Origin of the sequence: Streptomyces luteolifulvus (assembly GCF_008806595.1) — a bacterium.
Taxonomy (GTDB): domain Bacteria; phylum Actinomycetota; class Actinomycetes; order Streptomycetales; family Streptomycetaceae; genus Streptomyces; species Streptomyces luteolifulvus.
On sequence record NZ_VZRB01000028.1, the window covers coordinates 57,672 to 114,202 of the forward strand.

Below are 56,531 nucleotides of genomic sequence, written 5' to 3' on the forward strand. Positions count from 1 at the left end.
TCACGTCCAGGCACTTGCCGGAGTTGACGTTGACCAGCGCGCTTCCGCTGATCTGCCACTTCTGCCCCGCGGTGCCGTTGCAGGTGTAGATCTGCACCGGAGTGCCGTTGTCCTTCTTGCCTCCGCCCACTTCGAGGCACTGGTCGGCGGCGCCGTGCGCGTGGATGACCATCGGGCTGTCGCCGATCCAGCCGGGGCCGCCGGCGGACCAGTAGTCCTGCCAGCGGGTCAGATGGTCGGCCAGCCACGACTGCCCCAGCATCTCGCCGAGCGACTTGGCGCCGGCCGCGAGGGCCTTGGTGGCGTCACGGTTGGCGTTGAGGATCTGGTTGCGCTGGGTGGCCTGGGAGGCGATCTCCTGCTGCCACTCGGCCGACGCGTCGGCGACCTCCTTGCCGAGGACCTTGCTCGGGTCGACCGGGGTGCGCCAGGCACAGGAGGCGAACCGGGTCTTCAAGTCCTCGACGGCGAGGCGGTACTCGACACTGCCCGGCTCGGGCGCGGTGCGCGGGAAGCCGCCGGAGGACAGGAAGATACGGGCGTTGTCGGCGCCCGTCGGCTCCATGGACCAGTTCACCAGGCCGTCCCAGGCCTGGTGTTCGGCGTACGCCTGCTGCCACTGCGGTGTGGGGAGCGAGGGGTCCGGATCCTTGCCGTAGAGCGGGGTGCCGAGGTCCTTGACCGCCTTGACGGTGGTCTCGTCGGCCTTCGGGGTCGTGTCCTCGTAGAAGTCGCCCTCGCGCTTCCAGAACTGTTCCCAGATCCACTTGGACAGGCCGGTCTGCTCGAAGAAGTTCTTCTCGTTGCTGCCGGGCAGGCCGGGCGGGTCCTCGAAGTCGGCGACCGACTTGAAGCCGCCGGGCGTGGGCAGACCCGTGATCTTCCAGTCCCGGATGTGCTCGTAGAGCGCCGTTCCTTCTTTGCTGGCGGCGTCCCTGTCCTTCGTGAACGTCGTCGCCAGCGGGGTGTTGTTCCAGTACTCCCGGTTCGCCGCGGCATGCAGCTTGTCCGGTGTCTGGTTGAGGCCGTCCTGCGCGACGCCGTACATGGCCGGCCCGCCCATGCGCAGCACCTCGGACATCAGGCACTGGTCCTGGCGGAGTTGCTCCGCGGCCTTGGCGTCGAAGCCGTCGTAGCTGTCGGCGACGGGGGTGAAGTCGGTGTCCCGGTCCTGGGGCAGGACATCGGGCCGTCCGGCGATCGTGGTCAGCACGGCGAGCGCGAGGACGGACGGGACAAGTCGTGCGGAATACCTGGATATTCGCGAATGGGGTGTGCGGACCCCTGGTCTGAGACGCAAAAGAACATCCCGTTCTTCGTGAAGAGGCAGGCGGGGGCGCCCGTGCGAAGAGGTGGAAGTGCCGAGAGGTGGTCAGACCTCGGTACGGCGGCTCGGATGCGTCAGGAATGGCTGCGTGACGATGCATCGCGGCATGACGATGTGTCCCTCCCCGTGGCGACGGTGTTCCCCCGGTCGCTGATTGACGTGCACGCGACGAAGTGGTCAGCTCCATCGAGCGTGGCTACCGAACGGTAGCGAACACGTGTGCCATCTGTGAAGGGTGTGCTCGGGATGTTATGAATCCGTGCATGACAAAGACGGAATCCCGGCATGACGAAGGCCCCGCCGCACGAAAGCGACGAGGCCTCTGCCCACATGGGATGAGTGGAGATGGCGGGAATCGAACCCGCGTCCAACGGTGCGGAACCAGGGCTTCTCCGTGTGCAGTTCGCTGTGATTTTCTCGGCCCCGGCGATCACGCGAACAAGTCGCCGACGGGCCCAGTCACTGTTTGGTTTCCCTCTTCACCCCGTGACCGGGATCAAGGTTTAGTCCCCTAGCTGATGCCAGGATCCGGGTCGGGAACAGCCCCGGGCTGACACTCCCATTAAGGAGCTATCGCATCACTACCTGATCAGGCAGCGAGGGCGAAGAGCTCGGGAGAATCGCTCTTGGAATTGGCGATTATTTGTTTCGGCCTGTGGTTTACGAGATCATGGCCGCTTTCTCGACACGCTTCCCCTGCCTCGACAGCCGCTGTCGAAACCGATCATCCCCATGTTGATTTTTCAAACCCCTCCGGAGAACCTCTGGAGAGGGCTCGCACCCGCTGTGGAGTGCAGATGCCATCGTACGTGACCAACGCACGCCGATGCCACCGTATTCCCCCGGTCAGGCGGGCTACGCCCCCCGCTGCTTCCGCTTCGCCGCCGCGATCGCGCGGTCCGTCTCGCGCCGGTCCTGCTTCTCGCGCAGGGTCTGCCGCTTGTCGTACTCCTTCTTGCCTCGGGCCAGCGCGATCTCCGCCTTGGCGCGGCCGTCCTTGAAGTACAGGGCGAGGGGGACGATCGTATGACCCGTCTCCTCGGACTTCACGGCCAGCTTGTCGATCTCCTCGCGGTGCAGCAGCAGCTTGCGCTTGCGGCGCGCGGCGTGGTTGGTCCAGCTCCCCTGGCTGTACTCCGGGATGTGGGCGTTGTGCAGCCACGCCTCGTTCCCGTCGATCTGGACGAACCCGTCGGCCAGCGAGGCGCGGCCCTGGCGCAGCGACTTCACCTCGGTGCCGGTCAGGACGAGACCGGCCTCGTACGTGTCGATGATCGCGTAGTCGTGCCGGGCCTTCTTGTTCTGCGCGATGATCTTGCGCTTACCGTCCTTGGCCTTGGCGGAGGCCGCCCCACCCTGCTTCGGCTGGGACTCTTTCGGTACGTACATTCCCTTACTCATAGTGCGGTCATTTTCGCACCTTGAGGGGGCCGGGGGGAAAGCCGATTACGGGGCCGCCGACCCGCCGGTCACGAGGCGTCCCCGAGCCCGTCCAGCACGGTCTCGGCCCGTTCCAGCGCGCTCTTGTCCGCATCGAGGTCGGGCACGATCCCCGTCCCGTCGACGCCACGGCCCGACGGGGTGCGGTAGTGACCGACGGTCAGCTCGGCGACGGAGCCGTCGGGCAGCCGGCTCGGCATCTGGACCGAGCCCTTGCCGAAGGTGCGGGAGCCCACGACGACCGCGCGGCCGCGGTCCTGAAGCGCTCCGGTGAGGAGCTCGGCCGCGCTCATCGTGCCCTCGTCGACGAGCGCGACCAGGGGTCTCGTGGTGTCACCGCCCGGCTCGGCGTGCAGGGCGCGCTGCTCGCCGTCGACGTCGTACGTGGCGACGAGGCCGCCGTCGAGGAACGCGGAGGCGGTGGTGACGGCCTCGGTGACCAGGCCGCCGGAGTTGCCGCGCAGGTCGAGGATGATGCCGCAGGCGGCGGGGGCCCGCCGTACGGCGGTGCGGACGACGTCACCGGAACCCTTGGTGAAGGAGTCGATCTTGATGACGGTGACCGGGCCTGTGAGCTTTCGGACGGTGACCGAGTCCGTGGACAGTCTGGCCCTGCGCAGAGTGAGGCTCCACGCGCGTGTGCCGCGCTCCAGGCCGAGGCGGACCCGCGTACCGGCGGGCGCGTCCGTGGCGTCACCGCGCAGTAAGGCGACGACCTCGGTGACGGGACGCCCGTCGACGCTCGCACCGTCGACGCTGCGCAGCCGGTCTCCCCTGCGGATCCCGGCGGCGGCCGCGGGCGAGCCGGCGGCCACCTTGGTCACCTCGATACGGCCGTCGCGCTCGCGTCGCGCCCAGAGGCCGACGCCGGTGTACTCGCCGTCGAGGGCCTCCTCGAACTCCTTGTACTCGCCCTGGCTGTAGACGGCGCCCCAGCGGTCGCCGCTGCGGCTGACCGCGCGTTCGGCGGCCTCCATGGGGGACGTGCCGTCGGCCATGGCCTCGGCGGCCGCATCGGCGACGTGGTCGTACCGGCTGCCGGGTGCGGACGTACGGGGGGCGCCGGACGCGGACTTCCGGCCCGCCTCGGGGAACGAGCCGGTCGCGGCACCGGCCACGAGCACGCTCGCGAAGACCAATGTCAGGGCCGCCCCGCGGCGGATGCGGCGGGGCTGACAGAACAGGTCGCGGCCTGACATGCGGGTGAGTCTAGGACAACGCAAAGGGCCGCACGGGCGGTTGCCTGTGCGGCCCGGTTGGCATGCGTCACACCTTCAAGTACTTGCGCAGCGCGAAGAACGCGGCAAGCGCAGGCATCAGCAGGCTCGTCGCGAGGATGAGCGGCAGCTTCGTCAGGACGGCGTCCCATCCGATGAAGTTGATCAGGTTGAGTTTCTCGGACAGCGCCAGACCGTGGTCGATGATGAAGTACCGGGCGACCACCAGGAAGCCGCACGCGACGCCCCCGCCGATGAGACCGGCGACGGCCGCCTCCATGATGAACGGCGCCTGGATGTAGAAGCCGGAGGCGCCCACCAGACGCATGATGCCGGTCTCACGCCGGCGGCTGAACGCCGAGACACGCACCGTGTTGACGATCAGCATCAGCGCGACGACGAGCATCAGCGCCATCACCGCGCGCGCGGCCCAGTTCATGCCGTTGAGCAGCCCGAAGAGGTTGTCCAGGATGCCCTTCTGGTCCTGCACGGACTGCACGCCGTCCCGCCCGTTGAAGGCAGTCGCGATGACCTGGTACTTCTCCGGGTCCTTCAGCTTGATGCGGTACGACTCCTGCATCTGGTCCGGCGTCAGGGAGCTGGCCAGCGGGGAGTCGCCGAACTGCTCCTTGTAGTGCTTGTAGGCCTGGTCCTGCGACTCGTAGGTGACGGTCTGCACGACCGACGTCATTTTCTTGAGGTCGGTGAGGATCTCCTTCTTCTGGTCCTCGGTGACCGCACCCTTGGCACAGTTGGGGTCGGACTCGGCGTCACTCTTGTTGCAGAGGAAGACCGAGACATTGACCTTGTCGTACCAGTAGCCCTTCATGGTGCTCACCTGGTCGCTCATCAGCAGCGACCCGCCGAACAGGGCCAGGGACAGGGCGACGGAGACGATGACGGCGAACGTCATCGTCAGATTGCGGCGGAGACCGACACCGATCTCGGACAGTACGAACTGGGCGCGCATGGCGTCTCGTCAAGCCTTTCCGTGGATCGTCAGTGCTGGTAGCCGTAGACGCCGCGCGCCTGGTCGCGGACGAGACGGCCCTGCTCCAGCTCGATGACGCGCTTGCGCATCTGGTCCACGATGTTCTGGTCGTGCGTCGCCATCACCACGGTGGTGCCCGTCCGGTTGATGCGGTCGAGCAGCTTCATGATGCCGACGGAGGTCTGCGGGTCGAGGTTGCCGGTGGGCTCGTCGCAGATGAGCAGCTTGGGCCGGTTGACGAAGGCGCGCGCGATGGCCACGCGCTGCTGCTCACCACCGGACAGCTCGCCGGGCATCCGGTTCTCCTTGCCGCCGAGCCCGACGAGGTCGAGCACCTGCGGCACGGACTTGCGGATCTCGCCGCGCGACTTGCCGATGACCTCCTGAGCGAAGGCGACGTTCTCGGCGACCGTCTTGTTCGGCAGAAGGCGGAAGTCCTGGAAGACCGTCCCCAGCTGGCGCCGGATGTGCGGCACCTTCCAGTTGGAGACGCGCGCGAGGTCCTTGCCCAGGACGTGCACCTGACCGTGGCTGCACCGCTCCTCCCGGAGGATCAGCCGCAGGAAGGTGGACTTTCCGGAGCCGGAGGACCCCACGAGGAAGACGAACTCGCCCTTCTCCACCTCCAGGGAGACATCCCTGAGTGCGGGGCGGGTCTGCTTGGGGTAGACCTTGGACACGTTGTCGAATCGGATCACGGATGCACCACGGGTCGCCGGGGGTAGATGACCGTGACCATACGCGACCCGGGCACGCAAGCGCAGGCACCGGTCGGGGTTGCGCGAGGGTTGTGCGTTTTTGTACCGGGGAGTCCGTGAGGGGCGGCCGGGCAGAATACCCAGGGGCGCGGGGAACTGCGCGACAAGCCACATACGGCCCGCGGCCGCGGGACAATGGTGACCTCCCTCCCGGAGCGCCGCGCCAGCCCCCGAGGAACCTGGCACAGTGGAGGGGGGAACGTTCTCGCTCCCGAGGGCGTTGACCTACGTGGAACCGGTGCAAGGAGGGCGAGCGCATGACGTACGACCGGCTGGTGTGCGCGAACTGCGCGGCGCCCGTGAGCGAGGGCCGGTGCCCAGTGTGCCGCGCGAACCGCGAGCGGCTGCAGCAGGAGAACCCCTTCGCGGGTCTGAACCCGATGACGCTGATCGCGCTGCTGGCGGTGCTGATCGCGGCCGTGGCGCTGCTGGCCCACCAGACCGCCTAGGCCGAAGGACAGAAGTCCGGCAGGAGAACAAGAAGGACAAGCAGGACATACGAGGGGCCCGGAGCGTTCGTCGCTCCGGGCCCCTCGGCGTAGTGCGTCGTGCGTTACTGCGTGTGCGTCACTGCGTGCGTACAGTGCGTACGCGGGTGGCTACCGTCAGGCAGCCGCGCCGCCGCGGCCGCCCATGAGGCGAGGAAGGACACGGAAGCCGACACCGCCGGCGATCATCGTGGCGGCGCCGACCAGCAGGAACGTGGTCTGCCCGGCACCCGTCTCGGCGAGTTCCTTGCCGTTGCCCTGGGCCGAGGTGCCGGCGGAGGTGTCCGAGCCGGTGTCGGTGAGGGCCGAGGTGCCCTCCTCCTGAGCGGAGGTGCCGCCGTCGGGGTCGGTGTTGCTGTTGCCACCCCCGTTGCCGTTGCCGTTGCCGCCCCCGTTGCCGCCACCGTTCCCGTTGCCGCCGCCATTGCCGTTGTTGCCCGTGTCGTCGGTCGGGTCGGCGGTGGGCTGGGTCGGCTCCTCGGTGGGCTGGGTGGGCTCCTCCGTGGGCTCGGTCGGCTCCTCGGTCGGCTCGGTGGGCTCGTCCGTCGGAATGATGGTCGGGTCGGGCGGCGTCGGGTCGCCGGTCGGCTCCGGGTCCGGGGACGGGGTGCTGCACCCGAGGCCCAGGAAGCCGCAGTCCTCGGCGGAGGCGGCGCCCGCGGCGGTCAGCGAGGCACCGGCGGCGATCACCGTGCAGGCGATGATCCGCGCGACGCGGATCCGCGTCTTATTGGTCATATGGTTGCTACCCCCAGTAGCTGCTGGTCAGTGAGGCGGCGCTCGGGGCAGTGCTCGACGGAGGCAACTGTGCTGTTCACATCCCCCGGTTCACATGCGCCCCAGAGATACGCATGCCACGCTCAACCCTTCCCATTTTTCAAAGCAACGTCAAGGCCGTTGCGCACGCGATGCCCAAGTACGCACTCTTTGCCGGGCGTTGGAGTCTGTGAGTGTGATGTAAAACCCAGACATCTACACCGCATCCAGGCATGAAAAAGGCAACTGCCGCCCGGCGGGCGGCAGTTGCCATATCGACAAAGTTACTTCGCTTGCTGCTTGCGCCAGCGAATCCCGGCCTCCAGGAACCCGTCGATCTCACCGTTGAACACGGCCTCGGGGTTGCCGACTTCGAACTCCGTACGCAGGTCCTTGACCATCTGGTACGGGTGCAGCACATACGAACGCATCTGGTTGCCCCAGGAGTTGCCGCCGTCGCCCTTGAGAGCGTCCATCCTGGCCTGCTCCTCCTGGCGGCGCCGCTCCAGCAGCTTGGCCTGGAGCACGTTCATCGCGGTGGCCTTGTTCTGGATCTGCGACCGCTCGTTCTGGCAGGAGACGACGATGCCCGTGGGGAGGTGGGTCAGCCGCACCGCCGAGTCGGTGGTGTTCACGCCCTGGCCGCCGGGCCCGGACGACCGGTACACGTCCACCCGCAGCTCGGATTCGTCGATCTCGATGTGGTCGGTCTGCTCGACGACGGGAAGCACCTCGACACCCGCGAAGGAGGTCTGCCGGCGGCCCTGGTTGTCGAAGGGCGAGATCCGCACCAGACGGTGCGTGCCCTGCTCGACGGAGAGGGTGCCGTAGGCGTACGGAACCTGCACGGCGAAGGTCGTCGACTTGATGCCGGCCTCTTCGGCGTACGACGTCTCGTAGACCTCGGTCTTGTAACCGCGCTGCTCCGCCCAGCGCAGGTACATCCGCTGGAGCTTCTCGGCGAAGTCGGCGGCGTCGACGCCACCGGCCTCGGCGCGGATGTTGACGAGCGCCTCACGGGCGTCGTACTCACCGCTGAGGAGCGTCCGGACCTCCATCTCGTCCAGCGCCTTCCGGACGGCGGCGAGCTCGGACTCGGCCTCGGCGCGGGTGTCCGGGTCGTCCTCCTCCTCGGCCATCTCGAAGAGCACGGCGAGATCGTCGATCCGGCCGCGCAGCGCTTCCGCCTTCCTTACCTCGGCCTGGAGGTGGGAGAGCTTGCTGGTGATCTTCTGCGCCTCGTCCGGGTTGTCCCACAGGGACGGCGCGGCCGCCTGCTCCTCGAGCACGGCGATGTCTGCCCTCAGCTTGTCGAGGTCCAGGACGGCCTCGATCGACTCCATGGTCGAGGAGAGGGACTTAAGCTCTTCGGATACATCGACGACTGCCACGCCTCCAGCGTAACGGCTCCGCCAAGCGGGGAGCGCAGGGCGGAGGGGGCACCCGGCGTCGGCCCCGCCCGTCGGGGCTGCCGCCCCCGGACCCCCGCATCGGCCCGAACGGCCCCGTCCTCGAACGCCGGACGGGCTGGATTTCACCGACCCGCGCTGAAACGCCGCCGCACAAACAGGCGTAGAGACCCCGAGCACGCACGCCTCACGGCGACGCCGGTGCCGAGTTCTTCGAGTCCTTCGGGCTCGCCCCCGCGTCGTCCCCGGAGGTGGCTGCCCAGGTGCCTATGCCTGCGGCGGCGAGCAGGACGGCCGCTGCCGTGCCGAGCACCACGCGGCGGCGCCGGGTGGTGGCCCGGTGGCGGGCCGAGCCGGGGCGCGGAGCTCCTGCCGTCCGCGGCACACGGGCCGTGCCGCGCGCGCCGCCGGCGAGTTCGTCGGGCCCGGGCACCCTCATCGACGTATGCGTGTCCCGGTTGGAGTCGGCCGGCCTGGCCCCCGGCACCAGTGGCACCGCGCCCCGTCGCCGTACCTGCTCCCCGGCGGGTGCCGCGGGCCGGGCGGACGGCTCGTCCGGTGTCTCCTCGTCCGGCTCGGCGTCCGGTTCGTCCACGTCCAGGGGCGGCATGCCCGCCAGCAGGGGCAGCAGCTCCCGCAGCCGGGACCCCAGCTCCGAGGCCCGCAGCCGCGAGGCCGGGCCCTTGGCCAGGCACTGCACGATCAGCTGCCACAGTTCGTCGGGGATGCCGGGGAGCGGCGCCACGCGCTCGGTGACGTGGCGGCGCAGCACGGCGCCCGGGTGCCCGCCGCCGAACGGCGTGAAGCCCGCCAGCAGCTCGTACAGCACGGTCGCGAGGGCGTAGATGTCGACGGCCGCCCGGGGCGGCAGGCCCTCGACGATCTCGGGGGCCAGATAGTCCGGGGTGCCGATGATCTTCGTCGCGCGGGTCCGCTTCGGGGAGTCGATCAGCTTGGCGATCCCGAAGTCCGTCAGCAGCGCCGGGTGGGAGCGGCCGGGGCCGAGCGGCCCCTGCATGTCCAGCAGCACGTTCTCCGGCTTCACGTCGCGGTGCACGACCCCGGCCGCGTGCGCGGCGGCCAGCCCGTCCGCCACGTCCGCAACGATCGCCACCGCCGCCTCGGGCGCGAGCCGCCGCTCCCGGTCCAGCCGGGTGCGCAGATCGGTGCCGCGGACCAGGTCCATGACCAGTGCGAGGTCGTTGCCGTCCACCACCAGGTCGCGCACGGACACGACGTTCGGATGCTCGAGGCCGAGCAGAGCGGTCCGCTCCTGCACGAAGCGGCCGACGAGTTCCTGGTCGGACGCGAGGTCCTCGCGCAGCAGCTTGATGGCGACGGGCCCCTCGGGCCCCTCGCCCAGCCACACCGTGCCGGCGCTGCCCCGTCCCAGGATCTGATGGGCGGTGTACCGGCTGCCGATCTTCCGTGCCAAGACTGCTCCTACTGACGCGTGTTGCCGACAAAGCTACGCGTCCGAGGAGCCGGCCTTCACGGCAGAGGCAGAAATCACCCGCCGGGTGTCGACAAATCCCCAACCCCGGTCGCCGGGGAGTGCCGCGCGCGGTCAGTTGCCGCCCGTGACCTTGTCCAGCTTCCCGAGCCAGTCGCCGACCTTGTCGAACATGTCCCCGATCTGCTGCCAGTAGCTCTTGCCGGTGCCGATCCACCCCTGCAGCGGGCTCAGCTCCCAGACCAGCCACCCGGCGACGAACAGGATGACGATCGTGAACAGACACCCCTTCAGACAGCCGAGGCCGGGGATCTTCATCGGGTTGGCGCTGCGCTGCCGCGGCTCCCGCGCGGGCCGCTGCGGCTGCTGCGGAGCGGGCGGCGCGTAGCGCTGGGGCTGCGGCGGGGCGTACTGCTGCGGCTGTTGCTGCTGCGGATGGCCGTACCCGGGCTGCGGGCGCTGCGGCGGCCGCTGCTGGGGACGCTGGGGCCGCGGCGGCGGCTGCTGCGGCCGGGCGACCTGCCGCTGCGGGCGGCGGCGCAGCGGATCCTCGCTGGGGTCGAGGTACTGGATCTGCGTCTGCTCGTTGCGGTCACGGGCGGCGCGCAGCTGGTTCTGCCACGGGTGCGGGTCCTCGGGCTGACCGGGCTGACCGGATGGCCCCGGCTGCCCCTGTGGCATGACGGCCGTCGGGTCGGCGGCGCCCCTGTTCGGCAGTACGGCGGTGGGGTCGGCGGCGCCCGTGGGGCCGCCGGTGTGCGGCAGGACGCTGGTCGCGGCGTTCGGGTCGTACGCGCCCGCGCCGTGCGGCAGCACCTGGGTCGGGTCGGCGGCACCGGGCATGCCCGGGACCATCGTCGGGGCCGGGTCCGGCGCCAGCAGCGCGCCGACGCCCTCCGCGGCTCCGATCTGCGCGGAGCTCGCGTGCACGCCGATCCCCTCGGCGACGACGCGCAGACCGCGCGCCAGGTTCTCGGCGCTGGGCCGTTCCTCGGGGTTCTTGCGCAGACAGCGCTCTATGACCGTCCAGAGCGGGTCGGGGACCGTGGACGGGCGGCGCGGCTCGGCGCTCAGATGCTGGTGGAGAACTTCGAGGGCGGAGCCGCCGCCGAACGGGGGACGGCCCGTGACCAGCTCGTACATCAGGATGCCGGCGCCGTAGATGTCGACGGCGGAGGTCTGCGGGCGGCCCTCGGCGGACTCGGGCGCGACGTACGCGGGCGTGCCGACGAACTCGTGGGTGCGGGTCAGGCCGGGGGAGTCGGCGAGGCGGGCGATGCCGAAGTCGGTCAGCATCGGGTGCATCTCGCCGCCGTTCTGCCGCAGCAGGACGTTCGCCGGTTTCAGGTCGCGGTGCACGACGCCGTCGGTGTGGCTGGCGGCGAGGGCGTCGGCGATCTGCGCGGTCAGCAGCGAGGCGCCGACGGGGGTGAACGGGCCGTTCTCACGCAGGTAGCGGTGCAGGTCGGGGCCTTCGACGAGATCCATGACCAGCGCGAGCAGATCGCCCTCGACCACCAGATCGCGGACCCGGACGATGTTCGGGTGGGTCAGCCGGAGCAGAACGGAGCGCTCCCGCAGGAACCGCATCACGATGTCGGGGTCGCTCGCGAGCTCTTCCTTCAGGACCTTGATCGCGACGGTCTCGCCGGGCTGGCCGGGCACCGCGGCCTCGGCACCCGCGGTCTCTCGCTGGCGGGCTCGCCAGACGGTGCCCGTGGCGCCGCGGCCCAGCGGCTCCTCGAGCAGGTACTTGCTGCCTACCGGCCGCACGTCATGCGCTCCCTGCTGCTTGCGTGTGTGTCCGACCCACTGTAGTGCCGCCTTGCGGGGCACCGGGCTGTCGGCTTTCGTTCCCAATCCTGTGCGTCTTACGTACCGGTTACGTACGGCTTCCCGTACACGTTCGAAGGAAAGACGCTCGACTCGGTCCGTCGGTTGCCGCACCCCGGACGTGACCGATCTCAAACAGCCCGCAAACGATCACTCGCAGGGCATTGGTCAGGCACTTTTGCGGGCAGAGCCGACCAATCAAGATCATTTGATGATGGGCGGCGGGCGGGCTGTCAGTGGCAGGTGCGAGGATGCCTCCAGAACTGGCCGACGTGCTCGTGTGGCGGTGGGGGAAGTCCGCGGTGGGGACCGCGGAGCGGCTCCGTCCCCGTTCGGGCGCCCGCGCAGAAGGGACCGCTGACGGCGATGCAGATCCGGCTGACCGTCGTAGACCCGCAGGGCCCGCCCGCCGTGGCACAGGGCCGCGCCGCGCGCTGCGACGTGCTGGTCACCGCGCCCGCCGGCACCGCCCTGGCCGCGGTCGCGTCGGCGCTCGCCTCGGCGGTCTCGGGCGAGGGCGGCGCCGCCCAGCCCGAGCGGGGCCGGGACAGCGGCGGCGGCCAAGTCGTGCTGTACGCGGGCGCGGAGCGGCTCGACAACGGCCGCTGCACCCTCGGCGAACCCCCGCTGATCGACGGTGCCGTGCTGTCCTTGGGCGGCCCGGCCGAGCCCGAGCCGCACCCCGAGGTCGACGACGCCCCGGCCCGGCTCCACGTGGTCGCGGGCCCCGACGCGGGCGGCGTCCACCTGCTGCACGGCGGCCGGATCACCATCGGCCGCTCCGCCGACGCCGACGTCCCGCTCGACGACCCGGACGTCTCCCGTCTGCACTGCGCGGTGACGGTCGCGGCCGACGGCCGTGTCTCGGTCGCCGACCTCGGCTCCACCAACGGCACCACCGTGAACGGCACGCGCGTGGGGACCCGCCCGGTGCGGTTCGCCTCGGGCGCCCTGCTGCGCATCGGCGAGTCGGCTCTGCGGCTGACTCCGGCCGAGGGTCCGGGGACGCGGCCGCGCACGGCCCCGGACGGCGAGGGGCAGGTGCGCGTGTCCACCGGGGACGGGGCGGCACGCGCACGTGAGGCCGCGCCGGACACTCCGTCCGGCCCCGGCGGCCCGACCCGCCACGCATACGGCACAGCGGGCTGGGGCGCCTCGGGCGGAGCACCGGGCGCACAGGGCCACGGCTCCGTCCAACCGCCCGTCGTGCCCTTTCAGGGCGGTGCGCCCCGGATAGAGAACGCCGGCGCGCACCGCATCGACGGCACGGGCGCGCAGCCCCACGGCGGGAAAGCCGTCCTCCCTCGCCAGGCCTCCGGCGAGGACACACAGCGGGGCGCCTCGGGCGGGTTCCCCGGTGACACCGGAGCGACCCACGCGGGTCGCTCCGGCGCGCTGGGCGCCATGTCCGGCGACGGCACGGCGGCAGGGGGCGCCGGCACCGACCCGGCCGCCCCCGTACCGGCCACCGGCTCACCGGCCCACGCCGTGACGCCCGACGGCTCACCGGCCCACCCCCACGACGATCCGTCCGGCGCACGCGCGCGTGGCGGCTCCGGCAAGGACGGCGGCCAGGAGGCGTCCGGAAGCGGCCGCCGCAAGGGAACCCCGCTCCGGGGCACCGACGTGCCGCAGGGCGTACGCCGACGGGGCGGGCTCGGCGCATGGGCGCGGCGGCTGGCCGGCGGACGCGGCGAGCCGGAGGCGGACGGGCTGGGGACATACGACGAGGAGCCGGCCGACGCGACCGCCGAGCCGCCGGCCCCGGGCCCCCAGCTGCCCGAGACCTGGCCGGACCCGGCGACGCTGCTGCTGACGGCGCTGGGCCCCGGGCCGCGCCTGTGGGAGCGCGGGCCGGGACACCCCGAGGCGCTCACCGTCCGGCTCGGCACGGCGGACCGGGCGGCCCTGGACGGCTCCGGACTGCTGCCCGCCGTACCGGTGACCGCAGGCCTGCGCGAGGCCGGGGCGCTGGGGTTGGCCGGGCCGCGCGCGCGGCTGACCGGGCTGGCCCGCTCGGTGGTGGCCCAGCTCGCCGCACTGCACTCCCCCGACGCCCTGGAAGTCGTCCTGATCAGCGCGGACCGCTCGCGCCCTCTGGAGGAGCGCACCGCCGAGTGGTCCTGGCTCGGCTGGCTCCCCCATGTGCGTCCGAACCACGGCCAGGACTGCCGCCTGCTCCTCGCCCACGACCGTGAACAGGCCACGGCCCGCACCGACGAACTGCTGCGGCGCCTGGAGGACCACCTCTCGGAGCACCCGCGGCCCCAGTCACCGGCCGGCGCCCCCGTCCGGCGCCCCTCCTGGGCCCGGGACGACGACGGGTCCGAGGGGACGGACGCAGGCTTCCCGGGGCCGTACACCGTGGTCGTCGTGGACGGCGACCCCGGGGGCGCCGCCGTGCGCGAAGCGGTGGCGCGGCTGGCGCTGGAGGGACCGCGGGCCGGCATCCATGTGGTGTGCCTCGCCGAGACGGCGCCCGCCTCGCCCTCGTCGCCGGTGACGGAGACGTACGAGGCGGCCTGCGCAACCTCGCCGGCGTTCCGTGAGTGCGGTGCCGTGGCGCTGCTCAGCGGCGACGTGGCGACGGCGCTGCGGCTGCTGCGGGTCGCGCGGGCCGGGACAGGAGCCGGGGAGGCCGGCCCGGTCGGACACGGCACGGTGGCCGCCGTGGACTCGGTCTCCCCCGCCTGGGCCGAGCGGTTCGCGCGGGCCCTGGCTCCGCTGCGCGCGGAGAACACCTCCGGCGAGCGGCACACGCGGGTGTCCGCACCGCTGCCCCAGGCGGCCCGGCTCCTCGACGAGCTGGGGCTGGCCCGGGCCACACCGGCGTCGCTGATGGCGCGCTGGGCGGACGCGGCCGACGACAGGGAGTCACCGGCCGGGCGGGCCTGGGCCGTACTCGGGGCCGGACCGCGCGGCCCGGTCTGCGCGGACCTCGCCGCCGAGGGCCCGCACCTGCTGATCGAGGGCCCCTCGGGCAGCGGCCGCACGGAGTTGCTGCGTGCCGTCGTGGCCTCGCTCGCCGCCGCCGAGCGCCCCGACCGTCTGAGCATCGTCCTGATCGACGGCCGGGACGGCTCGGGCGCGGCCGGCGGGCACGGCGACGGCCTGCGCGTCTGTACGGACGTCCCGCATGTCACCACCCACCTCACCGCCAACGACCCCGTCCGCATGCGGGAGTTCGCCCAGTCCCTGAGCGCCGAGCTGAAGCGACGGGCCGAGCTGGTCGGCCGCTCCGACTTCACCGAGTGGCATGCGGGCCGCGAACTGTCGGGCCGTGTGGTCGCCCAGCGCACGGCGTCCAGGGGCACACCTGCCGCCGGGGATCCAGCCGAAGACCTCACCGGGGACCTGGACACCCCGCCCAGCTCGACGCTCCGGCTGCGCCCCGCGGCGGCCCGCCGGCAGGCGGATGCCCCACCGCCGCTGCCCCGCCTGGTCGTGGTCGTGGACGACATGGACGCCCTGGTCTCCCCCGCCCTCGGCTCGCCCGGCAGGCCCGCCGCGGGATCGGTGATACGCGCGCTGGAGGCCGTGGCCCGGGAGGGCGAGCGGCTCGGCGTGCACCTGGTGGCCGCCACCGGGCCCGGGGGTCGTACGGCGGAGACGGAACCGGCGCGCCGCGCCACCCTGCGCATCACCCTCGACGCCCCGGCAACGGGACCGGACGAACCGGCCCCCGGACGCGGCAGCCTGACCCGGGCCGACGGGCGGACCACCGCCTTCCAGGGAGGTCGGGTCACCGGCCGCATCCCGCGCACGGCGACCCAGCGGCCCACCGTCGTCCTCCTGGAGTGGCACCGCATGGGCGACCCGCCGGCCCGTCGCCCCGTCCGCGAACTCGGCAACGGCCCCACCGACCTGGCGTTGCTGGCCAGCGCGTTGGAGCGGGCGGCACGAGAGGTTTCCGCGACGCAGGTGCCTTCGCTGTTGTGACGCCGATCAGTTGACGACCCGTGGGCCGGGACGGCCCCGCATACCTCCGGGGACCCGTTGCCGGAGACACAGTCACGACGCGGTCACGATCCCCCACTTGACACGAGACGCGGTCTTGCCGCCCCGTTCCCCCGGGCGTAGACCAGATCACACGGGACAACGTTCGAGCGTTCGACGAGGAACGAAGAACGGGGCAGTGATGCGCAGCACGAGCAGCACATTCCGGACAGTCAGGTCGCACCGTCACCCCACCCCCACCGCTCGCACCACCGCGAGAGCCGCAGCAGCCGTACTGGCGGGCGCACTTGCGCTGGCGCTGACCGGCTGCGGCGGCGGTGACGACGACGAAGGAGGCGAAGGCGGAGGAGGCGGCGCCTCGCAGGGCGGCAGCTCCCTCCAACTCCCCGAGCTCGACGGACAGACGCTGGAGGTCGCCGCCGTCTGGACCGGCCCGGAGCAGGCCAACTTCACCAAGGTCCTGGACGAGTTCGAGAAACGCACCGGCGCCAAGGTCGACTTCGTGCCGACCGGCAACAACACCTCCACCTTCCTCGGCACCAAGATCCAGGGCGGGCAGCCGCCGGACGTGGCGTTCCTGCCGCAGGTCGGCGTGCTGCACCAGTTCGCGGAGAAGGGCTGGCTCAAGCCCATCGGCAGCGGCGCCCAGGCCCAGCTGGACCAGAACTTCTCCACGGGCTGGAAGGAGCTCGGGGCGTACCAGGGCAAGCAGTACGGCGTGTATGTGAAGGCCGCCAACAAGTCCCTCATCTGGTACAACACCCAGGCCTTCGACGCGGCGGGCATCACCGACACCCCCAAGACCTGGAAGGACTTCCTCAGCACCGCCCAGACGTTGTCCGACGCCGGCTCCCCGGCCGTCTCCATCGGCGGCGCCGACGGCTGGACCCTCACCGACTGGTTCGAGAACGTCTACCTCTCGCAGGCGGGCCCGGAGAAGTACGACCAGCTCGCCGAGCACAAGATCAAGTGGACGGACCCGTCCGTCAAGGAAGCGCTCACCACCCTGGCCCAGCTGTGGGGCAAGGACGACCTGATCGCGGGCGGCCGCTCCGGCGCCCTGCAGACGGAGTTCCCGAAGTCGGTCACCCAGGCCTTCTCCGGTGACACTCCGGCGGCGATGGTCTTCGAGGGCGACTTCGTCACCGCGAACATCAACGCCGACACGGACGCCGAGGTCGGCACGGACGCCAAGGCCTTCCCGTTCCCGGCGGTGGGCGACCAGGCCCCCGTGGTCAGCGGCGGCGACGTGGCCGTGGCGCTCAAGGACGGCGAGGGCGCGCAGGCGCTGATGACGTTCCTGGCCTCGACGGACGCGGCGGAGATCTGGGCGGCGCAGGGCGGCTTCCTCTCCCCCAACAAGGAGATGGACCAGTCCACGTACAAGGACGCGGTCACCCGTGACATCGCCAAGGCGCTGCTCGCCGCGGGCGACGACTTCCGCTTCGACATGTCCGACCAGGCGCCGGCGGCCTTCGGCGGCACCCAGGGCGTCGGCGAGTGGAAGGACCTCCAGGACTTCCTGAGGAACCCGAAGGACGTGGCGGGTGTCCAGAAGAAGCTGGAGAGCGACGCCGCCAAGGCCTACCAGACCGGCTGAGCGCCTCCGATGGCCTCCCTCGCGAAACCGGCGGAGGGCGCGGGCGCACGTCCTGCGCCCTCCGTCTCACCGCGCAAGAGCGTGACCAGGACCCGGCGGTGGGTGGCGGTGCTGTTCCTGCTGCCCGCGCTGGTGCTCCTCGGTGCGCTCGTGGTCTACCCGATCGGGTACTCGGTCTGGCGCAGCCTCTACGACGCCGACGGCTCCGGCTTCGTCGGCCTGGACAACTACGGCGACATCTTCAGCAACGACTCGACGCTCACCGCGGTCCGCAACACGGCGATCTGGGTCGCGGTCGCCCCCGCGATCGTCACCGTGCTCGGACTGATCTTCGCGGTGCTGACCGAACGGGTGCGCTGGGGAACGGCGTTCAAGCTGATCGTCTTCATGCCGATGGCGATCTCCATGCTGGCCGCCGGCATCATCTTCCGGCTGGTCTACGAGCAGGACCCGGACCAGGGCGTCGCCAACGCGGTCGTGACCTCCGTGCACGACGCGTTCGCCGAGTCCTCGGTCTATCCGAAGGCCCGGCCGAACGCCTCGGTCAGCGACATGAAGCCGTCCGGGGGCGGTTCGTTCACGGCGGCCGGAACCGTGCGGGCGGGGACACCCGCCCTGATCCCCCTCGTGGGCATCGCCCCCGACAAGCTCCCCGGCACGCCCGAGGACGCGAGGGCGGCGACCGGTTCCGGAGTCACCGGCACCGTCTGGCTGGACTTCAAGCTGGGCGGCGGCGGTACGAAGGGCCAGGTGGACCCCGGTGAGAAGGCGCTGAAGGGGGTCAAGGTCGAGGCCGTGAAGGACGGCACGGTGGTCGCCTCCGCCCAGAGCGGGGCGGACGGCACCTTCAGCCTGCCGGCCGAGGCCGACGGGGCACAACTGCGGCTGCCGGGCTCGAACTTCGCGGCACCGTACAACGGCATCGACTGGCTCGGCCCGACGCTGGTCACCCCGGCGATCATCGGCAGTTACGTGTGGATGTGGGCGGGCTTCGCAATGGTGCTGATCGCGGCCGGGCTCGCGGGTGTCGACCGCAACCTCCTCGAGGCGGCCCGGGTCGACGGAGCCAACGAGTGGCAGGTGTTCCGCAGGGTCACGGTCCCCCTGCTCGCGCCGGTCCTGGTCGTCGTCCTCGTCACCCTGATGATCAATGTGATGAAGATCTTCGACCTGGTCTACATCATCGCCCCGCAGCCCAGCCAGGACGACGCCAACGTCCTGGCGCTGCAACTGTTCCTGTCGTCCTTCGGCGGCGGCGGCAACTACGGCGTGGGCAGCGCGATCGGCGTCATCCTGCTGCTGCTCGTCCTGCCGGTGATGTTCGTGAACATCCGCCGGCTGCGAAAGGAGCGTCACCGGTGACCGCACTCGACACGACCGTGCGCGCCAAGCGCTCCTTCGCCGCCCGGGTGGCGAGCGGCGCGGCGGGCGGGGTGATGCGGGTCTTTCTGATCCTGATCGCGCTGATCTGGATGGTGCCCACGCTCGGCCTGCTCGTCTCGTCGTTCCGCGACCCGACCGACATCGCCGCATCGGGCTGGTGGAAGGTCTTCACGGCACCGGGCCAACTGACCGCCAAGAGCTACGAGACGCTCCTGGAGAACGACGCGATCACCGAGTCGCTGCTCAACACGGTCTGGATCACGGTCCCGGCGACCCTGCTCGTGGTGTTCGTCGGCGCGATGGCCGGTTACGCCTTCGCCTGGATGGACTTCAAGGGCCGCGACTGGTGGTTCGTGGTCGTGGTGGCCCTGCTCGTCGTGCCGGTGCAGATCGCGCTGATCCCGCTCTCCGATCTCTTCGGCAAGATCGGGATATTCGGCGACATCATCGGCGTCGTGCTCTTCCATGTCGGCTTCGGACTGCCGTTCGCGATCTTCCTGCTGCGCAACTTCTTCGCGGAGATCCCGCGTGAACTGCTGGAGGCGGCACGGCTGGACGGCGCGGGCGAGGTCAGGCTGTTCGCGACGGTGGTCCTGCCGCTCGCCGCACCCGCCCTCGCGTCCCTGGGCATCTTCCAGTTCCTGTGGGTGTGGAACGACATGCTGGTCGCCCTGGTGTTCTCCAACTCCGGGTCCCAGCCGCTGACGGTGGCCCTGCAGCAGCAGGTACGGCAGTTCGGCAGCAACATCGAGGTACTGGCGCCCGGCGCGTTCATCTCGATGGTGATCCCGCTGGTCGTGTTCTTCGCGTTCCAGCGGCAGTTCGTGTCCGGGGTGATGGCGGGCGCGGTGAAGTAACCGAAGGGAGCGATGTTGAAGGGGCGGGCCGCTGTCGGTCCGCCCCTTTCCCGTCCGCTCACGATCCCCCGTATGGCGCACAAAGCGTGACCCCCGAACACCTGCGGCCGTTCCGGGCCACAACGCCCGCTCCGCCTCATGGATGTCCTTTGCCCACCTCCAGTGCCATCGCCCGCGCGCACACGGTTCGGGTTGCGGCTCGCGTCCGGGAGGCTCGAGTCCTTTGGCACGCCATGGTGCGTCTCGGCCTTCGGCTCACGGTTCGCGCCCTGTACGAGGCGTTCGTGCTGCTCCACCGGACCGTCAAGGCCGGTACCCGCCTGGTGAAGGCCCTCCGCATCGGTGCCCTCCGGCTGCTCCACCGCGCCCGGGTGCCGTGCCTGTCCCTGCGCGCCGCCGCCCCCCACCCAGCGCCACCCTCGCCCCCGGGAGTCCCCATGCCCTCCAGCCCGTCGCGGCCCACCCCGACCCGACCGCCCACCTGGCGTCCGGCCGGACGACCCGGTGGACGCCGTCCCCTCCGGCGCGCCCGGGTGCGGCAGACCGAACCGCCTCACTCGATGTGGTGACACACCGCCATGCCGTTGACCTCGGCGGGAACATACGGCCCATGCCCCAGACGCTCCCCCAGCCGCCGGTCCCATGAGTGCCGGAGTCCTCGTCCGGCGTGCCGTGCGCGGCGCGACGGCGCTGCGGGGCGGCCGGGTGCGGCGTCTCACCCCGTACCAGGTGTACGGCGTGCTGTTCTGGCTGGTGATGACGCTGGCGTACTGGCGCATCCCGCTGTGCTGCGACGCGGGCCTGCACGCGGCGGTCGTCGAGCGGCTCAAGGCCGATCTGCTGCACCCGGCCCACCCGACGGCGGACCTGCCGGGCGCGGGCAGCCCGTACTACGGGCCGTACGCCGTTGCCCAGGCGGTCCTCGCACGGCCGGCGGGGCTGTCCGGCTGGGGAGTGGTGACCCTCGCCGGGCCGGTGCATCTGCTCGTCCTGCTGACGGGGCTCGGCCGTTTCGTCCGCCTGCTCACGCCCCGGCCGTGGGCGCCGGTCCTCACCCTGCTGTTCATGACACTGCTGTGAGGCACCGAGCCGGTCCTGTGGAGCGGCTCCCTGGGCCTCATGTCGCTGACGACCGGCCTCGGCTATCCGTCCACGCTCGCCATCGGACTGACCCTGTGGGCGTGGGCGCTCACGGGCACGCGCGCGTGTGAGGACGCTCCGGCCATCCGGTACGTCGGTCCGAGCGGCCTCGGAGGCTGGTGGGGGTACGCCGGGATCGGCACCCTCTACGGCCTGATCCTGCTCATCCACCCGGGCACGGCCCTCCCGGCGCTGGCCGGGGCGGCGGCGATCGTGGCGGCCCGGCAGCGCGCGTGGCGGCCGCCGGTCGCGGCCCGGTGGGCGCTCACGGCGGCGGCCGCCCTGACGGTCGCGGTCATCTGGCCGTACTACGACGCGCTCGCGCCAGCCGGCGACACCGGCCCGGACGGGATGCACCGGCGGCTGTACGAGGCGATGGCCGCCAACTCCTGGCTGGCGCTGACCGGCCTGCCCGCGCTGTGGCTGCGCGCCCGCCGCTCGCCCCGTGACCCGCTGGCGCTGATGTTCGTACTGGAGTGCCTGGTGGTGGCGTACGGCCGGGTGAGCGGCCAGGACACCTACGCACAGGCACTGTGGGCCGCACTCCTGCCCCTGCAGTGCGCGCTCGCAGTGCAGCTGACGGCGCCCGGGCCGTGGGGCGGGGCGAGGAAGGCACTGGGCGCAGTGGCGGCGGTCGCGGTGTGCGCCGGGTTCCTCACGGTGCACGCCGGGGCGGTCGTACCGCGCTCGCTGGACCCGGTGGGGTTCCGGCAGCCGCCGCGCTGGCCGACGTACGAGTGGGCGGCACGGCACATCGGACCCGGCGAGGTGGTCCTCACCGACCAGAACGCCGCCGCTCACGCCATCGCCGGGTACGGACCGAACCTTCTCGCGCCCGTCCGGCCCGACCCCTGCCTGGACGAGCGGGAGCGCAGACGCCGGCTCGCCGACGTCCGCGCCTACCTCTCCCCGCAGTCGACCCGCGCCGAACGCATCGCCCTCGCCCGCCGCCACCATGTGCGCTGGCTGCTGCTGACGCGGTGGCACCCGCTGCCCGAGGAGGCGGTGATGGTGGCGTGGAGCCGGCGGACGGGGGAGGTACTGGCGCGGGTCGGGGGGTGACTACTCGATGACGAGCTCGACGGGGACGTTGCCCCGGGTGGCGTTGGAGTAGGGGCAGACCTGGTGGGCCTGCTCGACCAGCTTGCGGCCGGTGGCCTGGTCCACGCTGTCGGGCAGCTCGACGCGCAGCGACACCTTCAGCGCGAAGCCCGCGCCCTGCTTGCCTATGCCGACCTCGGCGGTCACCGCGGCGTCACTGACGTCCACCTTCGCCTCACGGCCGACGAGGCCGAGGGCGCTGCCGAAGCAGGCGGCGAAGCCGGCGGCGAACAGCTGCTCCGGGTTGGTGCCCTGGTCGTTGCCGCCCAGCTCCTTGGGCAGGCCCAGCGCGAGGTCCAGCTTTCCGTCGGAGGAGACGGCGCGGCCGTCCCGGCCGTGGGTGGCGGTGGCGACAGCGGTGTAGATCGCGTCCATGGGAAACCGTCCGTTTCGGAGTGACGAGTGGTGTTCCGGCGGCTCTGCCTGCGGCCGCCTCACGACCATAAGTAGAGCACACAATTCAATTGGGCACAACTAAATGGCCGCATGCGAGCTACCCTGGAGGCATGACCCCGACGCCGACACCCGCCGCCCAGGAGAACTGGCTCCGCCTGGACAACCAGATCTGCTTCTCCCTGCACGCCGCCTCGCGTGCCTTCAACAGCGTCTACCGGGTGATCCTCAAGGACCTCGGGCTGACCTACCCCCAGTACCTGGTGATGCTGGTCCTGTGGGAGCACGGCGACCTGCCCGTGAAGAAGCTGGGCGAACACCTGCGCCTCGACTCCGGCACGCTCTCGCCGCTGCTCAAGCGGCTGGAGGGGGCCGGGTTCGTGCGGCGGGAGCGCAGCACCGTCGACGAGCGCTCGGTGGAGGTGCGGCTGACCGAGGAGGGGGCCGCGCTGCGCGAGCGGGCCGTCGAAGTGCCGCGCCGGATCACCGTCGCGACGGGCTTCGACATCGACGGGATCAGGGAGCTGCGCACCCGCCTCGACGAGCTCACCACCGCGCTCGACGCGGCCGCGCTGTCGGACACGCCGGGTTGTTCCTAGCGCGGGCGGCGGGCGCGGTGGCGGATTTCGGGGTCCGCCGCCTGCTTGACTGAGGCCGACGCAGCACAAGCACCACCACACGGGCCAACTGACGAGGGGACGACCGCAGATGACCTGGCTGATCACGGGCGGCGCCGGCTACATCGGGTCGCACGTCGTACGGGCGATGACCGAGGCGGGCGAGAAGGCGGTGGTCTACGACGACCTGTCCACCGGCATCGCCGAGCGCGTGCCCGAGGACGTGCCCCTGGTGCAGGGCTCGATCCTGGACGGCGACCTCGTGGCGCGCACCCTCGCCGAGCACGCGGTCACCGGTGTCGTCCACCTCGCCGCCAAGAAGCAGGTCGGCGAGTCGGTCGAGCTGCCGCTGCACTACTACCGGGAGAACATCGAGGGCCTGCGCGTCCTCCTGGAAGCCGTGGCGGCGGCCCGCGTGCCCTCCTTCGTGTTCTCGTCGTCGGCGGCCGTCTACGGCATGCCGGACGTGGACCTCGTGACGGAGGAGACGCCCTGCGTGCCGATGAGCCCGTACGGCGAGACGAAACTGGCCGGCGAGTGGCTGGTGCGGGCGACCGGCCGGGCGACCGGCCTGTCCACGGCGTGCCTGCGCTACTTCAACGTGGCGGGCGCGGCGAGCCCGGAACTCGCGGACGTGGGCGTCTTCAACCTGATCCCGATGGTCTTCGAGCGGCTCACCGAGAACACGCCCCCGCGCATCTTCGGCGACGACTACGCCACCCCTGACGGAACCTGCGTCCGGGACTACATCCATGTGGTGGACCTGGCGGAGGCCCATGTGGCCGCGGCCCGCGCCCTGCGCACCTCCCCCCGCCGCGACCTCACCCTCAACATCGGCCGCGGGGAAGGCGTCTCCGTCCGCGAGATGATCGACCGCATCAATGCCATCACGGGTTACGACCGCCCCCCGACGATCACCCCCCGCCGCGCCGGCGACCCCGCCCGCGTCGTCGCCTCGGCCGACCGCGCCGCCACCGAACTGACCTGGAAGGCCAAGCACGACCTCGAAGACATGATCACCTCAGCCTGGCAGGGCTGGGTCCGCCTCCACCCGGAGGCGGCACGGGACTGATCTGCGCCGACGCGACAGCGGCCCGGGGCACACCGGTCCGCCCCGGGCCGCTTCACAATGCCTTGAGCGCCGCCGTAGTGGCCCGGGCCAGTGAAGCCAGGTGGCCCTTGGGGAGTCTGGGGCTGCGGACCACGACCGAGCGCCAGTACAGCGGGCCCGAGATGAGGTCGAGGGCCAGGTCCTCGTCGATGCCCTGACGGATCTCGCCGCGCTGCTCCGCCGCCGCCACGATCTTGATGGCCACGCCTTCCTGTCCCTCCCGCAGCGCCTTCTGCATGGCCTCGGCGATATCGGGGTTGCGGGCCGCCTCGGCCTGGAGGTCCGGGATGATCTGCGAGGCCACGGGATGGCGCAGGGCGCGGGAGGTCACCTCGTACAGCAGCCGCAGGTCGCCCTCCAGGGAGCCCGTCTCCGGTACCGGAAGCCCCTGCACCGCGATCGCCGAGACCAGGTCGAGGACCAGGTGCAGCTTGGAGCGCCAGCGGCGGTACACGGCGGTCTTGCCGACGCCCGCACGGCGCGCGATCCCCTCGATGGACATCCGCGCGTAGCCGACGGCCGCGAGCTCCTCGAAGACCGCCGCCCGGATGGCCTCCGTCACATCCTCCCGGAGCACGGCGGCTCCCGCGGGAGTCCGGCGGCGCACACGCGTCTGGGGCTCGTCGGCGTTCGTCGTCATACGGACCAGCATAGGGCGTTAGGACGAAACGGTTGCGTTCCGACGTCGACTCGGCCTACGCTCACGTTGCGACGATACGGTCCCGTCCCGACGTAAGAAAACGTGAAGAGAAGCGTGAGGAAACGCCCGGCAACCAGCCCGGCGGGAGCCGAGCGCCCGCACCCCTCCCCCACCGAGCGAAAGCAGCGGATGTGAGCCAGGTCCTCCACACACCGCCCTCAACGGCGGCGCCGGCCGACACCGACCTCGCGGCCCTCGCCGCCCGGCACGGCCTCTCGGTCAGCGGCGCCCGCCCCACCCTGCCCGAGTACGTCCGCCGGCTGTGGGCCCGCCGCCACTTCATCGCGGCCTTCTCGACCGCCAAGCTCACCGCCCAGTACAGCCAGGCGAAGCTGGGCCAGGTCTGGCAGGTGATGAACCCGCTGCTGAACGCGGCGGTCTACTACTTCATCTTCGGTGTGCTGCTGCAGACCAAGAAGGGCGTGCCGGACTACGTCCCGTTCCTGGTCACGGGCGTGTTCGTGTGGACGTTCACCCAGAGCTCGATCCTGTCCGGCACCCGCGCCATCTCCGGCAACCTCGGCCTCGTGAGGGCCCTGCACTTCCCCCGGGCCGCGCTGCCGATCTCGTTCTGCCTCCAGCAGCTCCAGCAGCTGCTGTTCTCGATGGCCGCCCTGGCCGTCATCCTGCTCGTCTTCGGCGTGCCGGTCGCCGTCTCCTGGGTGCTGGCGATCCCGGCGCTGGTGCTCCAGTTCACCTTCAACGCCGGTGTCTCGATGATCATGGCCCGGCTGGGGGCGAAGACACCGGACATCGCCCAGCTGATGCCGTTCGTGCTGCGCACCTGGATGTACGTCTCGGGCGTGATGTGGAGCATCGACCACCTGCTGAGCCGGCACAACGACCTGCCGTCCTGGGTCGGCCCGGTCCTCCAGGCCAACCCGGCGGCCGTCTACATCGACCTGATGCGCTTCGCGCTGATCGACAGCTTCCACGCGAGTCGGCTGCCGGCCCATGTGTGGCTGATCGCCACGGGCTGGGCGCTGCTCGCCGGGGTCGGCGGTTTCATCTACTTCTGGAAGGCTGAGGAGACCTACGGCCGTGGCTGACCACACCCCGCTCACCGACGAGCGCACCCCCACCGTCATCGCGGACGGCGTCGACATCGTCTACCGCGTCAACGGCACCGGCGCCGGCCGCGGCTCGGCGACCGCCGCCCTCAACCGCATGCTGCGCCGCAAGCAGGCCGAGAAGGCCTCCGGCGTGCGCAAGGTGCACGCGGTCAAGAACGTGTCCTTCGTCGCGTACCGCGGCGAGGCCATCGGTCTGATCGGCACCAACGGCTCCGGCAAGTCCACCCTGCTGAAGGCGGTCGCGGGCCTGCTGCCGGTCGAGAACGGCCGCATCTACACCGACGGCCAGCCCTCCCTGCTCGGCGTCAACGCGGCCCTGATGAACGACCTGACGGGTGAGCGCAACGTCCACCTCGGCGGCCTGGCCATGGGCATGTCCCGCGAGCAGGTCAAGGAGCGCTACCAGGAGATCGTCGACTTCTCCGGCATCAACGACAAGGGCGACTTCATCACCCTGCCGATGCGCACCTACTCCTCCGGTATGCAGGCCCGGCTGCGCTTCTCGATCGCCGCCGCCAAGGACCACGACGTCCTGCTCATCGACGAGGCCCTGGCCACCGGCGACGGCTCCTTCCGCAAGCGGTCCGAGGCCCGTATCCGCGAGCTGCGCGCCCAGGCGGGCACCGTCTTCCTGGTCAGCCACAGCAACAAGTCGATCCGTGACACCTGCGACCGCGTGCTGTGGCTGGAGCGCGGCGAGCTGCGCATGGACGGCCCGACCGAGGAGGTCATGAAGGAGTACGAGGCCTTCACCGACGACAAGCCCCGGCCCGCCCGCAAGCCCCGCCCCAAGCAGGCGCCCGTGTCCGCCTGACCCGGACCGTCCGCCGCCGGGCGAAACCGAGGGCGCCCCGAGCCGAACCGGCCCGAGGCGCCCTCACCGTCGTAGGACTACGAATGCGTCCGCAGGAGCGTCCGCATCGTGCGCATCGCTACCGACAGGTTCGCCAGGTCGAAGGAGTCCGAGCCCTGGATCTCCACCAGGGTCGTGCGCGCCCGGCTCAGGATCGCCGCGTTCTTCTCCTCCCACGCCTTGAAGCGCTGCTCGGGCGTCGCGCTGCCGTTGCCCACCGCGAGCACGTCGGAGGTCACGGCCGCGTGCGCCGCGTACAGGTCCTCGCGGATCGAGTTGCGGGCCATGGACTGCCAGCGGTCGGCACGGGGCAGCTCGACGATGCGGTCCATGAGCTGGGTGATGTGCAGGCGGTCGGCGAGGTCGTAGTAGACCTCGGCGACGTCCAGCGGCTCCTTGCCCGTGCGGTCGGCGACCGAGACGATGTCGAGCGTCGGGAAGGCCGAGGAGAACCCGGCCACGCGGGTGGCGAGTTCGTCCGGGACGCCGGCGCCCGTCAGCTCGTCGTAGATCTGCTGGTACCACTCCAGGTCCGCGCCCTTGAGCAGCTTGGCCAGCTGCGACCACACCTGCTCGACCCGCTCGGAGAAGAAGTCGACCGTCTCGGCGAGCTGCAGCGGCTGCGGCCGGTTGTTGAGCAGCCAGCGGGTGCCGCGCTCGACCAGCCGGCGCGAATGCAGCCGGATACGGGTCTGGACGGCGGCCTCGGCCTTGTTGTCGAGCGCCTCCACCCCGTCCCACACCGCCGCCGAGCGGAAGATCGCGCGGGCCGCTGTCTGGGCGCGGACGATCTCCTCCAGCGAGGCGCCGGTCTCCTCGCGCAGCCGGTGCAGATAGGTCGTACCACCCGTGTTGACCGTGTCGTTGACCAGGACGGTCGTGGTGATCTCGCGGCGCAGCGGGTGGCTGTCGATGTGCTCGGGGAACTGCTCGCGCAACGCGGTCGGGAAGTACGCATCGAGCAGGCTGCGCAGATACGGGTCGTCCGGCAGGGAGGTGTGCAGCAGCTCCTCGGCGACCGTGATCTTCGTGTACGCCAGCAGCACGGCCGTCTCCGGACCGGTCAGGCCCTGCCCCACGGTGAGGCGCTCGCGGATCTGGCGGTCGGCGGGCAGGAACTCCAGCGCCCGGTCGAGCATGCCCTCGCGCACCAGGTGCCGCATGTACCGCTGCTGGGCGTGGAGCATGTCCTTCGACTGGGCCAGCGCGTTGGCGATCGCCGTGTTCTGCGCGTAGTTGTTGCGCAGGACCAGACGGCCGACCTCGTCCGTCATCTCCGCGAGCAGCCTGTTGCGCTGCTTGACCGTCATGTCGCCGTCCGCGACCAGGCTGTTGAGCAGGATCTTGATGTTCACCTCGTGGTCGGAGGTGTCCACGCCCGCGCTGTTGTCGATGGCATCCGTGTTGATCTTGCCGCCGTGCAGCGCGAACTCGATCCGGCCGAGCTGGGTCAGACCCAGGTTGCCGCCCTCGCCGACGACCTTGACCCTGAGCTCGCTGCCGTCGACACGGATCGCGTCGTTGGCCTTGTCGCCGACGTCGGCGTGCGTCTCGGTGGACGCCTTGACGTACGTACCGATCCCGCCGTTCCACAGCAGGTCCACCGGCGCCTGCAGGATCGCCTTCATCAGGTCGGCCGGAGTCATCTTGGTGACGCCGGACTCGATCCCGAGGGCCTGCCGGATGTGGGCGTTGACCTGGACGGCCTTGGCGGAACGCGGGAAGACGCCGCCGCCCGTGGAGAGGAGCTCGGTGTTGTAGTCCTCCCAGCTGGAGCGGGGCAGCTCGAAGACACGGCGGCGCTCGGCGTAGGAGACGGCCGCGTCCGGTTCGGGGTCGATGAAGATGTGCCGGTGGTCGAAGGCGGCGACCAGGCGGATGTGCTCGCTGAGCAGCATGCCGTTGCCGAACACGTCACCGGACATGTCACCGATGCCGACGACCGTGAAGTCCTCGGCCTGCGTGTCCACACCCAGCTCCCGGAAGTGCCGCTTCACGGACTCCCAGGCGCCGCGGGCGGTGATGCCCATGCGCTTGTGGTCGTAGCCCGCGCTGCCGCCGGAGGCGAAGGCGTCGCCGAGCCAGAAGTTGTAGGTGTTCGCGACCCCGTTGGCGATGTCCGAGAAGGTCGCGGTGCCCTTGTCGGCGGCGACGACGAGGTAGGTGTCGTCCCCGTCGTGCCGGACGACGTCCGCCGGGGGCACGACCTCGCCGGCCACCATGTTGTCGGTGATGTCGAGCAGCGCCGAGATGAACATCTTGTAGCTGGCGACGCCCTCGGCGAGCCATGCGTCGCGGTCCACGCTCGGGTCGGGCAGCTGCTTGGCGACGAAGCCGCCCTTGGCGCCGACCGGCACGATGACGGTGTTCTTCACCATCTGCGCCTTGACCAGGCCGAGGATCTCGGTCCGGAAGTCCTCCTTGCGGTCGGACCAGCGCAGCCCGCCCCGCGCGACCTTCCCGAACCGGAGGTGCACGCCCTCCACCCGCGGCGAGTACACCCAGATCTCGTACGCCGGCCGCGGCGCCGGCAGATCGGGGATGGCCTGCGGGTCGAACTTCATGGAGACGTAGTCGTGCGGCTTGCCGCCCATCGCCTCCTGGAAGAAGTTCGTGCGGAGTGTCGCCTTGATGAGGGTGAGGAAGGACCGCAGGATCCGGTCCTCGTCGAGGCTCGCAACCTGGTCGAGGGCGGCGTCCAGTTCCTCCAGCAGGGCGTCGGTGATCTCGAGCCCGGCGCGCTGCCGGTCCGGCGACATCCGCGCCTCGAACAGCGACACCAGCAGCCGGGTGGTGTGGACGTTGTTGCGGAGGGTGTCCTCCATGTAGTCCTGGCTGAAGGTGGAACCCGCCTGACGGAGGTACTTGGCGTAGGCGCGCAGCACCATCGCCTGGCGCCAGGTGAGCCCGGCGCTCAGCACGAGGGCGTTGAAGCCGTCGTTCTCGGCCCTGCCGGTCCAGGTGGCGGTGAAGGCATCCTGGAAGCGCTCGCGGCCGTCGTCACCGAGGTAGTCGCCGGCGCCGTTCTGCGTCTTGGGCACGCGCAGGCCGAAGTCGTAGATCCAGGCGACGCTGCGATCCGCGCAGCGCAGCTCGTACGGCCGCTCGTCGGTCACCTCGACGCCGAGCCGGTTGAGGGCCGGCAGCACGGCGGACAGGGAGACGGCGTCGCCCTTGCGGTAGATCTTGAACCGGCGTTCCTCTGGCGCGGCGCCCACGGGCTCGTAGAGGCTGAGCGCGAAGTCCTTGCCGCTGTGGGCCTGGTCCGCGCTGAGCCGCTCCAGGTTGACGATGTCGGCGACCGCCGCCCGCGGGTTGTGGTCGGCCTTGTAGCCCTCGGGGAAGGCGTTGCTGTAGCGGCGCAGCAGCTCGGCCGCGCGCTCCTCGCCCAGCTCGGCGTTGAGCGCCTCGGTGAAGCCGTCGGCCCAGGAGCGGGCGGCCTCCACCAGCCGGGCCTCGATGCGCTCCTTGTCGGTGTCGGACAGCTCCGGCAGCTCGGTGCCCTGCGGGACCCGGACCACGAAGTGCAGCCGGGAGAGGATCGACTCGGTGTTCCAGGCCGTGAAGTCGACGCTGATGCCGCCGAGTTCCTCCTTGAGGATGTCGATGATCCGCAGCCGCACCCCGGTGGTGTAGCGGTCGCGGGGGAGGTAGACGAGGGCGGAGTAGTAGCGCCCGTACTCGTCCTGGCGGAGGTAGAGGCGCAGTCGCCTGCGCTCCTGGAGGTAGAGCACGGAGGTGGCGATGGACTGCAGCTCGTCGGCCGGGGTCTGGAAGAGCTCGTCGCGCGGGTAGGTCTCCAGGATCTGCAGCAGGTCGCGCCCGTCGTGGCTGTGGGGCGAGAACCCGGCGCGCTCCAGGACCTCGTCGACCTTGCGGCGGATGACCGGGACACGGCGCACGGACTCGGTGTACGCGGCGGAGGAGAACAGACCGAGGAAGCGCCGCTCTCCGACGACGTTGCCCTTGTCGTCGAACTTCTTGACGCCGATGTAGTCGAGGTACGACGGCCGGTGCACGGTGGCCCGGCTGTTGGCCTTGGTCAGCACCAGCAGCTTGTGCTCGCGCGCCTTGGCGCGGGCGTCGGCGGGCAGCCGCTCGAAGGAGGGGCTCACGGGGTGGCTCTCGTCGCCCGAGTGGTGCGGGTCGGAACGCAGTATGCCGAGGCCGGTGCCGGGGAGGGCGGCGAGCGAGTCGTCGTCCCGCAGCTGATACTCGCGGTAGCCGAGGAAGGTGAAGTGGTCGGCGGCCAGCCAGCGCAGCAGCTCGCGGGCCTCCTCCACCTCCTGCTCGCGCAGATCGGAGGCGATGGGCTCCTTGGGCAGCTCGTCGGCCATCCGCAGCGCCGCGTCCCGCATCTTGTCCCAGTCCTCGACGGCCTCCCGGGCGTCGGACAGAACGCGCAGCAGATCGGCGGTGATCTGCTTCAGATCGCCGCGGTCGGTCTCGCGGTCGATCTCGACGTGGATCCAGGACTCGGTGTGCGCGTCGTGCGGGAGGCGGTCGGCGGGAGGCGTGCTGAGCACCTCGATCAGCCGGCCGGTGAGGTCCCGGCGCACGATCATCTGCGGGTGGATCACGACGTGGATGCCGCGCCCCTGGCGGGTCAGCTCGTTGGTGACGGAGTCCACGAGGAAGGGCATGTCGTCGGTGACGACCTCGACGACCGAGTGGCTGCAGGTCCAGCCGTTCTCCTCGACGGTCGGGGTGTGGACCCGCACGTTGGCCGTACCCTGCGGGCGGTTCTCGGCCAGTCTGTAGTGCGAGAATGCGGCTCCGAGGATGTCGACCGGGTCGCGGTCGGTGAGGTCCTCCGGGGCGGTGTGCAGGTAGTAGCGCTGGAGGAACGCGAGCACGATGTCCGGGTCCGGAGTGCCCTCGTCCGTCGTCCCGGTCGGTAGGTGCCCCCCGACCGGGCTGTTCTCAGCTACCCGGGCGGCCCTCTCGAGCAGCTCGGCCTTGGCTTCGTCCAGCTTGGTCTGCATTGTCCTCTGGCTCCTGTCGCGCGCCGTTGCGTGACGTAGAAAGAAGTACGGTCTCTTCCCCTGCGACGTGACGCCGAGACGCGGGGTGTCCGGTCTGTTCCGACGCTATGCCGCAAGGTGAGACGAGCGGAGGGATATAAGCCATTCTCGACACGCCCGCAGGGTGTGACGCTGCTCTCGGCGCCGCCTGCTTCCGGGGTGTGTACGGCGCCCTGGGGGCCCTTGCGGCCCCGTCCCGCCCGTGAAGACCAGCGATCGCCGCCCGGTCACGGAGGTGGTCCGTGCTCACCGGGCTCAGGGCGGGGGCAACGGTGCCCCCGCGAGCTATCGCGCTGATCACGCCACCAAGGCTATCGCTCCTTACAGGGGGCCCGTCATGAGCCGTATGTGTACAAAACCGAGGGGAGAAGTTTGACGTTCTGCACAGGAGCGGAGAGCGTCGAGCTGTCGTATTCGGCCGCCGCGGCCGACCCCACCCGCTCCGGCCAATGCTGCGTCCGGCACCGCGCGCCCCCTTGGCAAGGCCGCCCTCCGGAGGCACGTTGCCGATATGACAGCAAAAATCCTCATCGTCACCGGCGACGCAGCAGAGTCGCTGGAAGTGCTGTACCCGTACCAGCGCCTCCGCGAGGAGGGCTACGAGGTCCATATCGCCGCCCCCGCCCGCAAGAAGCTCCAGTTCGTCGTCCACGACTTCGAGCCCGGCTTCGACACCTACACCGAGAAACCCGGCTACACCTGGCCCGCCGACCTCGCGTTCTCCGAGGTGGAGCCCGGACAGTACGCCGCCGTCGTCATCCCCGGCGGCCGCGCCCCGGAGTACCTGCGCAACGACCCCGAACTCCGCAAGATCCTCAAGTCCTTCTTCGACGCGGACAAGCCCATCGCCCAGATCTGCCACGGTCCGCTGCTCACCGCCGCTATCGACGGCCTTCGCGGCCGGCGTGTCACGGCATACCCGGCCCTGGAGCTGGACATGCAGGCCGCGGGCGCCACCTTCCAGGACGCGGAGGCCGTCGTCGACGGCACGCTGGTCTCCTCCCGCGCCTGGCCGGACCACTCCGGCTGGATGCGGGAATTCCTGAAGGTGCTGCGCGCGAAGGCGCCGGTGACCTGAGCGGGCTCAGAGCGGCCTCGGCTCCCAGGGGTGCGGCGGCCTTGGGGTCCTCGTGCCCCGGCCGTCGTGCCCTCGCACGCTCACGCCGCGAGCCGTTCCGCCTCCGCGACCGCTTCCGCCAGCGTGTCCACCACCGGTACCCCCGCCTCCTCCAGGCTCGCCCGGCCGTGCGAACCGCCGGTGTACAGCACGGCCCGGGCCCCCACGTGCCGCGCGGCCAGCGCGTCGTCGGCGGCGTCCCCGATCACCACCGTGCGTATGGGGTCCACGCCGGCTCCCGCGGCCAGCGCGGCCAGGTGCCGCACCATGTGCTCGGCCTTGCTGCCGCCCGAGGGCCCGGTCCGCCCGTCGACGCGTATGAAGTGCGCCTCTATCCCGAACCCGCGTACCAGCGGGACGAGTTCGTCATGCCCGTACATGCTGAGGAGGGACTGGCTGCGACCGGCCGACCGCCACTCCGCGAGCAGCTCCGCGGCCCCCTCGGCGAGCCCGCATCTGATCCGGTGCTCTGAGTAGTGGCGATGGAAGGTCTCGTCCATGACCTCCCACTCGGTGTCGGTGGGCAGCCGCCCCAGCAGCCGCTCGTAGAACTTGGGCACCGGCACGCAGTACAGCGCCCGGTACTGCTCCATCGTGATCGGCTCCAGGCCCAGCTCGCCGAACGCCGCGTTCGTCGCCCCGATGATCGCGTCATTGTCGTGGAACAGGGTCCCGTTCCAGTCCCAGACGATGTGCGCGTCTGTCTGCTTCCCCATGCCAAAAACGTACCCGCCGCCACTGACAATCAAGAGAACCGCAGGTCACAGGGTCGCTGCGCCACGACGACCGACCCCTTCTACCCCTCCTGTCCCACCAGGTTCGGGATCTCCTGCGTGGCGAACCACAGCAGCTCGTGGTCCTCGGCACCGTCCACCAGGAACTGTGCGTCGTCGTCCCCCGTGTCCGCCGCCGCCAGCGCCTCGGCCGCGGCGCTCACGTCCGCCTTCGCGTCGTCCGAGTCGATGTGCACCGAGGCCGCCTTGGCCAGCTTCACCGCCCCGGCGATCCGCACCTCGCCGAGCGCGGCGGGGTCGAGCCCCCGGTCGGGGTCGGCGACCGCCGCACCGTCGGCCACGTCGACGGCGACCACGACCCGCCGCCGCCCCGCCCCGGGGTCGGCCGCCAGGAGCCGCAGCGAGGCCAGGGCGGCCCGGCTCAGCGCCGCGTACTCCAGCTCCTCGATGTCGTCGGAGAGGTACCACTCCCGCAGCGCCGGTGTGACGGCGTAGGCGACGAGCGGCCCCGCCCCCAGCTCTCCCGTCTTGTACGCCTCGGCGAGCCCGGGGAGGGTCAGGGGGACGTAGACGCGCATGGCTGTCCGCTTTCTTCGTCGGTTCGGCGGTGGTTCCGGAGGGCCTTCAGGATACGTGCGGGAGCCCCCGATCGAGTTCCTGTCCGCGACCTTGGAAGCGTCCACTCCGGGCCGGAAACTCACCCTGTGCACCCCTTTGATCGCAGGCTTCGGCACCCCCTCGATCACTCGGATAAGTGAACATTTCGGCGGCCCACATCCGGGTCCGGCCGCCTTGCCCCGACGGCCCGAAGCCCCGTACAAGAGCCCCGACCGGAAAGTTACTGCCCGGTACGGAACGGGCGGTCAAGCACACGGGGACATCCATGAACAAGGTCATGACCAGGGCGAGGCACCACTCCGGCACCCGCCCGCCGAGCCGCCGCGACGCCCGCCACCCCGGCGGCACCCCACCCCGTACACCCGGCGGCGGCGCGGCCCGTACGACGGTGGCGGGCGGTCGGCCCCCGGGCGGACCGGGTGGCAGCGGAACCCGCAGCCGCACCAGGCCGAGCGACGGCCGCCCGCCGACGGCTCCGGGCAGGGGCCCGGCAGCCCGCGGATTGACCGGGGACCCCGCGGCAGCCCGGGACACCGGGGGAGCGCGGGCCATCGAGGGAGCGCGGGGCGCCCTTGACGCCCACGACGGCCGCGAGGCCCTCACGGTGCCCGCCCAGACGCCGCGCAGGCCGGTCCCGGTGCCACGGCCCACCGATGTCTTCGCGGACCGTCTCCTCGCCGTCCTGAGCGGTCAGCGCCCCGTCCACTGGATGCTGCGGCACACCGCGGGCCGGGCCTACGACGAACTGGCCCGCCTCGCGGAACGCGGCCCCCTGCGCACCCGCGGCACACGTCCCGTCGTCCGCGACATCGGCTACTACGTCCCCCGCAACGGCGCCGTCGAGGCCTTCGCCCGCATCGGCGCCGGCGACCAGCTGCGTGCGCTGGCCTTCCGCCTGGAGCAGGGCCCGGACCTGCGCTGGCGCTGCACGGCGGTGGAGATGGGAGGCCCGCGCGCCCCGCGCACGGACGACGACTGACTCCCAGGGACGACGAACCGACTCCCAGGGACGACCACTGACTCCATGGACGCCGAAAGGCCGGGCCACCCCTCGGGTGACCCGGCCCTTCAAGCCGCTACGGCGCCTCGGGCACCGTCACTCACTTCTTGCGGCGCCGCCCGCCACGGGCCTGCTTGCGCCGCTCCGCGCGCGTGAGGCCGTCCGCCTCCGAGCGCACCGGCTCGTCGCCGTCGCTGAAGTCGCCCTCGACGATGCCGCCCTCGCCGTCCACGGTCGGCGCGGAGAAGTGCAGGTCCCGCCGCTGCGGGGCGTCGAGCCCCTTGGCGCGGATCTCGGGACGCGCGCCGGCCTGCGCGGGCACCGTGTCCTGCTTGTCGAGCGACGGCACGGCGTCCTCGACCGGGACCTCCTCGACCTGCTGCTCGACCTGGACCTCCAGGTTGAACAGGTAGCCGACGGACTCCTCCTTGATGCCCTCCATCATCGCGGTGAACATGTCGAAGCCCTCGCGCTGGTACTCGACCAGCGGGTCCTTCTGCGCCATCGCGCGCAGGCCGATGCCCTCCTGGAGGTAGTCCATCTCGTAGAGGTGCTCGCGCCACTTGCGGTCGAGGACCGACAGCACGACCCGGCGCTCCAGCTCACGCATGATCTCGGAGCCGAGCTGCGCCTCACGCTGCTCGTACTGCTCGTGGATGTCGTCCTTGATGGACTCGGAGATGTACTCGGCGGTCAGCCCGGCCCGGTCGCCGGCGGCCTCCTCCAGCTCGTCGATGGTGACCTTCACCGGGTAGAGCTGCTTGAAGGCGCCCCACAGACGGTCGAGGTCCCAGTCCTCGGGGAAGCCCTCGGCGGTCTCGGCGCCGACGTAGGCGTCGATCGTGTCGTCCATGAAGTGCTGGATCTGCTCCTGCAGGTCCTCGCCCTCCAGGACGCGGCGCCGCTCGCCGTAGATGACCTCGCGCTGACGGTTGAGGACCTCGTCGTACTTGAGGACGTTCTTGCGGGTCTCGAAGTTCTGCTGCTCGACCTGCGACTGTGCGGACGCGATCGCGCGCGTGACCATCTTGTTCTCGATCGGCACGTCGTCCGGGACGTTCGCCATCGACATCACGCGCTCGACCATCTGGGCCTTGAACAGGCGCATGAGGTCGTCGCCCAGCGAGAGGTAGAAGCGGGACTCGCCCGGGTCGCCCTGACGGCCGGAGCGGCCGCGCAGCTGGTTGTCGATACGGCGCGACTCGTGCCGTTCGGTGCCCAGCACATACAGACCGCCGAGCTCCTTGACCTCCTCGAACTCCGCCTTGACCGCACGCTCGGCCTTCTCCAGCGCGGCGGGCAGGGCGTGCGCCCACTCCTCGATGTGCTCCTCGGGGTCGATCCCGCGCTGACGCAGCTCCGCCTCGGCGAGGTCGTCGGGGTTTCCGCCCAGCTTGATGTCCGTACCACGGCCGGCCATGTTGGTGGCCACGGTGACGGCGCCCCTGCGGCCGGCCTGGGCGACGATCGTCGCCTCCCGGTCGTGCTGCTTGGCGTTCAGCACCTCATGCTGGATTCCGCGCTTGCTCAGCTGCTGCGAGAGGTATTCGGACTTCTCGACCGACGTCGTACCGACGAGGATCGGCTGGCCCTTCTCGTGCTTCTCGGCGATGTCGTCGACGACCGCCTCGAACTTGGCGACCTCGGTGCGGTAGATCAGGTCCGACTGGTCCTTGCGGATCATCGGCTTGTTGGTGGGGATCGGGACCACGCCGAGCTTGTAGATCTGGTGGAACTCGGCGGCCTCGGTCATCGCCGTACCGGTCATGCCGGAGAGCTTGCCGTAGAGACGGAAGAAGTTCTGCAGGGTGATCGTGGCGAGCGTCTGGTTCTCGTCCTTGATGTCCACCGCTTCCTTCGCCTCGATGGCCTGGTGCATGCCCTCGTTGTAGCGGCGGCCGGCGAGGATACGGCCGGTGTGCTCGTCGACGATCATGACCTCGCCGTCGATGACCACGTAGTCCTTGTCCTTCTTGAAGAGCTCCTTGGCCTTGATGGCGTTGTTCAGGTAGCCCACCAGCGGCGTGTTCACCGACTCGTAGAGGTTGTCGATGCCCAGCCAGTCCTCGACCTTGCTGACACCGGACTCATGGATGGCGACCGTGCGCTTCTTCTCGTCGACGTCGTAGTCGCCGGTCTCCTCGAGGCCCTTGAGGGGGTTGCCGGCCTCGCCCTTCTTCAGGCGCGTGACCAGCTTGGCGAAGTCGCCGTACCACTTGGTGGCCTGGTCCGCGGGGCCGGAGATGATCAGCGGAGTACGGGCCTCGTCGACGAGGATGGAGTCGACCTCGTCGACGATGGCGAAGTTGTGGCCGCGCTGGACGAGTTCGTCCTTGGACCACGCCATGTTGTCGCGCAGGTAGTCGAAGCCGAACTCGTTGTTCGTGCCGTACGTGATGTCGCACTGGTACTGCTCGCGGCGCTGGGCCGGCGTCATGTTGGCCAGGATGCAGCCGACGGTGAGGCCCAGGAACTTGTGGACGCGCCCCATCATCTCGGAGTCGCGCTCGGCCAGGTAGTCGTTGACCGTGATCAGGTGAACGCCTTCTCCGGAGAGGGCGTTCAGATACGCGGGCAGGGTGCCGACCAGGGTCTTGCCCTCACCGGTCTTCATCTCGGCGACATAGCCGAGGTGGAGGGCGGCGCCACCCATCATCTGGACGTCGTAGTGACGCTGGCCGAGGACGCGCTTGGCGGCCTCGCGCACGGTGGCGAAGGCCTCGGGCAGCAGGTCGTCCAGGCTCTCGCCGTCGGCGTAGCGCTGCTTGTACTCATCGGTGAGGGCCCGCAGCTCGGCGTCGGAGAGGTCGACGAAGTCCTCTTCGATGGAGTTGACCTGGTCCGCGATGCGGTGCAGCTTGCGCAGGATCTTGCCTTCGCCTGCACGCATGATCTTCGAGAGGACGGACACGGGGGTTGGTCTCCTTGCCGGTCGGGCCTGGGACGGTCGGTTTCATTTGGCTTACTGAGCAACGGCCATCGTATGCGAGGACCCCGGCACGCCGGGAGGCCTGCCGGGGACGGCGGCCGTCCATCATTTCAAATCTGTTCCAAAGAGTGTTCCAAAGGGACAACGGCCAAGGGTCGCGGATGGTGCCGCGTTCCCCCGACCGATCGCGCGAAATGTGATCACGTCCTCACACACGGTGAATGAGATGGCGCCCACGACGAGCTCCCGAGCAGAATCGGCCGATGGAACCCGCCACGCTGACGACCGACCGCCTGATCCTGCGCACGGTCGGCCCGGACGACACCGAGGCCGTGTACGCGGCCGCCCAGGACCCCGACATCCAGCGCTGGACGTCGATCCCCTCGCCGTATCTCCCGGAACACGCCCAGGGCTTCACGGAACAGCTCGTCCCGGACGGATGGGCGAGCGGTTCGATGCTCACGTTCGGCGCCTTCCTCCCCGAAGGGGAGCTGGTGGGCATGCTCGGCCTCACGATGCGTTCCGTGAGCGCGGCCGAGATCGGCTTCTGGGGGACGAAGGAGCATCGCCGCAACGGCTATGTCACCGAGGCCGCCCGCGCGGTCTCCCGCTGGGCCTTCACCCGTCTGTCGGTCGACCGCGTGGAGTGGCGTGCGGAAGTCGGCAACAGGCCCTCACGCGCGGTGGCGGAACGCGTCGGTTTCGTGGTCGAGGGCGTCCTTCGCTCGGCGATCATCCACCAGGGCGTACGGCGGGACTGCTGGGTGGGTTCCCTGCTGCCGTCGGACCTGGGCCTGCCCTCGACGGCTCCGTATCTGCCCGCACCCGAACGGTCCGCTCCGCCCGGCCCGTGAGCGCAGGTCAGCCCCCGTTGATGCTCCTATTTCTCGTCAAGCGGCTTGGAGCCGGTTGCGGTAGGCGTGGGCGAGGTCGTCGTCTCGGCGGATCCCGCGTTCGAGGGTGGAGATGGTGGCCGGCCAGACTCCGAGGTGCTGGGCGGCAGCGGTGAGGGTGAGGTTCTTGGACTGACGCAGGAGTCGCAGGTCGGCGATGCCGGGGACGGCGACTGCGGTGGTCAGACAGCGGAACATCTCGCGGGCGATGGCCCGTTTCAGGAGCCGGATGATCTCTCTCTTCGTCCGGCCGGCGGCGGTCTGCCGTGCCACGTACTCGCGGGTGCGGGAGTCGCTGGACATGCGGACCAGAGCGACGCGGTAGAGGGCCGCGTTGGCGGCCCGGTCGCCGCCGCGTGAGAGGCGGTGACGGTTGCTCCGGCCGCTGGAGGCGGGGACCGGTGCGGCTCCGCAGAGAGCGGCGAAGGAAGCCTCGGTCCGCATGCGTTCGGGATTGCCTCCGGCGGTGACCAGCAGCTGGGCCGCGGTGTCGGGACCGACTCCGCGGGCAGCCCGCAGGCCGGGGTTGTGGACGCTCACCACGCTGTCCAGGGCCTTGACCAGGGCCTGGTGCTCGGCGGTCAGCTCCTTGACGCGTCGGGCGAGGCTCTTCAGCGCGGTGAGGACCGCGGTGTGGACCGCGTCACCGGCTGGACGCAGCCGGGCCAGGGCGTCGGTGCGGTCCGTTCCTTTGAGGCGGCCGTACTTGGCCCGGACGGTCTCGGGAGCGGTGATGAGGATGCTGCCGATCTGGTTCAGGGTGGCGGTGCGGGCCTTCACCGCGGAGCGGGCGGCGTTGTGCAGGGCGCGTATGCCGGCGACGGTGTCGTCCTTGGGGGCGCTGGAGGCCCGTCCGGACAGGGCGGCGCGGGCGGCGGCGTAGGCGTCGATGGGGTCGGACTTGCCGATGCGGCGGCGTTCGGCCCGGTCGGGCCGGTTGACCTCGACGACGTACTGCCCGTGTGAGATCGCGGAGCGGGTGAAGCCGGCTCCGTAGGAGGAGGTGCCTTCCACGCCCTCACGTGGCGGTGTGCGTTCAGGAAGGCCAGGGCCGCGGCGTATCCGGCGGCGGCGGCGGTGAACTCGGCATCCGCCAGGTGGCCGCCGCTGTCGCTGATGACCGCGACGTGGACGGTGTCGGCATGGGAGGGCCTTCCTTGCCGGAGGTGGGCACCGGCCGGGTGGCGCAGACAGGACATCGAAGGGGCTTCTGACCAAGCTCCTATCAGGTCATGTTCCGCCCGGCCGGAGCCATGAGAACAGATCCCGGCGGCCGGACAGACCAACAGGAAGACAGCCCAGCAGGACGTCAGTCAGTGCCCGAGCCACGGCCACCGGAACCTGAGTATCAGCATCAATGTCAGTGCCACCGCCTATCGTGCGGACCATGACGACCCCGCGCCCAGCCACCACCCTCTCCGCCACCGAGGCCCGCCGTATCGCCCTGCGCGCACAGGGCTTCCTCGGTGCCCCCGACCGCCGGGCGGGCGTCCGCGGCATCCTGCGGCACCTGGGCGCGGTCCAGCTCGACACCATCTCGGTCCTCGCCCGTTCCCACGAGCTCATCCCGTACGCCCGCCTGGGCGCCGTGGGCCGCAAGACCGTCGAGGCCGCCTACTGGGGCACCGGCGCCACCGGTGCGCCCACGGCGCAGCAGCCCCACGCCTTCGAGTACTGGTCGCACGCCGCGTGCATCCTCCCCATCGAGGAATGGCCCCACTTCGCCTTCCGCCGGCGCGCCTACCGCGACCGCCCGCACTGGAACCACGATCTGCCGGACGGCACCTACGACCAGGTCATCAAGCAGCTCCGTGCCGAAGGCCCTCTCACGGCCACCGAGTTGGGCGGCGCCAAGCGCACCAGCGAGTGGTGGGACTGGTCCGGTGCGAAGGTCGCGGTGGAGCGCGCCCTGATGCACGGCGAGGTGGTGTGCGTCGAGCGCCGCGGCTGGAAGCGTGTGTACGACCTCGCCGAGCGCGCCGTCCCGCAGACACTGCTGCACGACGATCTGGACGACACCGAGTGCCTGCGCCGCCTGGTGCGGCTGGCGGGCGAGTCCCTGGGCGTCGGCACGCGCGCGGACATAGCCGACTACCACCGTCTCAAGGGCGAACAGTTCGACGCGGTGATCGCCGACTCCGGTCTGGTCCCGGTCACGGTCGAGGGCTGGGACAAGCCGGCCTGGGCCGACCCCGCGGCCCTGGAAACGGCCCCGCGCGGCCGCCACCGCATCACGCTGCTGTCCCCCTTCGACTCCCTGATCTGGGAGCGGGCCCGCACGGAGCGCATCTTCGGCTTCACGCACCGCCTGGAGGCCTACGTCCCCAAGCCGAAGCGCGTGTACGGCTACTTCGCGATGCCGCTGCTGGCCGGTGGCCGACTGGTCGGCCGGGTGGACCCGGCTCGCGAGGGCCGCACCTTGGTGGCCAGGCAGGTCACCCTGGAGGGCCCGAAGGCGGTCCAGCCGGCGGCCCAGGCCCTGGTGGAGGCGGCGAGCTGGGTGGACTGCACGAACGTACGCGTGGAACGGGTGGACGCCCCCGGACTGCGCGAGCCGCTCACCCGGGAGCTCAGCCGCATCCTCGGCTGAGCGTCACCGGATCTCCGGGCGTCACCGGATCTCGAGGATCTTCTCCCGCATCGCGTAGACCACCGCCTCCATCCTGGAGTGCAGCTGCAGCTTCTCCAGGATGTTGCGGACGTGGTTCTTCACCGTGTTCTCGGAGATGAACAACTCCTTGGCGATGTCCCGGTTGTTCATCCCCGTGGCCACGAGCTTGAGGACCTCCAGCTCACGGTCCGTGAGCCGGGGGGCGGGCACCAGACGGCGTTCGTCCGTGCGCTGGATCATCGACTTGAACTCGGTGAGCAGCTTCGAGGCCATGGACGGGCTGATCTGCGACTGCCCGTCGGCGACCGCGCGAATGGCGGTGGCGACCTCGTCCGTCGAGATCTCCTTGAGGAGATACCCGGTCGCGCCGGCCTTGATCGCGTCGTAGAGATCGGCCTCTTCGTCGCTGATCGTCAGCATGATGATCTTGGCGCTGGGGGCGACCTCCTTGATGGAGGTGCACGCCTCGATCCCGCCCCGCTTGGGCATCCGCACGTCCATCAGCACGATGTCCGGCAGCAGGTCGGCGGCTTTGTCGACGGCCTCGGCGCCGTCGCCCGCCTCCCCGACCACCTGGATGTCCTCCTCGGCCGCGAGCACGATCTCCAGGCCCCGGCGGAAGAGCGCGTGGTCGTCCACGACAAGGACACGGATCGGTTCCTTGCGTGGAGAGCCCTCGTCCGGGCCCGGGCCGACGACGCCGTCGGCGTCCCGCATCGGTCCGAAGCTGTCCGCCATCGTTCCTCCCCCTGAGGCTGTGGCCTGTGGTCCTGTGCCATCGCCAACCCAAGGCAACGGCCCACCGGTTGGGCCGGTGCGGCCATGATTCCATGCCCGGACGACACTGAGGTGACAGAGCGGGGCGCGAAGAGGTCGCACACCGGTGCCCCTGGGGGCGCACACGCGCTCCAGGGGCACCTCTCAACTGTCAGCCTCGCGGCTCATCCGCCCAGCGTGCCGCCCGCCGCGGGAGCCTGCGCCTGGGTGACCATCGGGTCCGTGCTGAGGTGGATGACGCCGTAGTCGTAGGCGTGCCGTCGGTAGACGACACTCGGTTCCTTCGTCTCGGAGTCGACGAAGAGATAGAAGTCATGTCCGACCAGTTCCATTTCGTAGAGGGCCTGGTCGAGCGTCATCGGGGAGGCGACGTGGGTCTTCTCGCGAACGACGAGGGGGCCTTCGCCCTTCACCTCGAGCGAACCGATCTTCTTGGTGGGCACGCCGTCCGGCTCTTCCTCGTGGACCGTGGACCCGTTGCCGTTGAGCGTCGCCGCGCCCGGAACGTGGTCGGGAACCTCGGCCGCCGTGAGCCGGCGTGCGCCTCGGCGTGAGAAACGCTTGTCGTGCTGCTTGCGCAGCCGGGCGTCCAGTTTTTCCGCGGCCAGATCGAGTGCCGCGTACGGATCGCTGGCCGCTGCCTCCGCCCGGATCACCGGACCACGAGAGCGGAGCGTGATCTCCACTCGGTCGCAACGGTCGGCCTGACGGGGGTTGGGCTCCTTGGACACCTCGACGTCGAGGCTGATCACCTTGGCATCGAGCCTCTGGATCTTCTCCAGCTTCAGCTTCTCGGCCACGTGCTTGCGGAACCGCTCGGGCACCTCGGTCTTGCGGCCCTTGACGACGATGTCCACGCAGAACTCCGTTCCCGGATCACTCCGCTTCGGCGGCGGAGCATCTCCCTTTTGCACCAGGCTCCGGTGAGCCCCGGAACCTCCGGACTCGGTGACTCCCACCTCCTCCCCCGAGGGCAAGATCTCCACTCCACCGACGCGGGTGACAGTGAAAAACCCGCGACACGGCATTCGGTACGAGAGGGGTGGCCTGCGCCTTTCTCTCACAACCGAACATATCTCGCCCGGACGGATGTCGTCACCCTCTACCGCGGCGTACCTCCGTTCAGGTGAATTGACCCTCTCATTACCTGCAACGATGCAGGTTCGCAGTCAGTTCCGATTCATTTCGAAGGAATCCGGGGTTGCCGCGACCACGGCCGCGCAGATCTGGTCATGGGCACGGTCAACGCCCGCCCTTTCCGGCTCTTCCCGCATCGATCCTCTCGATCCCCCGATCGGTTCCCTCCGTCGCACCTGTTGCGTCCGTTGCATCCGCTGCATCCGTTGCATCCGTTGCACCCGTTCCTCAGTGCTTTCCCGAGTTGCCGCCGCATACACGAGCGGTTCCACGCCGATATACGCGGCCTCTGCCGCCCTCGCCGCCCGCACGGCACGCGCCGCCTCCGCAAGGGACGCGCCGGTCGTCATCAAGTCGTCGACGAGCACCACCGGCCCGCCGAAAAGCAGCCGGGCCCCGGCCGGAGCCACCGCCAGCGCGCCGGCGAGATTGTCCAGCCGCTGCCGGGAGTTGAGCCCCGACTGGTCGGCCACGGTCCGCCTCTGCCGCAGCACCGCGGCCACCCGGGCCGGTGTCCCGCTCCGCCGCAGCTCCCCCGCCGCCGCGAGCGCGATCCGCCGCGCCGGATCATGCCCGCGTGCCCGGACCGCCCCGCGCGAGGACGGCACCGGAACCAGCAGCACAGCGCCCCCACCCGGCGTGCGAGTCTCCGGCGGCCCCGTCCGCAGGCACCCGTCGGCCCTCGCCAGAGCCTCCCGTACGCCCACGCCCACAGCCCCCGCCAGAGCCGCTCCGAGGGGTGCCGCGAGCGCCAGCGCGCCCCGCTCCTTGTGCGCCAGCAGCACCGCCCGCACCGCGTCCGCGTACCGGGCGGCCGCGTGCACGACCGGCAGCCCGGGCGGCTGCGGCACCGGCCGCACCCGGCAGGGCGCGGCCCCGCTCAGCGCGTCACGGCACTCCGGGCAGAGCACCGTGCGCGGCCTCCCGCAGCCTCCGCACTCGGCCGGCAGCACCAGGTCGGTGAGGTCCTGCCACCACCCCCGCATGCCCACCACTGTGCCAAGGCCCGCCGGGACGGGCCACCCCTGTGGACAACTGCCTGTGGACAACCGGCCAGGGGTCGCCCCACGCCGCAGCTCACCCCCGTACGGCGCGCAACTCACCTCGACCGGACCGCAGCTCACCCCCGACCGGACCGCAGCTCACCCCGGATAGACCGGCGCCGTCCCCTTGGTGACCACCTGCTGCCACTGCGCCCCGGACGGCAGCCGGACGATGCCGTCCTCCGAGTACGCCACCAGCGGCACCTCGTCGCCCTCGGACGCGGCGATCTCGTTCACCCCGGTCAGGGCCGCGGGCGCGGGCGCGTCCGGCGTGGAGCCGTCGACCTGGACGTACCGCAGCTGTTCCACGCCACCTGGCTCGCGCCCGACCACCACGAGCCGGCTGTCACCGGCCCACGACATGGCCGTGACCTCTTCCAACCCCGGGGTGACGGAACGCAGTTGCTGGACCGAGACGGTCTGCCGCTCCCCGCTCCTCAGCTCGCGCTGGATCCGTCCGACGAGCAGGGACCCCTTGCCGTCCTTCTCCACGACGAGCGCGATCCGCACACCGTCGGCAGCGACCCGGACGGCTTTGATGCGTCCGTCGAGGCCGGAAGCCTTCACCTGCAGCGGCTCGCCCTTGCCCTGCTCCAGCAGGAGCAGCCGCGGGCTGTCGGGATTCCGGTCGGCCACCCACAGGTCGCCCTGCGAGTCCCAGCTGGGCGCGGTGAGCCGGTCGTTCTCCGTCTTGCCCTCGCTGACCAGCACGGGTTCACCGAGCGAACTGCCCGACACCATCGACGCGACGTACAACGCCTTGCCGTCCATGCCCACTCCGGCCGCGGTCTGCTCGTTGCGCGAGACCGCCCCCGAGCGCAGCGTCTTGTCGCCTTCGCCCAGCGGCCCCGGCACCGCGTCGGGCCGCGTGCCGTTGCTTTCGGCACCGATCCGCACGAGCCGGTGCTCACCGTCGACGAAGTACAGGTAGCTCGGCAGTTTCGCCGAGCCGCGCGCGGCGACGGTGACGGCCCGGTCGGTGAGCGAGCACAGCTGCGCCCCGTCCGCCCGCAGTTCCACCTCGTCCACCGCGGGAGTGACGGTCTGCAGGGTGAACAGAAGCTGGGCGGCCATCTCACTGCACTGGGCCGAACCGACCCGGGCAGCCTTGTCGTTCAACGGCACGGTGAGCTTGTTCTGGTCGTCGGGCGTCAGCGAGCTGACGCCCTTCCCCAGCGCCGTACCGGAGGGGAAGCTGGACCTGACCACCGGTCCGAGCCATTTCGTGGGCCCGTTGAGCACCGAGCGCACCACCTGCGTCACGGGGTCCACCATCCGGCGGACGTACACCGGATCGGCGACCGCCGCCGGTTCCGAGCCGGTCGCGCCCACCGTGTTCGCGGCGAAGTAGTACTTGTTGACGGACGCGTAGGTGCGCTGGAAGTCCGACTTGCCCATGACGACGCCCCGCGGCAGCGAGTCGATGCGCCACTGCTGGGTCTTCTTGTCCCGTGTGAGGTGCAACGACTGGCTGTAGAGGCCCGCGGCGGGCGTGTACGACTGCTGTGCGTCCACGGTGGCGACGCGGGTGCCGGTCAGCGCGTACGAGACGTCGTCGGCGTCCTCCTGGCCGCCGGACCGCGTCGCCTCGGCGTCGGGCCCGTCCTCGAGCACCGTGGTGGACCACTCCGGCGTCCATTTCTTGGCGGCAGAAGGGGTCAGATACTTGCGCGCGGTCTCGTAGTGCGGATCGTCACTGGTCAGCGCCTCCAGGAAACCCTGCACGATCTCCGGGGGCTGGGCGTCGTCCGCGGGCGGCACGGCGAAGACCCGCACCTGCGTGTCCTGGCGCGGTGTGGACTCGACGCCGCGCAGATCCCCGCTGTCGGGCATCGAGGCACATCCCGCCAGCAGTACGGCCCCGCAGGCGGCGTACGTCGCCGCGCGCACCGGTCCGCGCCGGGCGCCCCCCTCGCGGTCAGCGCCCACGAGATGCCTCCCCTTGCTTGTTCATGTCCCCCGGCCCGGCGTCCCCCCGCCTCGGGCTCTCCTTCCGCGGCGCGTCCTCGGCGGGCGGGTCGTCCTGGCGTCGGGTGCCGGAGACGGGCCGGGGCACGACCCGCGCGCCATTGCCGGGCAGCGCCGTGGGGTCGGCCGTGGGCGCCCCCACGGACGTCCGCGGTGCGATCGGGTCCCGCGGCGGCAGCGGCGGAACCTGGTCGCTCGGCTGCACCGGCACGGTGGCGGCCTTCTCCCCGCCCCCACGCGGCAGACCGGCGTCATTGAGCCCACGATTGCGCCGCGAGTCCTTGGGCTCCAGCGGTATCGGCGAGCCCCTCAGCGGCTCGTCGGCGGTCCGTGGCAGCGTCAGCCGGAACTGCGAGCCGCCGCCCGGTTCACCCCAGGCCTGCAGCCAGCCGCCGTGCAGCCGCGCGTCCTCCAGGGCAATGGACAGCCCGAGGCCCGTACCGCCGGTGGTACGCGCGCGTGCCGGGTCGGCCCGCCAGAAGCGGCTGAAGACGCGGGTCGCCTCGCCCGGCTTGAGCCCGACACCGTAGTCGCGCACCGCGACGGCGACCGCGCCGCCCGCCGCGGCAAGCTTGACGACGACGTCCTTGCCCTCGCCGTGCTCCACGGCGTTCACGACGAGGTTGCGCAGCACCCGCTCCACGCGCCGGGCGTCGGCCTCGGCGACCACGGGCTGCTGGTCGCCCACCACGCGTATGTGGGTGCCCTTGCGCTCGGCGAGTGGCTCGGCTCCGCTGACGACCCGCCGCACGACCTCCCTGAGGTCGATCGGCTCGGCCTCCAGCGCGGCCGCACCCGCGTCGAAGCGGCTGATCTCCAGCAGGTCCGCCAGCAGCGACTCGAACCGGTCCAGCTGGTCGGCGAGCAGCTCGGCCGACCGCGCGGTCACCGGGTCGAAGTCCTCCCGCGCCTCGTGGATGACGTCCGCGGCCATCCGCACGGTCGTCAGCGGGGTCCGCAGCTCGTGCGACACGTCGGAGACGAACCGCCGCTGCATCCGCGACAGGTCCTCCAGCTGCTGGATCTTCAGCTGAAGGTTCTGCGCCATCTTGTTGAAGGCCTCGCCGAGCCGCGCGATGTCGTCCTCACCGGTGACCTTCATACGTTCCTGCAGACGCCCGGCGGACAGCCGCTCGGCGATCCCGGCCGCCATCCGCACCGGGGTGACGACCTGCCGCACCACGAGCCATGCGATGGCCCCGAGGAGCACGACGACGAACAGACCCGCCGTCGCCAGCGTCCCCTTGACCAGGCTCAGCGACTTCTCCTCCTGGGTGAGCGGGAAGAGGTAGTAGAGCTGATACGGGTCGCCGTTCGGGTCATTGACCTGCTTGCCGACGACCAGGCCCGGCTGGGACTCCTTGTGGGCGTCGGCGTTGTAGAAGATGCGCGTGTAGCTCTGGGCCGCTGCCGTGCTTTTGTCGACCCGCTCCCGCAGGTCCTCGGGGACGCTGGCGGTGGGGTTCACGCGGCCCGAGGCACGCGGTCCGCGACCGCCGCCGCTGTCGTTGCCGACGGGCAGAGTCACCACGTCGAAGGCGCCCTGGCCGCCGCTGGAGAGGGACGCCACGAGGCTGCTCATCCACTCGATGACGTTCTGCGCGGGCCGGCCGTCCACCGTGGAACTGTCGTCACCGGTGCCGCTCGCCGCCTCGTCGGCCTTCTGCTTGGCCACCGCGAACCCGCCGGTCGCCTGGCTCTGCGAGGCCTTCACCTTGGCGTCCAGGAGCCCGTTGCGCACCTGCCCGATGACGACGAACCCGAGCAGCAGGACCACACCCAGCGACATCAGCAGCGTCGTGGCGACTACCTTGAGCTGGATGTTGCGCCGCCACAGCCGCATGACGGGCAGCAGCGGGCGTCGCACCCAGCGCATGAACAGGCGGAGGACCGGGCTGCCCTGGACTCCGCCCTGCAGCAGCCCTCCCTCGAAGAAGCGTGCCCAGCGGGAGCCCGCCGTCTTCCGGCCGACAGGCCGCCCCGTGTGAGCCCCGGTCCGCCCGGGCGACGAAGCGGCACTGTCTCCGGACATGTCAGCTGGGTCCTGCCTTGTATCCCACACCACGGACGGTCACCACGATCTCCGGCCGCTCCGGGTCCCTCTCGACCTTGGAACGCAGCCGCTGCACATGCACATTGACGAGACGCGTGTCCGCGGCGTGCCGGTAGCCCCACACCTGCTCGAGCAGGACCTCACGCGTGAACACCTGCCACGGCTTGCGTGCCAGCGCGACCAGCAGATCGAACTCCAGCGGCGTCAGCGCGATCGACTGCCCGTCCCGCTTCACGGAGTGACCGGCCACGTCGATCACGAGATCACCGATGGCAAGCTGCTCCGGCGCCGGCTCCTCCGACCTCCGCAGCCGCGCCCGGATCCTGGCGACGAGCTCCTTCGGCTTGAACGGCTTCACGATGTAGTCGTCGGCGCCCGACTCCAGGCCCACGACGACGTCGACGGTGTCGCTCTTGGCCGTGAGCATCACGATCGGCACACCCGACTCCGCCCTGATCAGGCGGCACACCTCGATGCCGTCCCGGCCGGGCAGCATCAGGTCGAGCAGCACGAGATCGGGCTTGGCCTCACGGAATGCTGCCAGCGCCTTGTCGCCGTCGGCTACGAAAGACGGCTCAAAACCTTCACCACGCAGCACGATGCCGAGCATCTCGGCCAGTGCGGTGTCGTCGTCGACGACAAGGACTCGTCCCTTCATAAACGACATCATCCCATTCTCATAACGGTGGCGAAGACGCAGGTGAGACACCTCACTGCCCCGTGACCATAGTCGTACGCGACCGTCACTGTCTGCCCCCGTCCGCTGACGTCGATGTCAGTGACGGATGCCGGCACGTCGACCGCCACCCGCCCCGCCATCCTTACCCACCGTGTACCCAGCTCCCATCCCGCCTCGGAGATCCGCAGTTGGGCGACCGCACTCGTGGGTGAGCGGGTCGTTGCCGTCGCCGTTGGATGTCACGGCCCCTCTGCCTGCGAATCGCCGCAGGTGGAGGGGCCATGTTCGCGAATCGGGCCGACCTCATCCCCCTAGCTGATCGTTACCTGGCTCGACCTGGCACACAGCTCTGTCAGAGCCTCAGCCGTCACGGGCGACACGACGCCCTCCTCGGTGACGATCGCCGTCACGAGCTCGGGCGGCGTCACGTCGAACGCCGGGTTGTACGCCTGGGTCCCCAGGGGTGCCACCGGAATCCCGCCTCCCGCTTCCGCTCCCGCCACCGGCACCTGCGGTGCTGTGACCTCCGTCACCTCATGACCGGGGCGCTGCTCGACCTCGATGGACGCCCCGTCCGGCGTGTCCGGGTCGATCGTCGTCACCGGCGCCACGACGATGAACGGCACATGGTGATACCGCGCGAGCACGGCGAGCGGATAGCTCCCCACCTTGTTCGCCACCGAACCGTCGGCGGCGATGCGGTCCGCCCCGATCAGCACCGCATCCACCTCCCCCGCCGAGAACAGGGAGCCCGCCGCGCCGTCGGTGAGCAAGGTGTACGCCATCCCGTTGCGCGCCGCCTCGTACGCCGTCAGGCGAGCGCCTTGCAGCAGCGGACGCGTTTCGTCGACCCACAGCCGCCGCAGCTGGCCGACCCGGTGCGCGGTGAGCGCCACGGCGAACGCCGTCCCCTCGCCGCCCGACACCAGCGACCCGGTGTTGCAGTGCGTGAGAATCCGGTGCCCGCCCCCGGGCAGCAACTCCTCCAGCAGCGCCATCCCGTGCTCGGCCATCCGGGCGCTGGCCTCGGCGTCCTCCTGATGCAGCGCCCGTGCCGCGGCGAGCGCCGCCTCGGCGGCCCGGCCGGCGTCACCACTCTTGGCGAGCTCGGCCAGATACGCGGACCGGGCCCTGCGCACACCGACAGCGAGATTCACCGCGGTGGGCCGGGCTCCTGCCAGCGCAGTCGCGGCCTCGTCCACGTCGAAGCCGCGCGCGGCGGCGAGCGCGACACCATACGCCCCGGCGATACCGAGCAGCGGTGCCCCGCGCACGGCGAGCGAACGGATCGCCTCCACCAGCGCGGGCGCGTCCGTACAGACCAGCTCGACCTCCTCCGCCGGCAGCCTCGTCTGGTCGAGAAGGACCAGTACGGGCCCTTCGGGTGGCTCGTCCCAGCGGATCGCCGGAATCCCGCTCGGCCGTTTGTCCTCACCGCTTTGCACGTACTGATCAGCCATGCGATCAGTCTGCCCCTTCTGCGGCGGACAATTGAAGGTGTGCAGCCCATACCGCGGCCGGTCACCCGACGACCACCCCATGGCACGATGGCTGCCAACCTGCCGCCGCGACCGCGGACGGGCACCGTGAAGGAGCGACGATGAAAGACACTCCGGGCTGGGCCTCGCCCGGATCCGCCCCGTCGGACGGGCAGGAACCCGGCGCGTCCCGCCCTGCCGACCAGCCGGGGGCCGCACAGCCCGCGGACCAACCCGGCCACAGCCCGCAGGACGCGCCCTCCCAGGGCCCGGGCTCGCAGTGGTCCAAGGAGCAGCCGCCCCCTGGCCAGTGGTCCGCCCCCACCGGCCCGACAGGCCATGGACAGACGGCTCCGCCACCCCCGCCGCCCGGCCCGGGCTGGGGTGCCCAGCCCCCTGCCGGCCCCGGCGGCTACGGGGGCTACGGTCCTCCCCCCGGCTCCGGCGGCTTCGGAGCCCCCGGTGCATACGGCGCCTGGGGAACCGGCTGGGGTGGCCCCCCGCCGGCGGCCAAGCCCGGCGTCATCCCGCTGCGTCCGCTCGGCGTCGGCGAGATCCTCGACGGTGCCGTCTCCACCATGCGCACCTACTGGCGCACGGTCCTCGGCATCTCGCTGACCGTCGCGGTCCTCACGGAGATCGTCGCCATCCTCGTCCAGGGCTTCGCCCTGAACGACACTGCCGGCGCCGACGCGTTCAACGACCCGAGCGCCACCCTCAGCGAACTCACCCGTGCCATGGGCGACGCCTTCCTCGGCTCCGGTGTCATCTTCCTGATCTCCCTGGTCGGCACGATCACGGCAACGGCCCTGCTCACGACCGTCACCAGCCGTGCGGTGCTCGGCAAGCCGGTGACCATCGGTGAGGCCTGGCGCGACGCCCGCCCGCAGGTGCTGAAGCTGTTCGGCCTGATCTTCCTCCTGCTGCTGATCACCTTCGGCGTGGTCCTCGTGGGCACGCTGCCCGGCATCCTCGTGGCCGTCGGGGGCAACTCCGAGGCAGGCGCCGCCCTCGCCATCCTGGGCGGCCTCGGCGCCGGTGTGGTCGCCGTGTGGCTGATGGTCCGCTTCTCCCTCGCCTCGCCCGCGCTGATGCTGGAGAAGCAGGGCATCGTGAAATCGATGAGCCGCTCCGCGAAACTCGTGCGCGGCTCCTGGTGGCGGATCTTCGGCATCCAGCTGCTCGCCATGATCATCGCGAACATCGTCGCGATGATCGTCGTCATCCCGTTCACCCTCTTCGCCGCCGCACTGAACGGGGGTTTCACCGTCTTCCTCAACGGCGGCGGCGACCTCGGCTGGTCGTTCCTGATCGTCAGCGGGATCGGATCGGTGATCGGCTCCATGATCACGTTCCCGATCACGGCAGGCGTCACCGTGCTCCTCTACATCGATCGGCGCATCCGCCGCGAGGCCCTCGATCTCGATCTGGCCCGCGCGGCCGGTGTCCAGGGCTACGGCACCGCCACCACGGGGAGCTGATGCGGTGAGTCTCGCGGGGGGAGTTCTCACAGCGGCACCGGCGGCTCTTCCACGCGCCGCCGACACAGCCGTACGGGCCTTGCTGCGTGCCGGCGACGCATCCGTGCTGTCGCTGGCGCACTCCGGGGACGAACCACCGGTGACCATCCCTCGTGATCCCGCGCGGGAGGCAGCCCGGCGTGAGCTGTCCAAGCGCATGTACCACGAGAACGACCCCAACCCGTTGCAGCGCGCCCTGGACGCCTTCTGGGAATGGGTCGACAAGCTGTTCAACAGTGCAGCAGCCGCGACTCCCGGAGGCACGGTCGGCCTCGTCGTCGTCATCCTGGCCGTCCTCGCGGTCCTCGGAGCCCTCTGGTGGCGCCTCGGGACCCCCGGCCGCCAACCCACCTCCTCGGCGGCCCTGTTCGACGATCGCCCCCGCAGCGCCGCCGGGCACCGAGCCGCCGCCGAGGCGCACGCCGCCCAGGGCCACTGGAACCAGGCCCTCCAGGAACGCATGCGCGCCATCGTCCGCTCCCTGGAGGAGCGCGCCCTTCTCGACGGCCGCCCCGGCCGCACCGCCGACGAGGCGGCCGCCGAAGCGGGCCGCGCCCTCCCCTCGCACGCGGACCGACTGCCCACCGCGGCCCGGGAGTTCGACGACGTGACATACGGCGGCCGGACGGCGACCGAGCAGTCGTACCACCGCATCGCCGAACTCGACCGCGACCTGGAGCGCACCAAGCCGGCGCTCGCGAGCAGCAGCAGCACCAACAGCAGCGACGGCAGCCATAACGCGGTCCCCAACACCCGCCGGGGAGCCGCCGAATGACCCCTGAGGCCACGCTCCCGTCCACCTCGGCCTCGCCCACCGCCCGCCAGGTGTGGTCCCGCTCGCGCGGCATCCTGCTCGCCGCCGTACTGCTCCTGGTGGGGGCGGTCGCCATCGCCGTGATCCGCTCCGATGCCCGACATGGCAGTCTCGACCCGCGCTCGGCCGACCCCTCCGGCAGCCGCGCCGCCGCCGAACTCCTCGCCGACCGCGGTGTGTCCACCCGCGTGGTGACCACTCTGGACGAGGCACGAGCCGCGGCCGGCCCGGACACCACCCTCCTCGTCGCTGTGCCCGACCTGTTGACGCACCGTCAACAGAGCCAACTGCACGGGGCAGTCGCCGGCTCCGGAGGCCGTACCGTCCTCGTCGCACCAGGCAGCTGGTCCGTCGAACGGCTCGCCCCCGGCGTCGTCGCCGACCCTGCCACCAGCCTCGACTCGACGCTCTCCCCCGACTGCACTCTGCCCGCCGCCCAGCGCGCGGGAAGGGCCGACACGGGCGGCATCCGCTACACCGCGACGCGCCCCGACGCCGACGAGTGCTACCCCAGCGAGCGCCTGGCCACCCTGGTCCGGGTTCCGGACGCGTCCGGGAACGGTGACACCGTTCTGTTCGGCGCGCCCGACATCCTCTACAACGATCGTCTCGACGAGCAGGGCAATGCCTCGCTCGCGCTCCAACTCCTCGGCTCCCGCGCCCATCTGGTCTGGTACCTCCCCTCGCTGTCCGACGCCACGACCCCCGACCCCGAAGACGAACGCGGCCTCTTCGACCTGCTCCCCTCGGGCTGGCTCTGGGGCACGCTGCAACTCTTCATCGCGGCAGCCCTGGCCGCCATGTGGCGGGCACGCCGACTCGGCCCCCTCGTGCCCGAAAAACTCCCCGTGGCGATCCGCGCCTCCGAAACCGTGGAAGGCCGAGCCCGCCTCTACCGCAAGGCCAACTCCCGTGACCGCGCTGCCGCCGCTCTTCGCTCCACCACCCGCACCCGCCTCGCCCCCCTCGTAGGCGTCCCCGTCGCCCAGGCGCACGCGCCCGAGGCACTGCTCCCCGCGCTGTCCGCCCACCTCCACGGCGACGGACAGGCCCTGCACTCCCTCCTCTTCGGCCCGCCGCCCGGCGACGACGCGGCCCTCATCGCCCTCGCCGACCAACTCGACGCCCTCGAAAGAGAGGTACGCCGTCCATGATGGACCCGACCACTGACAACGCCGGGTACACCGGGGATCCGGGCACCGCCCGGGCCTCCCTGGAGGCCCTGCGCGCCGAGATCGCCAAAGCCGTGGTCGGCCAGGACCCCGCCGTGACCGGCCTCGTCGTCGCCCTCCTCTGCCGCGGACACGTTCTACTTGAAGGAGTCCCCGGAGTCGCCAAAACGTTGCTCGTCCGCGCGCTCGCCTCCGCCCTCGAACTCGACACCAAGCGCGTTCAGTTCACCCCGGACCTGATGCCCAGCGATGTGACCGGCTCCCTGGTCTATGACACCCGCACCGCGCAGTTCTCCTTCCAGCCCGGCCCGGTCTTCACCAACCTCCTGCTCGCCGACGAAATCAACCGCACGCCGCCGAAGACGCAGTCGTCCCTCCTGGAAGCAATGGAGGAACGCCAGGTCACGGTCGATGGCACCCCGCGTCCGCTGCCCGAACCCTTCCTGGTGGCCGCGACCCAGAACCCGGTCGAGTACGAGGGGACGTATCCCCTGCCCGAGGCCCAGCTGGACCGCTTTCTCCTCAAGCTCACCATCCCGCTGCCGTCCCGCCAGGACGAGATCAACGTCCTCACCCGCCATGCAGAGGGCTTCAACCCGCGCGACCTGCGCGCTGCGGGCGTGCGCCCCGTAGCCAGCCGGGGCGATCTGGAAGCCGCGCGCGCCGCCGTCGCCAAGACGGCCGTCTCCCCGGAGATCACGGCCTACGTGGTCGACATCTGCCGGGCCACCCGCGAGTCCCCGTCCCTCACCCTCGGCGTGTCACCCCGTGGCGCCACAGCCCTCCTCGCCACGTCCCGCGCCTGGGCCTGGCTGACGGGCCGCGACTACGTCATCCCCGACGACGTCAAGGCACTGGCGCTCCCCACCCTCCGCCACCGCGTACAACTCCGCCCGGAGGCCGAAATGGAGGGCGTGACGGCCGACTCCGTCATCAGCGCTATCCTCGCCCACGTCCCCGTCCCCCGCTGATGGCTCTCACCGGACGCGCCGCGCTCCTCGCGGCCCTCGGCTCCGTCCCCGTCGGCATCTGGGATCCCAGTTGGACGGGCATCCTGGCCGTCAACGCACCCCTGGCCGTGGCCTGCGTCTGCGACTTCGCCCTGGCAGCACCCGTGCGACGCCTGGGCCTGACCCGCTCCGGCGACACCTCCGCACGCCTCGGCGACACCGCCGACGTCACCCTGACGGTCACCAACCCGTCCCGCCGCACGCTCAAAGCGCAGCTCCGCGACGCCTGGCCGCCCAGCAGCTGGCAGCCCGGCACCGAAGTACAGGCCTCCCGCCACAGGCTCACGGTCCCCGCCGGCGAACGCCGACGCGTCACGACCCGTCTGCGCCCCACCCGCCGCGGCGACCGCCAGGCCGACCGCGTGACGATCCGCTCGTACGGCCCCCTCGGGCTCTTCACGCGCCAGGGCACCCACAAGGTCCCGTGGACGGTCCGCGTTCTACCCCCCTTCACCAGCCGCAAGCATCTCCCGTCGAAACTCGCCCGCCTGCGCGAACTCGACGGTCGCACCAGCGTCCTCACCCGCGGCGAGGGCACAGAGTTCGACAGCCTGCGTGAATACGTCCCCGGTGACGACACCCGCTCCATCGACTGGCGAGCCACGGCCCGTCAGTCGGCGGTTGCCGTACGCACCTGGCGTCCCGAGCGCGACCGCCACATCCTCGTGGTCCTGGACACCGGCCGCACGTCCGCAGGCCGCGTGGGCGACATCCCCCGCCTCGACGCCTCCCTGGACGCCGCGCTGCTGCTGGCCGCGCTGGCATCCCGGGCCGGCGACCGCGTGGACCTGCTCGCCTACGACCGCCGAGTCCGCGCGATCGTCCAGGGCCGCACGGCACGCGACGTACTCCCGTCCCTGGTCAACGCAATGGCCACCCTCGAACCCGAACTCGTCGAAACCGACGCACGTGGCCTCACGGCTACGGCACTCCGGACGGCCCCCCGACGCTCCCTGATCGTCCTGCTCACCACACTCGACGCGGCTCCGGTGGAAGAGGGCCTGCTGCCCGTCCTTCCTCAGCTCACCCAACGGCACACTGTGCTGCTGGCATCCGTCTCAGACCCCCATGTCTCCCGCATGGCGGCGTCCCGCGGAAACACGGAGGCGGTGTACGAGGCCGCTGCCGCCGCCCAGGCCCAGAGCGAACGCCATCGCACGGCAGAGCAACTACGCCGTCACGGAGTCACAGTTGTCGACGCAACACCGGATGAGCTGGCGCCGGCACTGGCCGACGCGTATCTGGCCCTCAAGACGGCCGGGCGTTTGTGAGGGAAAGGGGAGCTCAGAAAGGCCCAATCCCCTGGCCCGTATAACGAGCCCGGAACGCAGAAAACCCCGCACCGGAAAGGTGCGGGGTTTTCCCAAAGGTTGTTCGGCGGCGTCCTACTCTCCCACAGGGTCCCCCCTGCAGTACCATCGGCGCTGTAAGGCTTAGCTTCCGGGTTCGGAATGTAACCGGGCGTTTCCCTCACGCTATAACCACCGAAACACTATG

The 56,531-nt window shown here is 70.8% G+C and carries 41 protein-coding genes, 1 rRNA gene, 1 other RNA gene and 1 pseudogene (1 of these 44 only partly in view); 19 read left to right on the forward strand and 25 right to left on the reverse strand.

The genetic code is table 11. The annotated features are described in order from the left end of the window. The 6 genes from F7R91_RS31135 to ftsE all read right to left on the reverse strand — a co-directional run. Positions 1-1,300, reverse strand: the 5' portion of a protein-coding gene (locus F7R91_RS31135; RefSeq protein WP_456243072.1) for an RICIN domain-containing protein. 3,170 nt of this gene lie to the left of the window's left edge; 1,300 of the gene's 4,470 nt are visible here — the first part of the coding sequence; it begins with the start codon at positions 1,298-1,300; the stop codon falls past the left edge of the window. A 364-nt stretch (positions 1,301-1,664) separates the two neighbouring features. Continuing rightward, positions 1,665-2,059, reverse strand: a transfer-messenger RNA (tmRNA) gene (gene ssrA / locus F7R91_RS31140). Positions 2,060-2,182: 123 nt separating this feature from the next. Continuing rightward, a complete protein-coding gene (smpB, locus tag F7R91_RS31145; protein ID WP_225320871.1) occupies positions 2,183-2,716 on the reverse strand; it encodes an SsrA-binding protein SmpB in 534 nt (177 codons plus the stop codon). Positions 2,717-2,796: 80 nt separating this feature from the next. Further along, the gene (locus F7R91_RS31150; RefSeq protein ID WP_150954443.1) at positions 2,797-3,966 is read right to left on the reverse strand and encodes a S41 family peptidase; all 1,170 of its coding nucleotides are present in this window, start codon (positions 3,964-3,966) and stop codon (positions 2,797-2,799) included. A gap of 67 nt (positions 3,967-4,033) precedes the next feature. Beyond that, positions 4,034-4,954: a permease-like cell division protein FtsX gene (ftsX, locus tag F7R91_RS31155; RefSeq protein ID WP_150954446.1), complete on the reverse strand. Its 921-nt coding sequence runs from the start codon at positions 4,952-4,954 to the stop codon at positions 4,034-4,036. 29 nt (positions 4,955-4,983) lie between these two features. Beyond that, complete coding sequence (ftsE, locus tag F7R91_RS31160) at positions 4,984-5,673, reverse strand: cell division ATP-binding protein FtsE (protein WP_150954449.1); 690 nt, start codon at positions 5,671-5,673, stop codon at positions 4,984-4,986. A gap of 317 nt (positions 5,674-5,990) precedes the next feature. Here ftsE and F7R91_RS31165 point away from each other — a divergent pair, with 317 nt between their 5' ends. Then, positions 5,991-6,182: a hypothetical protein gene (locus F7R91_RS31165; RefSeq protein ID WP_048586204.1), complete on the forward strand. Its 192-nt coding sequence runs from the start codon at positions 5,991-5,993 to the stop codon at positions 6,180-6,182. A gap of 156 nt (positions 6,183-6,338) precedes the next feature. On the opposite strand, the gene F7R91_RS31170 is transcribed toward F7R91_RS31165, so the two are convergent. From F7R91_RS31170 to F7R91_RS31185, 4 genes are all read right to left on the reverse strand, one after another. Continuing rightward, positions 6,339-6,959, reverse strand: coding sequence for a hypothetical protein (locus F7R91_RS31170; protein ID WP_150954452.1), 621 nt, complete (start codon positions 6,957-6,959; stop codon positions 6,339-6,341). A 302-nt stretch (positions 6,960-7,261) separates the two neighbouring features. Then, positions 7,262-8,368, reverse strand: a complete 1,107-nt coding sequence (prfB, locus tag F7R91_RS31175; protein WP_150954455.1) for a peptide chain release factor 2 — start codon at positions 8,366-8,368, stop codon at positions 7,262-7,264. 205 nt (positions 8,369-8,573) lie between these two features. Continuing rightward, a complete protein-coding gene (locus F7R91_RS31180) occupies positions 8,574-9,821 on the reverse strand; it encodes a serine/threonine-protein kinase (protein WP_150954458.1) in 1,248 nt (415 codons plus the stop codon). Between the two features lie 132 nt (positions 9,822-9,953). Next, complete coding sequence (locus F7R91_RS31185; RefSeq protein WP_150954460.1) at positions 9,954-11,612, reverse strand: serine/threonine-protein kinase; 1,659 nt, start codon at positions 11,610-11,612, stop codon at positions 9,954-9,956. 426 nt (positions 11,613-12,038) lie between these two features. Between F7R91_RS31185 and F7R91_RS31190 the strand changes: the two genes are divergently transcribed. The 5 genes and pseudogenes from F7R91_RS31190 (at position 12,039) to F7R91_RS31210 (ending at position 21,671) form a co-directional block, all read left to right on the forward strand. Beyond that, complete coding sequence (locus F7R91_RS31190; RefSeq protein ID WP_150954463.1) at positions 12,039-15,611, forward strand: FHA domain-containing protein; 3,573 nt, start codon at positions 12,039-12,041, stop codon at positions 15,609-15,611. Positions 15,612-15,810: 199 nt separating this feature from the next. Next, the gene (locus F7R91_RS31195) at positions 15,811-17,229 is read left to right on the forward strand and encodes an ABC transporter substrate-binding protein (protein ID WP_150954466.1); all 1,419 of its coding nucleotides are present in this window, start codon (positions 15,811-15,813) and stop codon (positions 17,227-17,229) included. A gap of 9 nt (positions 17,230-17,238) precedes the next feature. After that, the gene (locus F7R91_RS31200) at positions 17,239-18,591 is read left to right on the forward strand and encodes a carbohydrate ABC transporter permease (protein WP_150954469.1); all 1,353 of its coding nucleotides are present in this window, start codon (positions 17,239-17,241) and stop codon (positions 18,589-18,591) included. Then, positions 18,588-19,469: a carbohydrate ABC transporter permease gene (locus F7R91_RS31205; protein ID WP_150954472.1), complete on the forward strand. Its 882-nt coding sequence runs from the start codon at positions 18,588-18,590 to the stop codon at positions 19,467-19,469. Before F7R91_RS31200 ends, F7R91_RS31205 begins: the two co-directional genes overlap by 4 nt. Before the next feature lie 642 nt (positions 19,470-20,111). Continuing rightward, positions 20,112-21,671 (forward strand): annotated as a pseudogene (locus tag F7R91_RS31210) (hypothetical protein). Here F7R91_RS31210 and F7R91_RS31215 read toward each other — a convergent pair. After that, on the reverse strand, positions 21,672-22,085 hold the full coding sequence (locus F7R91_RS31215) for an organic hydroperoxide resistance protein (protein WP_150954475.1): 414 nt from the start codon (positions 22,083-22,085) through the stop codon (positions 21,672-21,674). A gap of 131 nt (positions 22,086-22,216) precedes the next feature. Here F7R91_RS31215 and F7R91_RS31220 point away from each other — a divergent pair, with 131 nt between their 5' ends. Together F7R91_RS31220 and galE are read left to right on the forward strand one after the other, a co-directional pair. Further along, positions 22,217-22,702 (forward strand): MarR family winged helix-turn-helix transcriptional regulator, encoded by a 486-nt coding sequence (locus F7R91_RS31220; RefSeq protein WP_150954479.1) that lies wholly within the window; start codon positions 22,217-22,219, stop codon positions 22,700-22,702. A gap of 109 nt (positions 22,703-22,811) precedes the next feature. Beyond that, positions 22,812-23,792 (forward strand): UDP-glucose 4-epimerase GalE, encoded by a 981-nt coding sequence (gene galE / locus F7R91_RS31225; RefSeq protein WP_150954482.1) that lies wholly within the window; start codon positions 22,812-22,814, stop codon positions 23,790-23,792. Between the two features lie 52 nt (positions 23,793-23,844). Here galE and F7R91_RS31230 read toward each other — a convergent pair whose 3' ends face one another. Further along, a complete protein-coding gene (locus tag F7R91_RS31230) occupies positions 23,845-24,483 on the reverse strand; it encodes a TetR/AcrR family transcriptional regulator (RefSeq protein WP_150954486.1) in 639 nt (212 codons plus the stop codon). A gap of 179 nt (positions 24,484-24,662) precedes the next feature. Between F7R91_RS31230 and F7R91_RS31235 the strand changes: the two genes are divergently transcribed. Together F7R91_RS31235 and F7R91_RS31240 are read left to right on the forward strand one after the other, a co-directional pair. Then, positions 24,663-25,580: an ABC transporter permease gene (locus F7R91_RS31235; RefSeq protein WP_150954489.1), complete on the forward strand. Its 918-nt coding sequence runs from the start codon at positions 24,663-24,665 to the stop codon at positions 25,578-25,580. Then, a complete protein-coding gene (locus F7R91_RS31240) occupies positions 25,573-26,418 on the forward strand; it encodes an ABC transporter ATP-binding protein (protein ID WP_150954492.1) in 846 nt (281 codons plus the stop codon). The genes F7R91_RS31235 and F7R91_RS31240 overlap by 8 nt, the downstream gene beginning before the upstream one ends. 77 nt (positions 26,419-26,495) lie before the next feature. Here F7R91_RS31240 and F7R91_RS31245 read toward each other — a convergent pair whose 3' ends face one another. Then, positions 26,496-31,442, reverse strand: coding sequence for an NAD-glutamate dehydrogenase (locus F7R91_RS31245; RefSeq protein ID WP_150954495.1), 4,947 nt, complete (start codon positions 31,440-31,442; stop codon positions 26,496-26,498). Between the two features lie 550 nt (positions 31,443-31,992). On the opposite strand from F7R91_RS31245, the gene F7R91_RS31250 reads away from it, so the two are divergent. Then, a complete protein-coding gene (locus tag F7R91_RS31250) occupies positions 31,993-32,559 on the forward strand; it encodes a DJ-1/PfpI family protein (RefSeq protein WP_150954498.1) in 567 nt (188 codons plus the stop codon). Positions 32,560-32,639: 80 nt separating this feature from the next. On the opposite strand, the gene F7R91_RS31255 is transcribed toward F7R91_RS31250, so the two are convergent. Together F7R91_RS31255 and F7R91_RS31260 are read right to left on the reverse strand one after the other, a co-directional pair. Beyond that, complete coding sequence (locus F7R91_RS31255) at positions 32,640-33,314, reverse strand: HAD family hydrolase (RefSeq protein WP_150954501.1); 675 nt, start codon at positions 33,312-33,314, stop codon at positions 32,640-32,642. An 80-nt stretch (positions 33,315-33,394) separates the two neighbouring features. After that, the gene (locus F7R91_RS31260) at positions 33,395-33,910 is read right to left on the reverse strand and encodes a DUF6912 family protein (protein ID WP_150954504.1); all 516 of its coding nucleotides are present in this window, start codon (positions 33,908-33,910) and stop codon (positions 33,395-33,397) included. 305 nt (positions 33,911-34,215) lie between these two features. Between F7R91_RS31260 and F7R91_RS31265 the strand changes: the two genes are divergently transcribed. Beyond that, positions 34,216-34,929: an Rv3235 family protein gene (locus tag F7R91_RS31265; RefSeq protein ID WP_150954507.1), complete on the forward strand. Its 714-nt coding sequence runs from the start codon at positions 34,216-34,218 to the stop codon at positions 34,927-34,929. A gap of 121 nt (positions 34,930-35,050) precedes the next feature. Here the strand turns inward: F7R91_RS31265 and secA are convergent, their stop codons facing one another. Then, on the reverse strand, positions 35,051-37,861 hold the full coding sequence (secA, locus tag F7R91_RS31270; RefSeq protein ID WP_150954510.1) for a preprotein translocase subunit SecA: 2,811 nt from the start codon (positions 37,859-37,861) through the stop codon (positions 35,051-35,053). 281 nt (positions 37,862-38,142) lie between these two features. Here secA and F7R91_RS31275 point away from each other — a divergent pair, with 281 nt between their 5' ends. Continuing rightward, positions 38,143-38,733, forward strand: a complete 591-nt coding sequence (locus F7R91_RS31275; RefSeq protein WP_150954513.1) for a GNAT family N-acetyltransferase — start codon at positions 38,143-38,145, stop codon at positions 38,731-38,733. 36 nt (positions 38,734-38,769) lie between these two features. On the opposite strand, the gene F7R91_RS31280 is transcribed toward F7R91_RS31275, so the two are convergent. Further along, positions 38,770-39,786, reverse strand: a complete 1,017-nt coding sequence (locus F7R91_RS31280) for a transposase (protein WP_225320872.1) — start codon at positions 39,784-39,786, stop codon at positions 38,770-38,772. Positions 39,787-40,159: 373 nt separating this feature from the next. On the opposite strand from F7R91_RS31280, the gene F7R91_RS31285 reads away from it, so the two are divergent. Further along, positions 40,160-41,362 (forward strand): winged helix-turn-helix domain-containing protein, encoded by a 1,203-nt coding sequence (locus F7R91_RS31285; protein WP_150954516.1) that lies wholly within the window; start codon positions 40,160-40,162, stop codon positions 41,360-41,362. 21 nt (positions 41,363-41,383) lie between these two features. Here the strand turns inward: F7R91_RS31285 and F7R91_RS31290 are convergent, their stop codons facing one another. The 7 genes from F7R91_RS31290 to mtnA all read right to left on the reverse strand — a co-directional run bounded on the left by F7R91_RS31290 (position 41,384) and on the right by mtnA (position 50,500). Further along, a complete protein-coding gene (locus tag F7R91_RS31290) occupies positions 41,384-42,121 on the reverse strand; it encodes a response regulator (protein ID WP_150954519.1) in 738 nt (245 codons plus the stop codon). 203 nt (positions 42,122-42,324) lie between these two features. Further along, positions 42,325-43,017 (reverse strand): ribosome hibernation-promoting factor, HPF/YfiA family, encoded by a 693-nt coding sequence (gene hpf, locus F7R91_RS31295; protein ID WP_150954522.1) that lies wholly within the window; start codon positions 43,015-43,017, stop codon positions 42,325-42,327. Positions 43,018-43,329: 312 nt separating this feature from the next. Next, entirely contained in the window at positions 43,330-44,283 is a 954-nt protein-coding gene (locus F7R91_RS31300; RefSeq protein ID WP_150954525.1) for a ComF family protein, read from the reverse strand. 156 nt (positions 44,284-44,439) lie between these two features. Next, positions 44,440-46,269 carry an LpqB family beta-propeller domain-containing protein gene (locus F7R91_RS31305; RefSeq protein WP_150954528.1) on the reverse strand — a complete coding sequence of 610 codons (1,830 nt, stop codon included), beginning with the start codon at positions 46,267-46,269 and terminating at the stop codon, positions 44,440-44,442. Beyond that, entirely contained in the window at positions 46,259-48,340 is a 2,082-nt protein-coding gene (mtrB, locus tag F7R91_RS31310) for an MtrAB system histidine kinase MtrB (RefSeq protein WP_150954531.1), read from the reverse strand. The genes F7R91_RS31305 and mtrB overlap by 11 nt, the downstream gene beginning before the upstream one ends. A gap of 1 nt (position 48,341) precedes the next feature. Then, on the reverse strand, positions 48,342-49,031 hold the full coding sequence (mtrA, locus tag F7R91_RS31315; RefSeq protein WP_191971700.1) for a two-component system response regulator MtrA: 690 nt from the start codon (positions 49,029-49,031) through the stop codon (positions 48,342-48,344). 320 nt (positions 49,032-49,351) lie between these two features. After that, a complete protein-coding gene (mtnA, locus tag F7R91_RS31320) occupies positions 49,352-50,500 on the reverse strand; it encodes an S-methyl-5-thioribose-1-phosphate isomerase (RefSeq protein WP_150954534.1) in 1,149 nt (382 codons plus the stop codon). A 140-nt stretch (positions 50,501-50,640) separates the two neighbouring features. Between mtnA and F7R91_RS31325 the strand changes: the two genes are divergently transcribed. The 5 genes from F7R91_RS31325 to F7R91_RS31345 are packed head-to-tail and all read left to right on the forward strand — an operon-like array spanning position 50,641 to position 56,305. Continuing rightward, entirely contained in the window at positions 50,641-51,999 is a 1,359-nt protein-coding gene (locus F7R91_RS31325) for a DUF7544 domain-containing protein (RefSeq protein WP_150954537.1), read from the forward strand. Positions 52,000-52,003: 4 nt separating this feature from the next. Next, on the forward strand, positions 52,004-52,813 hold the full coding sequence (locus F7R91_RS31330; RefSeq protein ID WP_150954541.1) for a DUF4129 domain-containing protein: 810 nt from the start codon (positions 52,004-52,006) through the stop codon (positions 52,811-52,813). After that, entirely contained in the window at positions 52,810-54,006 is a 1,197-nt protein-coding gene (locus F7R91_RS31335; RefSeq protein ID WP_150954545.1) for a DUF4350 domain-containing protein, read from the forward strand. The genes F7R91_RS31330 and F7R91_RS31335 overlap by 4 nt, the downstream gene beginning before the upstream one ends. Further along, positions 54,006-54,995 carry an AAA family ATPase gene (locus F7R91_RS31340; protein WP_150954565.1) on the forward strand — a complete coding sequence of 330 codons (990 nt, stop codon included), beginning with the start codon at positions 54,006-54,008 and terminating at the stop codon, positions 54,993-54,995. Before F7R91_RS31335 ends, F7R91_RS31340 begins: the two co-directional genes overlap by 1 nt. Beyond that, positions 54,995-56,305 (forward strand): DUF58 domain-containing protein, encoded by a 1,311-nt coding sequence (locus F7R91_RS31345; RefSeq protein WP_150954548.1) that lies wholly within the window; start codon positions 54,995-54,997, stop codon positions 56,303-56,305. The genes F7R91_RS31340 and F7R91_RS31345 overlap by 1 nt, the downstream gene beginning before the upstream one ends. A gap of 101 nt (positions 56,306-56,406) precedes the next feature. Here the strand turns inward: F7R91_RS31345 and rrf are convergent. Next, positions 56,407-56,523, reverse strand: a 5S ribosomal RNA gene (rrf, locus tag F7R91_RS31350). Positions 56,524-56,531: the final 8 nt, after the last annotated feature.

Coding starts and splice junctions, on each gene's coding strand:
- smpB (WP_225320871.1), bottom strand. CDS start 2,716: ATGTACGTACCGAAAGAGTCCCAGCCGAAGCAGGGTGGGGCGGCCTCC.
- F7R91_RS31150 (WP_150954443.1), bottom strand. CDS start 3,966: ATGTCAGGCCGCGACCTGTTCTGTCAGCCCCGCCGCATCCGCCGCGGG.
- ftsX (WP_150954446.1), bottom strand. CDS start 4,954: ATGCGCGCCCAGTTCGTACTGTCCGAGATCGGTGTCGGTCTCCGCCGC.
- F7R91_RS31165 (WP_048586204.1), top strand. CDS start 5,991: ATGACGTACGACCGGCTGGTGTGCGCGAACTGCGCGGCGCCCGTGAGC.
- F7R91_RS31170 (WP_150954452.1), bottom strand. CDS start 6,959: ATGACCAATAAGACGCGGATCCGCGTCGCGCGGATCATCGCCTGCACG.
- F7R91_RS31190 (WP_150954463.1), top strand. CDS start 12,039: ATGCAGATCCGGCTGACCGTCGTAGACCCGCAGGGCCCGCCCGCCGTG.
- F7R91_RS31195 (WP_150954466.1), top strand. CDS start 15,811: ATGCGCAGCACGAGCAGCACATTCCGGACAGTCAGGTCGCACCGTCAC.
- F7R91_RS31200 (WP_150954469.1), top strand. CDS start 17,239: ATGGCCTCCCTCGCGAAACCGGCGGAGGGCGCGGGCGCACGTCCTGCG.
- F7R91_RS31215 (WP_150954475.1), bottom strand. CDS start 22,085: ATGGACGCGATCTACACCGCTGTCGCCACCGCCACCCACGGCCGGGAC.
- F7R91_RS31220 (WP_150954479.1), top strand. CDS start 22,217: ATGACCCCGACGCCGACACCCGCCGCCCAGGAGAACTGGCTCCGCCTG.
- galE (WP_150954482.1), top strand. CDS start 22,812: ATGACCTGGCTGATCACGGGCGGCGCCGGCTACATCGGGTCGCACGTC.
- F7R91_RS31230 (WP_150954486.1), bottom strand. CDS start 24,483: ATGCTGGTCCGTATGACGACGAACGCCGACGAGCCCCAGACGCGTGTG.
- F7R91_RS31245 (WP_150954495.1), bottom strand. CDS start 31,442: ATGCAGACCAAGCTGGACGAAGCCAAGGCCGAGCTGCTCGAGAGGGCC.
- F7R91_RS31250 (WP_150954498.1), top strand. CDS start 31,993: ATGACAGCAAAAATCCTCATCGTCACCGGCGACGCAGCAGAGTCGCTG.
- F7R91_RS31255 (WP_150954501.1), bottom strand. CDS start 33,314: ATGGGGAAGCAGACAGACGCGCACATCGTCTGGGACTGGAACGGGACC.
- F7R91_RS31260 (WP_150954504.1), bottom strand. CDS start 33,910: ATGCGCGTCTACGTCCCCCTGACCCTCCCCGGGCTCGCCGAGGCGTAC.
- F7R91_RS31265 (WP_150954507.1), top strand. CDS start 34,216: ATGAACAAGGTCATGACCAGGGCGAGGCACCACTCCGGCACCCGCCCG.
- F7R91_RS31275 (WP_150954513.1), top strand. CDS start 38,143: ATGGAACCCGCCACGCTGACGACCGACCGCCTGATCCTGCGCACGGTC.
- F7R91_RS31285 (WP_150954516.1), top strand. CDS start 40,160: ATGACGACCCCGCGCCCAGCCACCACCCTCTCCGCCACCGAGGCCCGC.
- F7R91_RS31290 (WP_150954519.1), bottom strand. CDS start 42,121: ATGGCGGACAGCTTCGGACCGATGCGGGACGCCGACGGCGTCGTCGGC.
- F7R91_RS31300 (WP_150954525.1), bottom strand. CDS start 44,283: ATGCGGGGGTGGTGGCAGGACCTCACCGACCTGGTGCTGCCGGCCGAG.
- mtrB (WP_150954531.1), bottom strand. CDS start 48,340: ATGTCCGGAGACAGTGCCGCTTCGTCGCCCGGGCGGACCGGGGCTCAC.
- mtrA (WP_191971700.1), bottom strand. CDS start 49,031: ATGATGTCGTTTATGAAGGGACGAGTCCTTGTCGTCGACGACGACACC.
- mtnA (WP_150954534.1), bottom strand. CDS start 50,500: ATGGCTGATCAGTACGTGCAAAGCGGTGAGGACAAACGGCCGAGCGGG.
- F7R91_RS31325 (WP_150954537.1), top strand. CDS start 50,641: ATGAAAGACACTCCGGGCTGGGCCTCGCCCGGATCCGCCCCGTCGGAC.
- F7R91_RS31335 (WP_150954545.1), top strand. CDS start 52,810: ATGACCCCTGAGGCCACGCTCCCGTCCACCTCGGCCTCGCCCACCGCC.
- F7R91_RS31340 (WP_150954565.1), top strand. CDS start 54,006: ATGGACCCGACCACTGACAACGCCGGGTACACCGGGGATCCGGGCACC.
- F7R91_RS31345 (WP_150954548.1), top strand. CDS start 54,995: ATGGCTCTCACCGGACGCGCCGCGCTCCTCGCGGCCCTCGGCTCCGTC.